Origin of the sequence: Lutibacter agarilyticus (assembly GCF_900188235.1) — a bacterium.
Taxonomy (GTDB): Bacteria; Bacteroidota; Bacteroidia; order Flavobacteriales; family Flavobacteriaceae; genus Lutibacter; species Lutibacter agarilyticus.
This window is the reverse complement of sequence record NZ_FZNT01000001.1, coordinates 288,358-346,028: the sequence shown is the minus strand read 5'-3', so window position 1 is coordinate 346,028 and position 57,671 is coordinate 288,358. Positions and strand designations below refer to the sequence as shown.

The window sequence follows — 57,671 nt, the reverse complement described above, 5'->3', positions numbered from 1 at the left end:
TAAAGCAAAACTCTTTGTAAATAACAGCACTGGTGATATCGGTCTTGTTGGTTATTGGGATGTAGTGGCTTATGACGAATTTGCTGGTAAAACCAAAAGAGTTGACAGAGGGTTGGTTGACATTATGAAAAACTATATGGCCAACAAATCATTTTCCAGAGGAACACAAGTTTATGGAGCATCTGCTTCAATGGTTTTTGTTGGAAATACGGACCACACTGTTCCCTATATGATTAAGCATAGTGATTTATTCGATGCGCTACCAAAAGATTACTATGACACCGCTTTTTTAGATAGATTACATGCCTATATACCAGGGTGGGAAGTCCAAAAATTAAGAAATGAAATGTTCACTTCAAACTACGGGTTCATTGTAGATTATTTGGCTGAGATTCTGAAGGATTTAAGAAAAGAAGATAGAACTCATGATTATTCTAAGTTTTTTGAGCTATCAAATTCCATTACCACTAGAGATAAAACATCCATTGCAAAGACCTATGCTGGTTTGGTAAAAGTAATCTATCCTCATAATGAAATAACTGAAAGTGATGCCAAAGAGCTGTTATATTTTGCTATTGAGAATAGAAAAAGAGTAAAGCTACAATTGCAGAAAATGGATGAAACCTTTGAAGAGGTTGACTTCAGTTATACTATTAAAAGCACGGGTGAAATCATTAACGTTGATACCTTAGAAGTCATTCAATATGGTCCGAAAAAAAGCCCAGTTGTTGAAATTAAAGCTGAAGCGCATCAAGAAACTACCTCAACTTTTACTGAAGAGAGCCCAATTGAGCTCCAAGGTGGACAAAAAATTATTAGAGACAACCAAATAGGAATATCTTATGATTTATTATTTGGGGCTTACTTATTAGGAGCTACTGACATAAAAGTTATTGACCCATATGTTAGGTTACCATATCAGTTAAGAAACTTTATGGAGCTTGCTAAGTTGATAGCTGAAAAGAAAGACCCTGAAGTTGAAGTAAAACTTCATTTGGTAACTGCAAACAATGAAGATTATGTTGAAAACGCAAAAGAAGCATTTGAACAAATGTCTTATTCATTAGAATCGTTAGGAATCCTTTTCACATATGAGTTTGATGATTTCATTCATGACCGTTCTATTGTGATGGATAATGGCTGGAAGGTGGTTCTTGGCAGAGGTCTGGATATTTGGCAAAAAACAGGTGGTTGGTATGATATAAACGAATATGTTCAGGAGCAGAGATTGTGTAAGGCTCATGAGATAACGTTTGTGAAGGGATATTAAAAGAGAGTTGTTGTTAATCACATTATTAACATAAGATATGACATTAAGTAAAAAAGAAATATTTGGATTTATTCGTAAAAAGTGGTTTAACTTAAAATCGTATATAAGGACCACTTTTATCAAAAAAGAAATATCTGAATTTTTACACACTTTACGGGATAGTGTCAAACTGATTTGCTACATCCGAAAATTAACCTCTTCATAAGCCCCTTAACGGATGTTATTTCACACATATAATCAGTGTTGAAAGCATCCATATCACACTTAAACCACCTCCATATTGGTCCACATGACCCGTTAGCCGCCCATAAATCACCTCCACAATATCAACCATATCTTGCGCCCAATGATTGAATGGAATTTACCACCTTGATGCGGATTCAATAAGCTCCCTTATTAATTCAGATGAACTCTTATTTTTTCTTTTGGCCAATTCATTTAACTTATCCTTCAATTTTTTGCTGATTCTCATTGTAAATATCTCATTATTGGCTGAATCTCCAGTTTTAGGCATGCGATTTCCCATAGTTCTTGTGTTTATATAATAAATATCAAGTTTTTAAAAAAAAGTGTTGTTAAATGAAGCAAATATGCTGTTATATAACCATTATATTGTACCCAAGGAACCGTGAACAACAACTGTTTCGCAGTCTGTACATCCAATGAAGTGGCGTTATTAGTACCTAATAGTACGATTAAGAGTCCTCCAAGGATATGCATATCGAGGTACGTGTGATATATTTGGGATATCTCAATACCCTAGACCCTCCCTACATAGGAAACCTCAATCTAAAGCACTAATAATCAACCACTTACGTATACCGCCTTATATGCTAATAATCAGGTAGTTACGTATATACGCCCATCCGTATGGTTTTTAAATTTTGGAAATTTTGAAATCGTATTATTTGGAAGTGTATATACAGAAAATTATTTTTCTAAATTTTAAGAGCTTTATTTTAGAGTAATTTATGTTTGTGAAAATAAAATAGATTTTCTACATTAGATATGTAGGTTATTTTTTCCTACAATCTTTTTCATAGCAATTTTTAACCACCTCCTATTGGGGGTGGTTTTTTATTAGTACAGGTCATTTTATTATCTATAATTTTTGTTATTGTGAATTTCAGTCATCATTTCCAAATATTAATGTCAAGATAAGTCAACATTCCTGACATGTTTTTTGATGGGTAATTGGTAAAAACCCATGATGGCAAAGGATTACAAGGATTGGTTGGGTGTCTACCTTAGATGTATATGTTATAATAATCATTACATAGGTCGTAGCCCAGATATCATTGGTTTTCAGCACGCTTAATTTCACAAATTGGTCTTAAAGAGATGAATTTTCAAAATGTATTTACATATTTATATATATGGACATATTGGAAATAGAAAATAGGATTAAACGTTATGAAAGTAGATTATCTGATTCAGATTGCCCAGAAGATATAAATTGGCTTCAATGCCAGCTGGACAATCTTAGATTTAGAATAAAATTGGAAAACCTTAAGCGAAGAGCTTATGAAATGCAAAACAAACCATCCGACCTTGAGCTTCTGAATAAATATCGAGTTATTTTTTACCTTCTAAAATTCTCAACCCTTTTTCAATAAAATCTTTAGCTTCATCCACCTCACTTTGGGTAACGACATTCCCTTTAGTAGGTACAAACATTTCTCTAATATCTACATCGAGAGCTTCAGCAATTTGCAACAATAAATGTATTGTTGGTAAATTCTTTTCAGAATTAATATTACTTATTGTAGTCATAGATACCCCAACCTTGTTTGCCAAATCTTCTCGGCTCATCCCTTTTTGAGACATCAACTCTTTTAATCTTAAAATTTCCATGTAATATATTTTATACAAATATAATAAAATAAAGTAATACTTTATTATTTTAGAGATAAATAAAGTATTGTTTGCTTATTAATGAAATATTTCTTTACTTTGTATAGAATTAATCAAGTAACACTTTATTTATATGGAAATCGCTAAAACAATCATTGCACAAATCAATTACGCTGACAAATGGGCATTAATGGCTTATGGTTCTAGAAACTATGTAGCATTGCCAGAATCCAAAGAGTACCAAGGAGGTTTACAATTTAAAGTAAACGGATTTCATCATAAGGGATTTGTTAGAGTTCAGTTAAAATGGATTGACACTTATACAATCACTTTTTTAAACAAAAAGGGAGATGTGAAAAAAGAAGTTGAAGATGTCTATTGTGATATGCTTGTAAATGTTCTGGATTACATAGAGGGTAAATAGCCCTCTGTTTCAGATTTAGACTATAACCATAAAATGAAGCAACTTAAAATTTGTAAAGTACTATAAACCCATTCAAATGTTTTAAAATAATTATGAGTCTAATTTTAAAACAAAAATCAATAAAATTAAACCTATGTATTACTTCTATTCCAGAATTTCAACAGCTCAACAAAACTCAAGTCGTCAACTAGAAAATTTTAAATCTCATGTTGGCTACGATGTCAAAAAAGTATTCATTGAAAAAATTCAGGGTAACGTACCATTTTTTGAAAGACCCGAAGCAATAAGAATGTTTGACCAAATAACAGACAATTCAGAAAACTGTACCGTTGTAGTTGATTCAATAGACCGTTTAGGGAGAAACCTACTAGACATATTGCACACCATTGAAACTTTTACTAAAAATGGTATAAATCTAAAATCACTAAAAGAAGGTTTTACAACCTTATTAGACAATGGTCAGGAAAATCCAATGGCAAAGCTAGTAATTAGTGTTATGGCTAGTATAGGAGAAATGGAACGTAACAGAATTAAGACCAGAACAGCTGAGGGAATTGCCATCGGTAAAGCCCTAGGGAAATTCACAGGTAGAAAACTAGGAACGACTCAATCAGATGCAAAATTATTGCAACGCCATCAGGCAATTCAAAAAAAGCTACAAAAAGGGTTGACCATCAGGGAAATTAATAATATAACGGGAGCTTCTAGTGCTACAATAATCAAAGTAAAAAAAGTAATGTCTAATCGAAAAATGATATAATAATTATGAATACAAAAACTTATAGTGGTCGTATATGGCTAACCTCTGGTGGCCACCCAGTGGAGGTGTCATGTCAGGCAACTTCATCGCAACAAGCTTCTTCTATTATTAAAGGGATTTATGGTAATAGCTTTAAATCTTGGGCAAGACACATGGCTTCAAATTAAAATTATTTTTTCAGATAAGACTAGTTTTTAGCCAATTCTTATTTGGTTGGAAACATTCTAAATTTTGATAATAATTAAAAAATACTAAAATCATAAAACGAAAAGGCAATTACCCATTTAAAATCATTTGAATTCATTTGAAAAATCTTACTTTTATATTTTCATTTTGAATTTGAAAATTAAAGCTAAGGGTTCAACTATTAAGATTATACTCAGAAATCTTAATTACAATTATTTCGAATAAAGTCATAGACCTCTTATGTCATTCTAATTTTCATTTAAAAAATTAAATATATCTGATTTGAATTTGAAAATTTTATTTTATGATTGATTTTACGATTAAACCAGGTACAAAAGTATTTTGTATGGTAAAATCCCCAGTCCCTATACTCAATTATATTGAATTTACTCAGGGTGAACTTGTTTATTGTGTGGATAATGGAAAAGAGATATATATTAAAGGAGATATAGCTGTTACCACAATTACTGAAGATGAAGTTAAAGTTAATGTACAAAAATATGTCCGTTGGGTTGACATGGAAATATTAGTTTTAACAGATGAAGTTGGTGATATTCAATGGAATTATAGAAATTTAGAAGAATACATTGTTGATACTAAAAATTTAAATTTTAAATGTAACCCTGTACGTGAGGGTACAAAACCCACCAAAAAACAGTTTAAATAAAGAACTTGTTCTTGGTTTTGGTAACTTAATATTTTTTGGAGTGTATTCAATTTCACCAATATAATCTTTATTGAAAACCTTCACAACATAGCTTAAAACACCCTCAAATGAATCTTGTATCCATTAAGACATTCATTAAAACATCACCATCATATCAAATATATATTTAAACCAATATTTATCACCTTAATTATTCTACTATTATATATGCGAATTAAATAGTTTTATCCAACAATGCTATCAAAGATTCATTAGCTAAGTCAATTACTTCATTTCCATAACCTTTCAAATAGATTCCTGTGACGGCATTCCCATAACTATGTCCTAGAGTTTTGGCAATAAGGTCCTTACTACAACCTATCCAACCTTTAAGATGATTGCATCTGTTCTGGGTAACGTGGCTGAGATGGAACGTAACAATATGTTGGAACGTCAGAAAGCTGGTATTGAATTGGCAAAGCTACAAGGAAAGTATAAAGGACGTTTATATGGAAGTAGCATGACCAATGAAGAATTCTTAAAGAAATATAAAAAAGTTGCTCAGGAATTAGAGGTTGCTCAATCCCTTAGAAGAGCTGCAAGGCTTGGTGGTTGTAGCCTTGGCGTTGCTCAAAAAGTTAAAAGACTGATGTTTGCACAATTTTTATAAAAGCTATCTCTACTAATAAAATAATACTAGTCTACAATAATTTTTAAAATCAATATGGCTGAACAATTTATTGGAATTGCACATTGCTTTAATGATATAATTCGTTAAATTAGCCTAAATTATTTATGAAATAAAAAGTTATGAAAATCTTAAATCCCATTTTAAAATCAAACATTTTTTTTTTAATAATTGTAGCTACAATTATTTCAATTTCTTTAAATGGATGTAGTAAGGAAGATTCTGAAACTGGAGAATTTGATAATACATTTTTATTATTGAATGACGAGATGGTTTGGTCAGGGGCTAACGCTGATAATAATCATTATTTTGATTTTAGACCTACTTTAGTTAATCCATTTGAACATTGGTTTGGAACAAATTGTGTTCAATCTAGAACGGCTTATAGTTTTCAGAGTATTGAAGTGATTACAAATTCTAAAGATAGGTTTGTAATAAGATGTACTTATTCTGAAACCAGTAATATACTATACACTTTTGTAAAATCAGGAAACGAAATTAAAGTAACTATGGTAATAAATGAAGGAAGTAATTCAATAATTGAATTGGACAACCTTATTTTAACCGACTCAGTAACAGTTAATCTAGTTAATTGTTGATTTTGAAATAATTTTATTGTAAATCTTTATTTTAGCTTGAATATTATAAAAGAATAACACCTTATCTACTACCACCTATTATACTACCGCAAGGGATGACGGTCTTGTTAGAGATTATTTAATTGACCCACACAATAAAGAATATCACAGACGTTGCATTGGTTGGAGGCGGACAATATCCACAACCTGGAGAAATTTCATTATCGCATAAAGGCGTGTTATTTTTAGATGAATTACCTAAATTTAAAAGAACCGTTTTAGAAGTCATGCAGCAACCTTTGGAAGACAGAGAAGTTACCATTTCTAGAGCACGATTTACAGTAACATACCCAAGTAGTTTTATGCTTGTAGCTAGTATGAACCCTAGTTCTAGTGGGTATTTTAATGACCCCGATGAAGAATTTCTTAAGAAATTTAAAGAGGGAAAGATGAACTTAGAAATTTTCAAAAACACCCAATCCAAATAACGCAAAATCATATTTTACAGGGTCGTTCTTATCTAATTCTCGCAAACTTGCATCCAATTCAGCTAATGCCTTAGCATCATTTTGTTTTCTATTTAAAATTCCAAGTTTACGAGCAACATTACCAGAATGTACATCTAATGGACAAGATAATACACTAGGTGATATAGATTTCCAAATTCCAAAATCTACTCCTGAATTGTCGCTTCTTATCATCCACCTTAACCACATATTCAATCTTTTTGACGCCGAACCTTTAAAAGGTTCAGACATATGCTTTGTGGTTCTAAATGGGTGTGGTAATTCAAAAAACACCTTCTTTAATTGGTGTATAGCTGGTTGAAGAGAATCATTAGTTGCATAATGGTTTAATATACTTTCTAATCCATTATGATTTGTGTAGATATGATTAATTGCTTTAATGAAATATGCTAGGTCAATACTATTAAAAGTTCTATGGACAAAACCGTCTAAAGAATCTAAATGATGCTCTTTATGATTCATCACAAAATCGTAGGGAGAATTCCCCATAAGCTCCATCATCTTATCCGCATTCTTAATTATCATTTTTCTATTACCCCAAGCAATAGTCGAGGTTAAAAATCCTGATATTTCAATATCTTCTTTTAAAGAATAGCGATGAGGTATCTGTATAGGGTCACTTTCAATAAAGTTAGGGTTATTATATTGATTGACTTTTTGGTCTAAAAATTCTTTAAGTTCGGTTTTTATCATAAATACTTAATATCTATTTGATTTGCTAATTTAATTCTATTTTAAATATCTTATGATTTATCTTTACATTATAAATAATTAAAGTAAAATTGTTATGAGTGAAAATTTTGAATTTGATGATGTTAAAAAAGTTAGAAAATCTTTATTAATAATATCTGTAGTGGGTATTATCTTAAAAAAGTTAATAAAATATTCAACTGGTAATATTGAGTTTCTAGGGTTTTCAATTCCATTTGGGGAAGCTGATTTTTTAACCCACCTTGTTAGTTTTATTATTGTCTTTTATATTTTCGCTTTTGTAATAAGAACAGCTAGTGATAAATTTCCAAATTATTATATAAAATCATTACAGAAGTATGATATAAGTTTTGCTTTAAAAAGTTTTAGTGATTTATCAATTGATACTGAATCAAAAAATAAAGTGGAAAATAAGTTAAGGAAAATTAGTAAAGTAATAAAAATATTTACCACGATATTAGATTTTGCATTCCCTATAGGCTTGGCTGTATTTAGTTTAGTTGTAATTTATTGCAATTGAACATAGAAATATTATGCTACCTTTATTATACGAGTTAATATGTTTTTACGTTGGATGGTTAGAAATGACAATACAGGCGTTGATTTTGGTATTTGGAGAAGCCTTTGCCCTGCACTACTTTCTTGTCCTTTAGATGTACATTCTGGAAATGTTGCCCGAAAATTAGGTTTACTAACACGCAAACAAAATGATGCCAAAGCATTAGCTGAATTAGATACTTCTTTAAGAAAAATGGATAAAAATGATCCTGTAAAATACGATTTTGCGTTATTTGGATTGGGTGTTTTTGAAAATTTCTAAGTTCATCCTTACCTGTTTATATTTCTTAAGGAATTCTTCATCGGGGTCATTAAAATAAATACTTGGGCTTGGATTCATACAAGTTACCAACATTAAACTGCTAAGACAATTAACTGTAATATTTGCCCTTGAAATAGTAACTTCTCTATCTTCCAAAGGTTGGCGCATAACTTCTAAAACAGTGCGATTAAATTCTGGTAATTCATCTAAAAACAGAACACCGTTATGCGATAATGAAATTTCTCTAGGCTGAGGATATTGCCCACCACCAACCAGGGCCACATCTGAAATTGTGTGATGGTTAAATCAAGTATGGTGATAAAAATTCCTAGCTATGAGCAAATTATCGACCCCTAATGAGTTTACATACTTTACGGGATAGTGTCGTTAATATATTCAAATCAAAATTTTATGTATTATTAGTTCTCCATTCTCAACGCAATATTTTCATTTTCTAGCTTTCTCAACTTCTACTTAATTCTTTATTTTCCATAGGTAGTTATTAATTTTGTGGAAACTGGTGAATTCTTATAAAATTTCTTGAAACTATGCTATCAGTATTTAATAATTTTAATTTTAAAGTATTCTCATCAAAATCAATTATCCAAAAATCTCTTTCAAATTGTTCTCCATACGGTATTAATTCAACTTCTGGTTTATGCCCATGTACATTATAAACACCATGAACTTTACCATTTTCTGTCCCAATTACAAAGCGTTTATCCCATCTAAAAAAAAGATAATCATTAGTTCCCATTGAAGTCGAGAAATAATTATCCGTTCCAACTGACTCATCCAATTTCCATAATCCAAGTAGTTTATCCCCTGATGTAGTAGGAAGCTGGATGATTCTTTCTAATTTAACTATAACAATCAGTCCTTCTTCCATTCTTTCCCAAATCATTTCATTGTTAGACATTTTTACTTTAAAAGGCTCATTAAGGTCATCTAAACCATTTTCATTAATAACGGTTAATTCATGATTGTCTGGTTCTAAACTCCACTCCCCAGTTGAATGTTGAAACCACCCATTACCTGATTCCTGTGTAAAGTCAGAGTTAAATCTCATCCATCTTCCATTTGGGGTCATTTCTTCTTCTCCAACTGTTACAGATTTAACAATCCATAGCCCCTCTATTGTTGGGTTATTTTCACAACTGAATAAAAATGTAATTCCTAATAGTACTAATAAATAATTTTTGTTCATTATATTTTTTCTAGTTATTTTGGTTAAATTAAACTATTATTTTGAAAATAGTTCAATCGTTTTTTTTATCAATTAATATATTTATAATCTTTTGTGACAGTTGCATTTCCTGAGTTCGATTTCCGACATTACTTAAGAAGCTTATTACGTACTCTCCTTTATTTATATTAATAAGCATTGCTTTATATCCATCTGTACTGCCACCATGTATGATGTATTTTTTGTTAATTCCCAAATTACCGAATTCATTATTACTTTCTTTATTGAATACTACCCACCCATAACCATAGCCAACGATATTTGAAATTTGAGAAAGATGATTCTGTTGCATTAATTGCAAAGAGTTTTTCTTTAGATAACCTGGGTTATCCATAACCTGTGCCCATCTGTTAAGGTCAGAAGCTGTTGAAAATATCCTTCTCCCTAAGCTGAAATCAATGAACGGATTTTGATACCATTCCTGAGTAACTTCATCAAATAAATAAGCCTTCGCCAGTTCATTAATTGAAACTTCATTCTTACTCTCAGAAATTGTGTTTTTTAATCCCAATGGCTTGGTCAGTTTTAGTTTAAGAATCTCTGCAAAAGGTTTTTTGTAGGTTTCCTCGAGAATTATTGCCAGTAAATGATAGGCAAAGTTACTGTAATAAAATTGTTTACCAGGTTCACTTAACGGCTCAATCTTACTAATAAAATTAATATATTCCTCGTTAGAGAATCTAAACCTCTTAAATTTTAGAAAATTATTTAATTTAAGCTCTTCAGGTAGTCTATTATAATCGGGTAGTCCCGAACTGTGACTGAGAAGGTGATGTATGGTGATTTCAGGATGAAAGCTGCCTTCAAAAGAATAATTGGATAACAGCGCAACAAGTTTGTTATTCAAATGAAGCTTATCTTCTTCAACTGCTTTTAAAATCAAAGCGGCTATCATTGATTTATTAAGTGAGGCTATATCAAATTTAACATTTTTTTGAATAGGTATATTCCAAGTTCTGTCTGCTATACCTAAGTAATTCTCATAAATGGTCTCACCATATTTGGAAATCACTATTCCACCATGGAAAAGCTCTTGTTTATAATTGCTTTTTATAAGTGAGTCAATTTTTTGTGCTTGCTTTTCATTGTTTTGTAAAGATGCATCTGATTTCTCTGAGTAGCAACCTATGATAAGGCACAAACAAAAAACAGCTAATAATATTTTCTTTAATTTCTTCGTGGTATTCATTTTTGCAAATATTAAGATTGTAATCACATTAATCGTGTTTTCAAGGGGTTTTGTGATGAAACCAGGCAATGAGGGATGAAATGCTAGTTACGAAAGAAAAGAATCTTTATATTGTTTAGAAATAGGTATAATAGCAGAACCAATTTCAACATGTAATTTTGCTTTTGATTGCTTTATGCTTCGAATATTTAATCTATTTACTAAATAACTTCTATGGCTTCTTTCTATTTCTGGAATAGTTTTTAACTCCAATTCTAATACCTTAAGCCGTTTTCTAATAAGATGTTTATTGGATTTATTCTTTGTTAAGAAGACAACAGAAATATAATTCCCCAAAGATTCAGCATACAAAAAATCTCGTTTTCTAATTTTTAAATTGTCTTTCCCGTTTTCAGATTGAAATAATAAGTAATTTTCTTCCTGGCTCCTTGATTTTATAATTGATTTTAGACCTAAATAGAAAAATAATGGAAATATCATCATTAGTGGAAATTCTATTATAATAAGTAAATAGGATTCCATATTTAATTCTTGCCAATTCCAAAAGAAATTGAACAGAATAAAAATTAATTGACTCCCAAGAAAAATTAAACCTGCATACCATATAAATGAATATCCAAAACCTGTAACACTCAGTTTTGGTTTTAATATTATTTCAAAAATGGTTAAATATGTGAATGTCAATAAACCAAAACTAATACATCTGAAAAGCAGTGAATGCCCTGAATACGACAATCCTTTTTGAATACCATATGCATTAAAAATGTATAGAAAGTAAAATATAGAAAAACCCGATATAAAACTAAAAATAAGTGGTAAGAATTTAAAATAATACTTATCATCAGAAAGTTTATTAATAATTGTTCTAAAAAGCCCTATCATAAAGTCTAAATGTTTAGGTTTTACTCATTTAAAAAAACAAGTTGGCTAAATATAGGAAAATTGAGAGAAAAAAAATATTAATAAATAAACTCATCAACATTAAATGAAGATGAGTCTTACTTATTAGCGGGAGCTGGACTCGAACCAAGCATTTTTGAATTATCAATAATAGTTTATCATACAGTACTTACTAAAACTTTAGACAGAATTGATAATGTTTAATTAACCCCCACATTATACACTATTACATCTGAAATTGTGTGATGGTTAAATCAAGTATGGTGATAAAAATTCCTAGCTATGAGCAAATTATCGACCCCTAATGAGTTTACATACTTTACGGGATAGTGTCTGATAGGGACTTAGAAACTTGATTTAGTAGATAGTGTCCTAATTTTTAAGCATTCCATTTTCCCAAGTTTCCTTTTTCTCAATAATGCCATCTTTATTATAAAATACTTGGAGTCCATTTTTTTTACCATTTGTGTAATTCCCTTCCTTCATTAATTGACCATTCTGATGCCACACTTTAATTAGTCCATCTGGTTCTCCATTTTTAAATAAGGCTTCTTGTTGTAATTGGCCATTGTAAAACCAATCTCTATATAAACCTTCTAATATACCCTCTATTAAGTTTACTTCTTGTTTTAATTGACCATTGTCATACCATTCCCTATTAACACCTTCTGCTTGCCCTTCTTTAAATAGCTGTTCCTTACTTAGCTTTCCATTTTCATACCAAAATCTACTAATTCCTTCTGGCTTTTCCATCTTAAATAACTGTTCCGATTTTTGCTTTCCATTTTCATACCATTCTCTATATACACCATCACGGACACCATTTATCAAGTTCACTTCTTGTTCTAATTGACCATTTTCATACCATATCCTACTTATTCCTTCTGGCTTACCATTTTTAAATAGACGCTCCGTTTTTTGTTGTCCATTTTCATGCCATTCTCTGGCTATCCCCTCCTGAACACCATCTAATAAATTCGATTCTCGCTCTAATTGACCATTTTTATACCACCTAGTCCATTGTCCCTCTAATTTACCGTTCATATAGTTTCCTTCCATCAATTTCTGACCGTTATCATGCCATAATGTTGATAATCCTTCCAATTTATCATCTTTGAAATTTGCCTCTTCTTGAAGTTGACCATTTTCATACCAATTTCTAAACAATCCTTCCTTACTGCCGTCTTTAAATCGTTGTTCCGATTTTTGCCGTCCATTTTTATACCATTCTTTACCCAACCCGTCCTGTTTGTCTTCTTTAAAATTTCCTTCTACTTTTAATTGCCCATTTTCATACCATTCACTAAATAATCCTTCCCTGACACCTGCTATTGAGTTGAATTCCTTTTCTAATTGGCCATTTTCAAACCACATCCTACTTATTCCATCAGGCTGTCCTTCTTTAAAATTAATTTTCATTTCCAATTTTCCATTTTCATTCCAAAATTTAGTTACTCCTTCTGCCTTACCTTCTTTACAATTTACCTCTGATCTTATTTTTTTTCCAGTAATATCATAAGTATTAACTTTACCAGTTATGAGAGTCGTGTCCTTTTTTTTATAAAATAAATCGTTCATTTCCATCACTTCTTCTGCGTTGTACACTAGTTCTGTTTGCCCTTTACAAACAAAAGAAAAAGTGAAAATTATGAGTACAATTAGTTGTTTCATATTTTAATCTTTTAAATTAATTAACATTAAATATTATTTATTTCACCAACTACCCCGTCACCTGAAATCATATGGTGGTAGTTGTAAAAAACCACATACTAAAACAATTGGTTAGACAATGCTATTAGTGTAATTTTCGGCTAATATAAGTTCTTAAATAGGTAACTATTCACTTTTTATGAAATCGGATAAGATATTGTAATCCATAGATTTACTTCCAGTTGTTTCTTTTTGCTTTCGCCAATTACTCCATGCGTGTCCTTCAATAAGTGGATAGTAATTCACCAACGTATAGTTAAACTTAAAATCAACAAATTGGGTGGAGTTTTGATAATTCGTCTGCAATTTACCATCTTCATATGAAATTTGAGTATTCATATAATAAAGAGAATGGAGCTTTTCATTGCTAGATTGACTATAGGTAGCTTCATTGGGATTTGAAGAAATCACTAGATATTCATTAAACAGATTTTTTTTCTCTTGTGCAACTCCCCTATAAGTCCAAATTAATAGAAATACAGAAACTAATAATAAAGGAAACACCCCTGATGCTAGGTTTTTTTTAGGTAAAATCATGATTTATATTTTTTAGTTAGTTCGTACAATATACGGAAATAGTTGAACGCTAATGGAAATGTCTTGAAATAGGATTCATTTAATCTAGAAAGTGATTGATACAACCAACAAATGCATCATCCATTACAGTAGTAAAATAGGTGGTAGTTATAATACGGTTAACGTTCCAAGCAGAAGCATTCAAATTATTCAACTTCAATGAGTTTATAAATAGGGTTTTGAAAATTAAAATGGACACTATTCCGTCAATAACAATCCGTTTTTAGCTTCAACATCATTAGGTTTGTTCAACAAGGCTTTTTGAAATAGCATTTTGGCTTCTTTCTTTTTTCCTAATTGTAAATTACACCAAGCATACATATACAAGCCATCATAATCAAAAGGATATAAATCTGTCATTCGTTTAAAATAAGTTAAAGCCTTATCGTACTGTTTTCTATTGTAGTAAATAGTTCCTAAATAATAGAGCGCTTTGGTATTGTTACTAGAATTTTCTAAGATTTGGGAATAAACAGAAATTACCTCATCCCAACGTCCTAAAGCCGAAAGTGGAAATACATAGCCAAATTTTGGTTCTTCAGCAAAAGGCATTAATGCAATAGATTTTTGATAAAATGCAATAGATTCGTTAAAATTTCCTGCCATATAATTTAACCAACCGAGCCTTAAATTAGACTCGTATGCTTGTTCTTTATAAACCTCTTTAATTTTATTAGCAGCTTCTTTAAAATCTCCACTTGCCTCTAATTGATAGCTTTCATTAAAAGCTTCCTGAACTTCAGCAAAATTGTGTTGACTAAAACTAATATTGCAAAATAGCAATGCTAAAAAACTAAAAAATAAATTTCTTTTTACTGTCTCCATGTAACTCCTAGTATTAAATTTTGTTGTTTGTATTGAAATGAATTTAGCTCGTCTAAATCAGATACACTGTAATCTTTCATGTTCATCAATGAATACCCTAATTTCAATTCAAATTTATTTAAATAAACTTGAACAATAGCTCCAAATTCACTTTCTGTTTTGGCTAATTGATTATACACAACAGATCCATTATTTGAAATATAATTTTGAATCTCTCCAACTGTAGCAAAACCCGTTAATGAAATTTTCTTGGTATTTATTGCCACTCCTCCAGAGTATACCATTCTATTATCGGAATATGAATCAAGACTTTCGCTTACATATTGAAATGACCCAAACGGAACAATTAAAGTATTTGCAAGAGGATACAAAGAAATAGAATAGCCTGTTTGCAATTGATTCAATCCATTTAAATTTGAATATGAAACATTTATACTATTTCTAAAATAAGTACTAGATTTTGAGATTACACCTCCAAAAACTACATCTGAATAGTTTACTTTATCGGTAAATTTTAAGGAGTTTCCAGTTGTTATGCCTGAAGTTAAATCGTCAAAATTTCCAAATAAAAGCACCGCATAAGCATCTAAATACCAACGTTTCCCTAAAGCAAAAGTAGCATTGGCATAATACCTTGTTTCGGTACCTTTGTAAAATACATTGGTAGTTTCACCTAAATTATTTTCTTGATAAACTAATTTTCGTGGCATTATGGTAAGGCGATGGTAAAAATTAGTGTTATTAGAAAATCGGTGATTTAAACCCACGGTAATTATTTGATGATTATCCAAAAAATAACGATAATTTGTAGTTTCATTATTATTGTTATTAGTCAACATTTCATTGTAATTACTATTTGAAGTGGCAACTACACCAACATCAACTGCTGAAATAAATTTCAATTCTAAACCAATTTTTTTCTGAAGAGAAACGTCCATTTTTTTATAAAACACATCCGATTCTAAAAATAAACCCGAATATCTATAAGCCCAGTATAAATAATCTTGCACAACAACATCAAATTTATTTAAATTATAGGCTTCTTCTAACAATTTTACAGCCAATAAATAACGACCCGTTTTAAAATTGGCAATTCCCATTCTCACTTTTAAATAATAAAAATCTGTTCCCTTTTTTTTATAATTTTTGCCTTCTGTAAGTAAGGTTTTCCAATCTTTCTTTACAAATAAATCATACGTTAAACTATCTATAGTTTTGTATGAATCTTTGGTTTCCTGAGATTTTACTGAAGCAATTATTAGTAACAAAACCAATATCAATCCTGCTTTTTTGCCCATTTTAAATGAATTTTATTTTTATTTGGTTGCTTACAAATACAACTTATTTCTTTGTTTTTAGCAATAGTTATTTCTGCTGAAAACAGTTTTTTGTTATTATTTCCTGTAATTACCGAATTTAGTTCTGCTTCTTTTTGGTTGAATAACATCTCGCTTTTTTTATAGTTCAACTGATACTTTCCTTTTAAAAAAATACCGAAAGGCACTAAAAAATCTTGAACTATTCTTATTGAAGAATTATACAAATGATGGATAGGAAAACGTGAGTTAATGGTTAACTCGGTTTGTTCAGTAAACACAACTTTGTACAACGATTTGTAAAAAATTGCCAAAGGACTTTTTTGTGAACCTATGTAATTTACAATATCAAACGTTTTATTGTTATTTATGTAGTATAATTTTGCACCTGTTTTTTTACAAACTAAAAATGACTGATTGTAAATATCTATCTTACTTTCTATCTCATACAATTTTACTTCTGACTTTTCATTTTGAATTTCAATGGTAAATTCATCTCCCGGATTCCATCTGAAAGCATCAAAAAGCAAAGTAGATGCATTGATATTTGAAACGGCACAATTTTCTAAAGGAATTCCTTTTTGAATATAATCTTGTTTTCCTGTTTCATTTTCAACAATAAAATCTTCCAAAGGATAAAACAGTGCTGGACTACCAATTTTTGAAGAAGCTTGCAATTGAAAATGAAGATGTGGATACGGAGATCTACCAGAATTTCCACATTTACCAAGTTCCTGACCTTCATAAACGCTTTCACCAACAACTACTTTAATAGAGTTTTTTTGTAAATGACTTAACTTTGAATATAAATATGTATTGTGCTTTATAACAACGGTATTTCCCCAATTTTGCTTTGTATTTGCAATCCCTATTTCATTATCTTCAACAGTGTTAACAACTGCTACAACAACGCCTTCCGCAGGAGAAATTACGGGTTTCCCAAAGCAATAATAATCACTTACAACAAAACCATCATTCAAAAATTCAAGCTTTGTGTGTTCATCTTTAATTATAAAATCCCACGCAAATTGATAAAAACCTTTATGTGTATAAGCACCGTTATGCCCTTGATTAATAAACCATTTACCCATAAAAGGTAAACGTATGGAATTTACAAACGCCGCATATTCTTTATTAGATTGACTGTCGAATAAATAGGCATTTGTTTCTGGATTTCTTTGTTGAATATAGGTTAAATTAGGTGGTTTTGTTTGATCGAATCTTATTTTAAAAGCATACAAAATACCTATCAACACAAGATTAAACGGTAATGAAAACACCGATAATTCAAATAATGCAAAAAGACGATCGCTACCAATGGTTACTACAACTAACACCGGAATTAAAAAAATACTCCATAACAATGATTGCCTTGAGGGAATTAAAAAATAACCTCCAATTGCAATTGCTGAAAGTATAAAGTTAAATCCGTAATAGGTATAATTTAACGATCCTGTGTACAACCCTAGGAATGAATAAAACCAATAGGCAACAAAAAAACCAATTAATGAAAACAAAAAATGAACTCTTGAATGCACTAATAAACCAATGGCTATTAAAATCCCTGCCAAAATATTAAACTGAAAAAAAATGGCACCTAACGATAAAAAATAAGTTCCAAATGAAGTGTCTAAAAATATGTTGTCTAACAAATTCATAAAGATTACCAAAGGGTTCCCTCCAATTTTATAGAACATATTAGAAGGAAATAAAGCTTCTGAATTTAAATCGATATTTGTAAAAGCAGGAAACGATAACATTAACACCCAAATAGCAACTAAAAAGGGTAAACTTAAAAATGGGAGTCCATATTTAGCAAAAACACCTATTAAAATAACGGTGATAAAAAAAGCCAACGCACTACCAATTACCAATAAAAATAAAACTTCGAGCCCGGGAGAAAAATAAGTCCCAATTCCTAAACCAACCAATAACGAGTTAAAACTAAACAACCCCTTTTGAATAGTTGCTTCATCATATTCAAAAATTTTAGCTAAGCTTATAGCAATAATAATGGCTGTTAATCCGCAAACTCCAGTCCACCAATCCAAAAAACTAACCAACAAAAGAATTCCCGCAAATAGTTTACTATCAGAAAAAAATACCTGAGCATAACTTTTTAAAATTGCTTTCCAAATGAAGGTGCTATTATTGTTGAATTTTATGTTCATACTAAATTTTTACTGTAAATGTTTTGGAATTTCTTCTTGCTGCCTAAATACTTCTTTGTCTTCTTTTTTTCGAATTACATGAACTTCTTTATTAGCATCAATCATTACAATATTTGGACGATATGTAATAAACTGCATCCATTGTGTCATGGTGTACGCACCAACACGTTTAATTACAAAACGATCATCTTTATTTAGTAGTGGGAAATTAATATTTTTTCTAATTACATCAATATTCATACACAAAGGACCATAAATTGTGGTTAGTTCAGATTGAAAACTTGTTTCGTGCAATGGGTAAATTTCATAATCGTACCAAAAAGCAGTAAACATTAAATTAATTCCTGCATCAATAACCATTGCTCTTCTTCCGTCAGCCAATCTTTTATTTGCTAAAACGGTACCTGCCAACCAACCTGCCTCATCAATCATAGCTCTACCTGTTTCCAAAATAAGTGTTGGAAATTCATTATTTGGAAAAGAAGCCTCATTCATTGCTGAAGTTATTGCGTGCGCATAATCATCAAAACTTGGACACGTATCTGTTGCTGGCATATAAGCACCTTGCAAAGTGTTTTGTGAAGCAAAACCACCACCAACATCAATATAACTAATGGTAGTCTCAAATCTGTCGTAGGTTTTATTTGCTAGATCTGCTAATTTTTGAATGGCAATAGTATACGCTTTTGAAGTACTTATATAGGTTCCAACGTGTACGTGTAAACCTATTAAATCTATTAAGCCACTGCTTAAAATTCTGTTAATAGCATTCCAAGCTTCCCCATTTTCATAATTAAATCCAAAACGATCCCACTGCGGAATAATTCCGGTATCCATATTTACTCTAATAGCAACCTGTGGTTGTTTATCTAGTTCTTTTCGTAATTCTAAAATGGTATTTAATTCGTCAAAATGATCAATATGAATTAGCGAATTATTGTTGATTGCCAATTTTAAATCTTCCTTACTTTTATCTGGACCATTAAAAATAATTTTATTTCCTGGGATATTATTATCAATCGCTTTTTCGTATTCAAACCCTGAAACTACCTCAGCCCAAGCGCCTTCTTGATGAAAAACTCTACAAACAGCATCTAAATAATTTGTTTTATAAGACCAAGCAAACTGCACTTTTGGATAGCGCGTAGCAAATGCTCTATAAGCGCTTCTATACGTATCTCTTATGGTGTTTTCAGAAATAATAAAAACAGGAGATCCATAGGTATCAATTATTGAATCTATTTCAACACCATCAATTTCACTAATTGGTCTTAACCGTTTTAAACTACCAAATTTATTAGGTATTCCTTCTACTACTTTTCGAAGAATTGGACGTTCGTATATTTTTTTACTCATCTCATTTATTTTATAATTCACCAAACACTATTATTTTTTCAAAATCGGATATGTCTCCAATCAAATCCCAAGAATACCGAATAAACATTTTTCCTGTTTTATATGCTGTTACGGGTTCAACTTTTTCACCCAAAGCTAATTTGCAAAGCATTTCAGGTAAATTTTGACCAGCACCAACCGCCAAATAAACCCAAGCTGGTATACGAGGATTAATTTCTATTAAATAATATTCACCATCATCGGTTTTAATCATTTCAAGTTCTAATGCGCCACGCCATTTTGTTTTTTTAATAATGTCATGCGTAATTTCAAGTAAACGTTCATCGCTTATGGTAATTCCGCCCCAAGCCTTGCCTTTGTCTGTAATATATTGCTTACGCATAGGCACTGCTGAAACCGTGTTTCCTTCACCATCACCTAACGCAATTACATTAACTTCTGTTCCTTGAATTGCTTGTTGAACAACAACAGGCAACCCCCATTTTGCGGATAATTTATTGAAATAATATTGTGATTGTGCCAAATTAGAAACTTTGAAAGCTTCGTAAAACTTACCTTTTATATAATAAGGATAGCTTAACGGTTTAGGCAAATTCTCTAATTCTTTAATATTTACCAAAGGTTTACTTTCAGGAACTGTAATATTATAGTTGCTAGCATACTCCGGTAAATTATCTTTATGACGTTCTTCAAACTGTTCTAATGTAGGTAGAAACGTATGAATACCCATTTGCTTTAACTTGTCGTTGAATTTTATAAACAAAAACAATTCAGAATCGAAATTTGGAATTACAATATCTAAGTTTTCTTTTTCATGAACATAGGCTAAACGTTCTAAAAAAGCTTCACTTCCTGTGGAAGGAAAAGGCATTAAGTAAGACTTATCTACTAGGCCGGGCATATAAATTCCAGGTTCTAAGTTTTCATAAGCCAAGCCTATAATTTTAATATCCATTCCACTCTTTTTTAGCGCTCTTATAACCGGAACACCAGGACCAGGGCTATCAATATTATTCAAACCCGTTACTGCTATGGTTAATTTTTTATTTTCCATAACTAGTCGGTCATATTTTCTTTTTTCAGAAAATCTAAAAATTCATATAAATCCTTCCCTGCAGTTAAGTTGTCTACCTCAAAATCTTGAATTATTTCTTGAATAATTTCATCGGCTTTTTTACCTGATTTAAGTAACTGAATAATAAACAGGCCAATTTCATTGGTTATAAAAGATTCTCCTGTGGAAGGTTTAAATATAAAACCATTGTCGCTAATGGCTAAAGCGTTTAATTTGCTCATAAAAATTAAATTAAAGTGGCACATGTTGAACATTTCAACATACTATCAAATTTCAACAATAATTTTAATATGATGCAATACCTAAGTTACATAACAAACACTTAATTGCTCTAATATTTTGAGGTTGATTAAAAACTTAATTTTAAGATATGAACATTTACAATTTGATTTGAGTTATTTAATTTAATGAAATTTGAATGTTATTAAAAAAATAAAACACCTTTTCCTCTTAATAGCTATCTTTCCATTCATAAAATTTTTATATTTGATAGACTAACCTATTTGAAAAATAATTTAATATGAAAAATTTAAACAAAATTTTAGTGGTATTTTTTTTGTTAGCTAATGTTTTTAGCTATGCACAAACCAACAAATACGGTATTCGTGCCGGTGTAGGAATCCCTAATTTAAAAAGTACCGATAACAATATTTACAGTAAAGATTATAAGTCTGTTACTGGTTTTGACGGAAGTCTTTTTGCGGATTTTGGTATCACAGAACAATTTTCAATCAAGGCTGAATTAGGCTTTTTAAGAAAAGGAGGAGAACGCAATGGTTGGCAACCGATCCCTCCAACAACTTTACCGCCTGAATTAGTTGCATTTTTACCTGCTGGTAAACCTGTTTATGCAGAATTTGATAACAAAGCTGTTTTTTCTTATTTAGAAATACCAATTTTAGCAAAATACGAATGGGATTTAGGGGAAACTTGGGGGGTTTATGTAAATGGTGGTCCGTATATTGATTTTATGTTAAGCCCGAAACAAGTTACCAGTGGAACAAGCTCTCTATATTATGATGAAGGAAAACAAGCTCCTGTGCAAGTTCGTGCTAATCCCCAAGATCCTCCAGCTGATTGGTTTTTGGTAGACCTTCCTCCTGTTGATTTAACTGCTGAAACAGATATTAGTAAAGATTTAGGTACTATTGATTTTGGAGCTATGTTTGGTGTAGGTGTTACAGCAGCCATTAGTAAACACAGTGAACTATTATTAGACATTAGAGGCTCTTATGGGTTAATACCTTTACAAAATGATAAAGACATCTACGGAACTGTACATATGGGAAATCTGTCGTTTGCTGTAGGTTATGCTTATACATTTGAAAGTAAAGTACAAAAACCTATTAAAGACTAAACATCTGTATTTTATAAACTAAAAAAGGGTTGAAATAGTAATTTCAACCCTTTTTTTGTGCTTCATATTTCTTTAATCAAAAAAGCTGTCTTATCGAAAACTTTCTAAAGCTAGTTCATAACTTTGCAATCCAAAACCTGCAATTACTCCCTTTGCATTTGGAGCAATGTATGATGTATGTCTAAAATCTTCACGTGAATGCACGTTTGAAATGTGTACCTCAACAACAGGAGTTTCAATACCTTTAATAGCATCTCCAATAGCAACTGATGTATGTGTATATGCCCCTGCATTTAATATAACACCATCAAAATTAAAACCTACTTCGTGCAATTTATCAATTAATTCACCTTCAATATTACTTTGAAAATAAACAAGATCAGTATCGGCATATTTCTTTTTTAACGATTCAAAAAACTCTTCAAAAGTTAAACTTCCATAAATTGTAGGTTCACGTCTACCCAATAAATTTAAATTAGGTCCGTTTAAAATCAATATTTTTTTCATTTTGTAAAAGTAATTAATTTTAAGCAAAAAAAAAGGAGGCAAATTGCTTCCTTTCTTAAATATTTATAGATTTATTAATTAAAGTAGTATCCTACTGTTAATTGAAAAACACTGTTTCTTTTACCATAATCATAGTACCAATATCCTGGTGGTGGGTTTCTATTATAACCCTTCCAAATATTTGTTAAACCTCCAACATAACGTGCATTTAAATTGAATCCATTGTCAAATTTATAACCAAAACCAACTAAAAAGTCAAAAGATGCATTTGTTAAATTATCTCTTAAGTCTCCGTTATTAATAGTATCATCAGCAGTTTTTGCAGATAATAAAAATCCTACTTGTGGACCAACTTCAAAAGATGCTCCTTCACTAAAATAATATTTAAATACAAGAGGTATGTTTAAATAATCTAATTTATAATTATCTTCTGCTATACTTTCACCATTTATTATTCCTCCATCATAATGAAACCCTTGACTTGAGTACATAATTTCTGGCTGAACAGCGGTGCTTGGTGATGTTTCAAATTCTGCAACTAAACCAAAGTCATATGCTGTTCTAAATCTAAGTCCTCTGGGAGTATCTCCCATAATAGAAGCAAAATTAACACCAGCTTTTATTCCAATCTCTGCTTGACCCTGAACACTTACCATTGTAAAAACAACAATAAATACTGTTAAAATAATTTTTTTCATAATTTAATTTATTATTTAAAATGCAAACAAATATAATTTAATTTTTCAAAAAAATACTTTTTGTATTTATATTTTTAAAATATCTTTAAACATATTACTTACATAGTATTACTTTTACAATATGAAATGGAAAAATGCTTTAAATGATTATCAACTATATTTAAAAATTGAAAAAGGCTTAGCTAAAAACTCAATTGAAAGTTATTGTGCTGATGTAAAAAAATTAATTATTTATTTAGAAGAAGAAAAAATAGCCATTACTCCTCTTTCTATTTCAAATGATGATATACAACAATTTATTTATTCCGTTTCAAAAGATTTAAATGCGCGCTCACAGGCACGTTTAATTTCTGGCTTGCGAAACTTTTTTGATTATTTAATTTTTGAAGACTACAGAAAAGAAAACCCTACCGATTTAATTGAATCACCAAAAATTGGGAGAAAATTACCAGATACGCTTTCTTTAGAAGAAATAGATATATTAATTAGTGCTATTGATTTAAGTGCACCACAAGGTGAACGTAACAGAACTATTTTAGAAACTTTATACAGTTGCGGTTTACGTGTTTCAGAATTAATTAACCTTCAACTCTCCGATTTATTTTTTGAAGAAGGTTTTATTAGAGTAATTGGAAAAGGAAACAAGCAACGTTTTGTACCTATTAATATTCAAACTGAAAAATATATTCAATTTTATGTGAAGGATATACGCTCACATATTGCTGTTAAAAAGGGATTTGAAGATACCTTATTTTTAAACCGAAGAGGTCAAAAATTATCAAGAGTCATGATTTTTACCATTGTTAAAAATTTAACTGAAAAATCTGGAATTCAGAAAAAAATTAGTCCGCACACCTTTCGTCATTCATTTGCCACACATTTATTAGAGCGTGGAGCCGATTTAAGAGCTATACAACAAATGCTTGGTCATGAAAGCATTACTACTACTGAAATTTATATGCACGTAGATAAAAGCTTTTTAAAAGAAGTTATCAATACATTTCATCCTAGAAAATAGCTTTTAATAAAAAAACTGTCTGAAGATTAACTAAAAACCGTCATTCTGAATTTATTTCAGAATCTCTCCTAGTTGATTACCAATTATTCAGAGAACCTGAAACAAGTTCAGGTTGACGAAAAGTTTAATTTTCAGACAGTCTTATTTAATTTATTTTCTATATAAAGGATCTGCTCCAATAGTACCTTCTAATTCTTTTATATATGAATCAGTAGTTACTTTTTTATACAACTCTATTACTCTATTTAGTTTATTTAATAAATCTAATTCCGCAACTATAATTGAATTGTTATCGTCCTTAATAAAGTTCTCTAAATAAGAAATTTGTTTTTGGTAGAATTTAATATCTTTTTGTTGTTTTATAAGTAAACGCTCTTTATACCACTCACTATTTAACACATAATCTCTATCAAAATAAGCTCTTAATGAAGGATCACTAATTTCTTTACCTTCATAAGTACCATACGCCATAATGTGTAATAATATTTTTAAAGGTGGAATAGCAGCATCTAAACTACCATCTTCAAAATAACGAAGTGCTACTTTTTGCTGAGCTTCAACAACATTATCAATTCCATCAACAAAATCTTCTAAACCTTGTAATTCAGGTTTTAACATTTTTTCGTTAAATACTGCATTTGGTTCATCAAATAATCTGTTTAAACATCTTAATGAGAAGTTACTTGTAATTCTATATCCTAATCGACTTGCTAAAACCTTTTTACCTTCAAACTCAAAGTCTTCTAATTTTTCTAATGAACCATTTTCAATTAATAATTTTGGATCTCTATCATTAGGCTCTAAGCGTGCCCAAATTTCAGGAATTAACAAACTAATATCGTGATCAACTTTATTTTCTGCACCCACATAACCAGCCGCTGTACTAAACGCATTTGATTCCGTTAAAATATGTGATAACAATGCATTGTTTAAATCGGTTGTAGGTGTAAGCATATTAAAAGGACCTTTTGTTAAAGCTCCTTCTGAACCTGCTCCTGTAGTTGATGGAGATTTACCTGTAAGACTACAAATAAAGTCCATAAACAACTCTGGAGTTTCTTGGTAATGAATTGGGTTGTAAACTGCCAACGGACGAATACCTGCTTCTTTATCAACTGGGTTATTTCTTCTACCTGGCAATACTGCGTTAACTACATTAATAACCGGGTCTTCAGATTTAATTTTTCTGTATAAACGTACTCCAATATCTCCTAAATAACTATCTTCAGTTTCATCAATAAAAATGTTACGCTCTAAATAACGTGGGTTTTTAGTTGGTTCACCATTTACAATTCTAGTGTGAGATGGTAATGAAAAATACTCTTCTTCATTAGGACTCTCAACAACACTTAAAATAAGGTCTTTTACTGGTTGAGTATATTTATCAAAATTAATAGTGTCTTCATAAATTTCAATAGCATCCTTTTTTGTTAAAAGCTCGTAGTTAGTTAAATAAACATTGTCTGAAACTAAATCACGTTCAGCACCTTCATCATAACCTCTTACAATTGCTTCATCTGGTCTTTGGAATAAATGGCTTTCACAATTGGCTACCACTTTTAAACTCTTATTTTTAAACTCAGGATTTAAGTTTTTAAATTGGTTTCTAGGCAATGTAATTGAAGCCGAAATATCATCTTCTAATTGAATTTTTTGACTCGCAGAGAAATCTGATCTTAATTTATTTAACAGCCAGCTTCCTTCTTGATTAAAACCAATACGTACATAACTTCCAACAACATCAGTCTTAAAATATTTAAGTCCAGTTCCTTTTTGCCCGTTCACAATTTCAACAGACATGCAGTCTTTCCAGTTTAAAGATTCGTGATCTTGACGGTATAAACGTTTTACAAATAAAACTAAAGATCGAATATGCACCGGAATTGAACTTACAAACTCATTAAATTCATTTGAATTATTTGGTGAAGGCGTTAATAATTTAACTGCAGAACCTAATGTTCTTCTTTTATCTAAAAACGTTCTTGAAGGTGGTAAAGTTGAATCGTAATTTTTCCAACGTTTAGAATAGTTAAACTCAATAATTTCATCTGCTTTTTTGAAATCTTCATCAATATCTATAATATTAAATGGGCTATAAGTAATCGCATTTAACATTGATTTTGAAATTTCAGATTTTCCTCCACCTGAAACGGTACAAGGCTTGTGACAAAAAATACCTTCAGGAGATGTATTTACAATTCTCCATAAAGAAACTGCTATATGCTTTTCTAATTTAAATTTATTACCCGTTGGATGGATGTATGTTTTAAGCGGAGATAATATTAATTTTTGCTCCTTATTATTATGTGTCCAAGTAATACTATTTGTGTTGGTATTTATATACGCATTTTCTGGTATATAAATTAAATTTGGGTACTTTTTATCAACTGCATAATTAGCAGGATTTATTTCAATTCTATCACCTAATAATTCTTTTACTTCTGCAAAAGTAAAACGGTTTCCAAATTTCCCTGAAAAAGCAGTACCATCAACAATATCTCCCATTACACCTCTTGGAAATGCAATAGCACCACCTGCGTGTTCTTCTTCAACTAAACCAAATAAATTAGCAGAGTAACTTATTTGTGTTTTAATTTCTTTTTTTGAATATCCAAAATAATTATCAGCAATTAAAGTGACAACTACTCCTCTATCATCTCTACAAGTAACTTTAAAGGCTCCACCATCATTATAAAGTTCGTCCTCACTTTTCCAACACATTCCATCATGCTTTTGTCTGTCTGTAGCAGCATCGAAATGAGGCAAACCAATGTCTTTTTTCTTCAGTAGTTTTAATTGAGGAGCTAGAATAATACAACCTGTATGACCTGTCCAATGTTCAGGATCTAAAGCAGCATCATTATGAGCCAAATTAGGATCTCCTGCATTACCAAATATAGATTCTACAAAATCTAAATTACTTACCAAACTACCTGGCGCAAAAAAGCGAACTTCTAAACTCTTTTTTGAAATGACCCCTTTTACCTCAGGACAAACCATTGGACGCATTAATAAAGATACCATCACTTTTGCTTTATCAGCTTGATTAGCAGTAAAAGGCAATGTTTTTAATTCTTCTGAAGGATTAAGAGCTGCGTTTAAGAAATGAGCAAATGCTATTTTGGGTACTTCTATTTTATCCAACGGTACAGGTAAATCTCCCTCAACAATATGAAAAGTTCCTTTAGTGGTTCTTTTATCATTTATTGGATTGTTTAAAATACCCTGTTTTATTCTGTGTGATGTAATATTTTCACTTACAAAAGAAGTTCCGTTAGGTGGTAAACTAATTTCTCTTGCATGTCCTTTTTGATTTAATATTAAAGTATCATTTGGCAATGCATAACTTTTACTAAATTCAATATCCTTTAAATAATCATTTATAAAATCTTGAATTCTCGAATCTGCAGGAGAAAGATATTTTGAAAGTAATCTAGATTTTTCTCTAAACCCTTTTGTAAAAGCCCCTGTTAACTGTTGAAGTTTAGGGTTACAAAATTTCTCGGTAGCATCTTCTTTGTCTTGAAAAAGTGGTTGGCCTAAAGAAGCTAATTGAAGATTTATATACTGTACTGTATCTTTTCTGTTTTGACTTGTTTTTACCTGATTTGAACTCATTGTTTAATATTTATGTTGTTCTTAAAACTTTTAATAAAGTAATAAGGAAGTTTTTCAAATTTATTAATTAAATTAAACTGGTTAACCAATTTAATAAGACGGAAAATTAAACAATTATTGTCACATATTTATAAAATCATTCATCATAATTTAAAATAAACAGGTTTGAAAGTTTAATTTTCATTAGAAATATAAACTTAATTGATTTATTTATGAGAATTATGTAACAAATCAAAGAAAAAATAGAATAATTCCAATTTTAAAAGTAAATAAACATTATTTAATAATATGTTTAAATATTAACTGAATTAAAATTTAAGGACTATTTTATCTGATTATCAATATTGGCATAAAAAAAATCTCACAGAAGTGAGATTTTTAAAATACGTATTGTTTATAATTTTCTGTATTATTTGGCAATATTAACAGCTCTTGTTTCACGAATTACAGTAATTCTAACTTGACCAGGGTAAGTCATATCATTTTGAATTTTTTGAGAAATATTGAAAGATAATTCAGATGCTTTTGCATCGTTTACCTTTTCACTTTCAACAATTACACGTAATTCTCTACCCGCTTGTATAGCATAGGCTTTTTGTACACCTTGAAAACCAAAAGCTATATCTTCTAAATCTTTTAAACGTTGAATATAGGAATCTAACACTTGGCGACGTGCACCTGGTCTTGCTCCTGAAATAGCATCACAAACTTGTATAATTGGAGCTATTAATGTTTTCATTTCAATTTCATCGTGGTGTGCTCCAATAGCATTACAAATTTCTGGGTTTTCATTATATTTTTGAGCCCATTCCATACCTAATAAAGCATGTGGAAGTTCACTTTCTGTTTCAGGCACTTTTCCAATATCGTGTAATAAGCCGGCTCTTTTTGCAAGTTTTGCGTTTAAACCAAGTTCAGCAGCCATTAAACCACATAAGTTTGCTACTTCACGTGAATGTTGTAATAAATTTTGTCCATAAGAAGAACGATATTTCATTCGTCCAATTGTTTTAATTAACTCAGGGTGTAAACCATGAATTCCTAAATCAATCACTGTACGCTTACCAACTTCAATAATTTCTTGTTGTAATTGCTTTTCAGTTTTTTTAACAACCTCTTCAATACGAGCTGGGTGTATACGTCCATCTGTTACTAATTTATGTAATGATAAACGTGCAATTTCTCTACGAACAGGATCAAAGCAAGATAAAATAATGGCTTCAGGAGTATCATCAACAATTATTTCAACACCGGTTGCAGATTCTAAAGCGCGAATGTTACGACCTTCACGACCAATAATTCGGCCTTTAACATCATCAGATTCAATGTTAAAGACAGACACACAGTTTTCAACTGTTTGCTCTACTCCTACACGTTGAATGGTATTTAAAATAACTTTACGTGCTTCTTGTTGTGCTGTTAATTTTGCTTCTTCAATCGTATCTTGAATAACTGCCATTGCATCAGATTTAGCTTCATCTTTTAAAGATTTTACCAATTCTGTTTTAGCATCTTCTGCAGATAAACCAGAAATCACTTCCAAGTTTTCAACTTGTTTTCTATGCAATTTGTCAACTTCGTCAGTTCTTCGCTCTAAATAATCTAGCTTTTTGTCATTTTCACTAATCTTCGCAACTAATTCATTATTCAATTTCTTATTCTTATCCAGTTCTTGTGAAACCTGAGATTCTTTATCGCGAATACGTTTCTCTGCGTCAGCAATTTTTTTATCTCTTGAAATAATTACTTTTTCGTGTTCCGATTTTAATTCAATAAATCGTTCTTTTGCTTGTAAAATTTTGTCTTTTTTTAAAGCTTCAGCTTCTACTGTTGCTTCTCTAAGTATTGTGGTTGCTTCTTTCCTTGTATTTCTTATAATTTTAGTTGCCTTATTTTTTTCAACAACTTTTGCAATAATTAACCCTATTATTAATCCTATTGCGATACCAGCAATTACTGGCATTATATATTCTACCATATTTCAAATTTAGATATAAAAAAACCTACATTAGAAAGGTTTTATGTAAACTCCTTATAAACAAGTTTAGGATTAACTAATTGATCAAGGATCCGTTCAAAGACGGCTTGCTTTTACAATTAAGACTCATCCTTTATAAAGATATAGTGTTGAGTTTAACAAACAATAACTAATGTAGGCAGTATTATTAATTAATATTATTTTAAAGAACTTATTTGTTTATGTGCTCATCAATTATAGCACATAATTTATTCATTTTTTTGGTTGCTTCAGAAATATCTTGATCTTTATTAATAGCATTAATTTCAATTAATGATGCAAATTGCAAAGCACACATGGCCAAAACATCTTGTTTATCACTAACTGCATAATTCTTTTCGAATTTAGTAACTAAATCATTAATATTTTTTGCTGCTTTACGCATTCCTTCTTCTTCATTTATACTATTTACTTTAATAGGATATACGCGTCCAGCAATTGTTACTTTTATTTTTAAAGATTCTGCCATTTTAAAGAACTTATTCGCTTAATTGAGTAATACATGTATCAATTTCACGAATTAAAGCATTTATTTTGAGTTTTGTTTCTCTTCTATCTTCTTTACTGCCTTCTATAGTTTTTGCAATTTTAAGTACTTGATATTTATTTTCAAGTTCATTATTTAATTGCTTTTCTTGAGTTATTTTATGTTCTAAAGAAGCTAATTTGTCTAACAAAAATTCATTTTCTTCTTTTAAAAAATTATAATTTTCTAAAAGTATTTTGAGTTTGTTTTCAACTAAATTTACAACTTCTGTAATATGACTCATAAATCCCTTAAGAATATAAACTATAAATACAAAGTTAGTATTAGTCTACCAATATTACAACTGTTTTCTATCATTTTATAAAAATGTTAGTTGTCTATATATAAAAGCTTTAAGTTTAAACGTTGTAAAAAATATAATTTACTATTTTAGCCTAAAACAATTTTTGTGAAAAGACTCGCTACTTTAATTTTAATTTTAACTACTTTTTTTGTCTTTGGACAAGGTGATATTTCAACCTACCCAACAAATTATTTCAGCAATCCTTTAAATATTCCTTTGGTATTATCAGGAACGTTTGGTGAATTAAGAACCAATCATTTTCATGCAGGTATTGATATTAAAACTGAACAAAAAGAAGGTCTAAATGTGATAGCAGCTGCTGGCGGTTATGTTTCTAGAATTAAAGTTTCTCTTTGGGGTTATGGCAAAGTTTTGTATGTAACACATCCTAATGGCTATACATCGGTTTATGCACATCTTCAAAAATTTAATAATCAAATAGAAGCTTACGTAAAAAAGCAACAATATAAAAAAGAGTCTTATGAAATTCATTTATTTCCTAAAGCAGGAGAGTTACCTGTTACAAAAGATGAAATTTTAGCTTTTAGCGGAAGTACTGGTGGTTTTGTTGGTCCGCATTTACATTTTGAAATAAGAGATACTAAAACCGAAAAACCTATCAATCCGTTTTATTTTGGGATTAAAGTAAAGGATTCTAAAAAACCTAGAATAAATAGTTTAATGGGTTATTCTTTAACTGAAAATACACACATAAATAAAGTAAATGCTCCTGTTCAACTTTCATATCGAAAATTAGAAAATGGCGATTATTTAGCTTCAACAATTAAAGCTTTTGGTGAAATTGGTTTTGGTGTAAATGTTTATGACCAATTAGATGGTGCATACAATAAAAATGGTCTTTATAGTTTATCTTTAGCTGTTAATGGTAAAACGATACATGAATTTAGAGCAACTTCTTTTTCGTTTTATGAAACAAAATACATTAATTTATTAGTTGATTATGAACGTTTAGAAAAACTAAATCAACGTGTTCAAAAAACCTTTACAGAGCCATCAAATAAATTAAACATGTACAATACTTCCTTAAATAAAGGATATATTTCAGTTGAAGATGGATTGAGCTATACGGCTACCATTGTGGCGAAAGATTTTAAAGGGAATGAACAAAAAATCACAATTCCTATAGTTGGAAAAAAAGAGAGTAGCGTGGTTTCAAAACCCATAAAAAAAACTCCTTATAAAATTAATAAATCTGAATTCAATAAATTTAATAAAGAAAATGTAACAGTAGCTTTTCCTAAAAACACCTTTTACAACGATTTTTATTTAGATTTTGATGTGATAGAAACTGTTGCAAAAATTCACACTCCTACAATTCCATTAGACAAAAAATACACCTTAACTTTTGACGTATCAAAGTATTCTGAAGCAGATAAAAAACAATTATATATTACTAGTGTAGACCAAAATGGAAAAACCTCATACCAAACCACGGTTAAAAAAGAAAGCACATTTTATACAACTACAAAAAATTTAGGTAAATACACACTTAAAAAAGACACTGTTCAACCTTCCATTAAATTACATAATATTAAAAATGAACAATGGCTTACCCATTTTAAAACCTTACAAGTTAAAATTTCAGACAACGAATCTGGTATAAAATCATACAGAGGTGAAATTGATGGTGAATGGATTTTAATGGAATATAATGTTAAAAATGGTTTATTAACCTATAATTTTAGTGATAAAACTTTTACTGAAGCCAAACACGAACTAAAAGTTGTAGTGACAGACAACGTTGGAAACACATCTGAATTAAAAGCAACTTTTTTTAGAAAAAAATAAATAATTACCCTTGAAAAACTATATACTCTCAGCGCTTTTGCTATTTACTACCTTATTAACTGCACAAAATGCAATTATTAAAGGGGTACTTAAAAATGAATTTAAAGAACCTATTGAAGGTGTTGCTGTAACCTCTTCAAAATATGGTACAGTTACAAATAATAAAGGAGAATATACATTAACTGTTGCTGCCGATATTGAAATTACTGTAATTTTCACACATGTATCTTACAAAACATTTCAAAAAAAGGTGAAGATTCCGAAAAATAAAACATTTCGTTTTTCACCTACTCTCACTTCAAAAGTAGAAGAAATGAACGAAGTTGTAATTGAAAATTCTAAAAGAGAAGCACAGGGAATTATAAACGTTGATCCATTAAAAGCTACTAAAATACCAGGAGCAAAAGAAGGTGTTGAAAATATTTTACTAACGCTTGCAGGTGTTAACAACAATAATGAACTCAGTACACAATACAATGTTCGTGGTGGAAATTTTGATGAAAACCTTGTTTATATAAATGGCATTGAAGTGTACCGTCCGTTTTTAGTTAGAACTGGTCAACAGGAAGGGTTAAGCTTTGTAAACGAAAATTTAGCTCAAAACGTCAACTTTTCCGCAGGGGGTTTTCAAGCCAAATATGGTGATAAACTTTCATCCGTACTAGATATTACCTATAGAACTCCTGATGAGTTTGCAGCAAATATTAGTGCTAGTTTGTTAGGTGCAAGTGCAACTGTTGAAGGCACACTATTTGATAAAAAATTAAGTGTTTTATTGGGAGCTCGCTATAGAAATAACAGCTTACTCATAAATAGTAAAGACATTGAAACCAATGCTGAACCTAACTTTACAGATGTACAATTATTTCTTTCGTATTTAATTAATGAAAAGTTTAAAATAGACTTTTTAGGTGTTTATTCTTTGAACAATTATAATTACACTCCAAAATCTAGGAGCACAAAATTTGGAACTATTAGCGATCCTTTAGAATTGATTGTTTTTTATGAAGGACAAGAAAAAGATGCTTTTCAAACATTGTTTGGTGCAGTAAATGGTACTTATAGTGTGAACAAACATTTAAAATTAGGTTTAACCACTTCAGTTTACCACACTGTAGAACAGGAACATTATGATATTTTTGCTACTTATAATTTAGGTGAAGTAAATGCCGATTTTGGCTCGGATAATTTTGGTGAAGTTGCTTTTTCTGAAGGAATTGGTTCACAGTTAAATCACGGTAGAAATGATTTAGATGCGCTAATAAGTGCTGTTGAATTTAAAGGGACTTACAAAAAAAACAACCACCAGATAGATTTTGGAATAAAATATAAAAATGAAGATATAAGAGATCGTATTAAAGAATGGGAAGTTATAGATTCTGTTGGGTTTAGTGTGCGTCCGCCGCATCATAGTTCAAACAACCAACCTTACGAGCCCTACACAAGTCCTATCGAACCTTATCAAAATGTGCAAGCTCAAAATAACGTAAAAATTGATCGCTTGGTATGGTTTGCACAATATAGTAAAAATGCTTTCATCAACAATCATAAAATATGGTACAATGTTGGATTGCGTTCTCATAATTGGAATGTAAATGGCGAAGATATTACTACTGCAAATCAAATTACCTATAGTTTAAGAGGTCAATTTGCCATTAAACCCGATTGGGAAAAAGATATGCTTTTTAGAATTTCAGGAGGAATGTACCACCAACCTCCTTTTTATAAGGAGTTAAGGAATTTTGAAGGAAATGTTGTTCCAACGGTTGATGCACAAAAATCATTGCAAGTCGTTTTAGGAAATGATTACAGTTTTAATTTATGGAGTCGTCCATTTAAGTTGGTTACAGAGCTTTATTATAAAAGTTTAAGTGATGTAAATATTTATACGGTAGATAATGTAAGAATTAGGTACATCGCAAACAACAATGCAACAGCCTATGCTACAGGATTAGACTTGCGTTTAAATGGTGAATTTGTTCCCGGTACAGAAAGTTGGATAAGTATTGGTTTTTTGAAAACGGAGGAAAACTATAACAACCAAGGTTATATTGCAAGACCTACAGATCAACGATTTAAATTTGGGATGCTTTTTCAAGATTATATGCCTAACATTCCAAATGTGCGCATGTATTTAAATTTAGTTTATAATACAGGTGTTCCTGGTGGAGCTCCATCATATACAAATCCGTACGACTATCAAAATAGGCTAAACGATTATAAAAGAGCTGACATTGGTGTTTCGTATGTTTTTACAGATGCCAAAAATCAAAAAAATAGTGGTTGGCTTAAAAACTTTAAAGAATTATCTATAGGTGCTGAAATTTATAATTTATTTGATGTACAAAACTCCATTACAAATACCTGGGTTAGAGATGCTTATTCCAAACAATATTATGCCATCCCAAATTATATGACGCCACGCGTTTTTAATGTAAAAATGCAAATGAAATTTTAATATATTCGATTTAAATATTTATTTACTGCTCCAAGCTTACTGTTTACGTGTAATTTTTTATAAATATTCTTGGTATGATATCTTACCGTATCTATACTTATAAAAAGTTTGTCTGCAATATTTTTAAATGGTAATCCTTCTGACAATGCTTGTAGAACTTCAATTTCACGGTTTGACAGTTCTTCAAAACCATTTTTTTTCCGTTGTTTTTGTGGATTAAAATAGCTGATTACTTTTTTAGCAATAACTGGTGATATTGGAGCCCCTTCAACCATAATTTGTTGAATGCCTTTTTTTATAGATTTTAACGGTGTGTTTTTTAACAAATACCCATCTGAACCTGCCTTTAGGGCATCAAAAACATGTTTCTCGTCTTTGTAAATTGTGAGCATTATTATAGAAAGTTTTGGATATTGATGTTTGATATGATGAATCCCCTCAATTCCAGACATACCAGGTAGATTTATATCTAACAATAACACTTCAATATCTGGATAATGACTCACATTTTTTAAAAAAGACTCCACCGAATCCGCAGTAATATCACATGTAAATTCGGGATCGTTTGTAAAATACATTTCTATTCCCTCTCTTATAACCTTATTGTCTTCAACAACAGCAATATTTGTCTTCTTCATTTTCTTTTCTTTTTTAGCAATTTAACAAAATTAAACTAAATGCCTTTTTTAAAAACTACATGTTCATGTGGATTTATTAATACAAGTAATCAAATAATAGTTCAACCTTAAAACCATTATCATGTGTAAATTTAATTTCACCTTTTATCTTTTCAGTTCTAGCTTTCATATTTTGAAGGCCATTACCATTTAAATTATTAATATCTTCAATAAATTTGGTACCATTATCTTTAACTGTTAATTTTAAATTGTATTTCTGTTTGGTTATTGAAATATTTACAAGTGTTGCATTTGAATGTTTTATAATATTTGTGATGGCTTCTTTATAAATTAAAAAAATATGTTGTCTATGCTCTTGGTTTAACTCCATTTTATTGGAATCAAAGCATTTAAACGTAAATTTAATGTTTTGAGGACTTAGCAGCTGATACAAAACATTATGCATTCTATCCGTTAAATTTTGAAGGCTGTTATTTCGCGCATCAATAGCCCAAACCAAATCGCTTAAAGTATCAACTGCTCCCCTACTCTGAATCATCATATCATTTAAAAATTCCTTCCTTTTATGTTCATCAATATTTTCATTAATTAATTCTGAACGAATCGCAATTCCTGTAAGTACACTTCCTAATTCATCATGTAAATCTCTAGCTATTCTTAATCTTAATTTTTCTAGTTTTTTAATATGATAAATTTCATATTTTCTGATCAAAACAGCTAACAACAGTACTAAAAACATCAATATACATATAAACCACCATTGCTTATAATATATTTGATGAACTATTATTGGTATTGAAATTCGATTTTCATTTACTTCCCCTTTATTGTTTGTGGCCTGCACTTCTAACGTATAGTTACCTGGTGGTAAATTGGTAAATGTTAATATCTTTGTTTCACTTAAAACTCTCCAATCATTATGAAGTCCTTTAAATTTATATGTAAATGAATTTTTTTCTAGTTTAAAATGATTAGGCAATGAAAATTCAAAACCTACAAAAGCATTGTTATAAGGCAATTCAATGCTATTTAGATTCTTATTTTTTATCGTCAAATTATACGTTGAATCTTTCTTTGAATTGTACCAGCTAACCTTGGTAATACCTAAATCAAAACTTGTGTTTCTTGTTGCATTTTCAACCACACTATTTTCCTGTGCTTTTAAACTAAAAACACTTATAAAAAATAATACATATAATAAGTAATCAATTTTTTTAATAAACATTCAATATTTTTTAAACTATAAATTCAATTATTTATCAATGTAAGATAAGTTTTTTTTACAATTTCTTTTAAAAAAAATAAGCTAACCTACTCATTTTAAACAAATACTACATAATAATGTAGTTGCAATCACTCAATTCTGTAACTACATTTACATTAATTAGAAAACCAACTTATATAGCTATAGTAAAATTGCAAAATCTAATTAAAAAAGGAAAAGTATAATTTAAATCTATTTATTATGAAAAATTTAAAAGTCATCGCAATCGCATTAATTATTTCAACATCAAGTTTATTTGCCGCAGAAATTGTTCCAGATATTCCCGTAAAAGATATTAGAAATCAAGTAGTAGATCTACTTTCTGATCCAGAATTTAAAATAGCTGAAGAATTTGTTGTAAACGTTGTATTTACTTTTAGTTCTGAAGGTGATATTATTGTGCTAAAAGTTGACTCTACAAATCCTGATGTAATACAATATATAAGAGATCATATAAATCATAAAATGATCGCTACTCCTGGAGAACCAAACAGAGAATTTATACTGCCATTGCGCATTACTAAAAAATAATGATTAATACCAAAAAATCTTAAACTAGGTTCTTGGTTTAAGATTTTAAAAGAATTTAGACGTTGTTACCCCAATATATTTCTACTAATTAAAATTACTATTATTATGAAAAAAACAACCATTTTGGCAATAGCCTTCGTTTTGGGAACAACAAATTTAGTAGCTTCCGTTTGCAGTGACAATTATTTGTTACCTCCTCCTCCTTCGCAAAATAATACTACTGAAAATAAAACGACTTCAATAGAAAATGAAAATTTAAAGAAAGAAATAATTATTTCTTACCTAGAAGTTGAAACAACTGTGGCTAGTTTAAACTATTTGAAACAGCAGAAGAAATTAAAACTTGCACAAGCCATAAGAAACTATAATAACATTGCACCTAGCATTATTGGTAAAGAATAAATTACAGTTTTTAGTTAATACCTAAAAAGCTCAAACTTTTAAAAGTTTGAGCTTTTTTTATGATTTATACTATCTATTTTTCTGTTTTATTTTGAAACGGTTCTATGTTAAATTTTATTTTATAACATTGGATAAGTTATTCAGAATGATGGATTTTATAACTTTTAATATTGCCTCATTCATTTTAAAATTATATCTTATTATATAATAAAAAAAATAGAGAGAACAATTAGCCCCTCTATTTTTCTAATTAACTCAAACATTAATCTTCTAATAGTTTTGCACTATAATAAGCACTCTCCATGGTAATCATACCATCATCATTAAAATCATGAAGAAACATAATTGGAACATTAATTTTTTTCTGATCAGATTTTCTTGTGAGCCTAACAATCCACCAGGATTGCACTACTTTAGAATCTCTAATTCCGTAATTTAAATAATCTGGATACCCTTGAATATCAATACTATTTATTTCAAATTTTTCTTTAAATTTTAAATCTCCTTCTATAGATTCTTCTAATGTGTAGGTTTCATTTAAAGGCATATGAATGTTTTTAAATTTACATTTTTCATCATAAAATTTATAAGCAATTTCCAAATCATCGTTTTCAAAAGCATGAATCATTCTTCTAACTTTATTTATATTTTCATGATGATTATAGATTGTTCCATTTTTTCGTTCAGTAAAGCTAGCGCCAATTTCATCATAAACAGATTCATCAAAATAATTAATCATTGTTTGAATCTTATTGTCTTTATTTACAACATATAACCTATGAAAAGGCATATCTAATTTTACCCCTGTTTTATTGTGAACACCTGTTAAGTGAGTCCAAGTTTGCACCCAAACTACATCGTCATTCGTAGTATCTTTATACTCCAATGCATCAGGATATGCACCTGCTGAACGCTCAATTTTTAAATAACTAATATTTTCTTTCCAAAAGGTGACATTATTTAATAAATTTTCTTTTGTTTTTCCTTTTGCATCTTTATTGGTATCAGAGCCATTGTAAGATTTAAAATCTTCAGAAACATACGAAGCCACCTTATCTTTATTTCCTGCTGCAAAAGCCTTTTCCATTTCTTCAACAACTTTTATTGCCGGATGTTCAATATAAATTGTTCCATTTTTTTTCTTTTGAGCTGTTCCAATGATTGTGAAAATCATAAACAGAATCATTACTTTTTCTTTCATTTTTCAATAGGTTTTAGTTAGTGATTAGTTTTATAATTAAAAATGAAAAAAGCTTTACAATCATATTAAATACTTTACTGGTATGAGAGCTAATCTACATTCGTAACTATTTTTCACTAATGTATCTAAAAGAAAAAAGCTATTGAACTACATATTCATGTAGTTGTTAAACAAAAAAAGAGATTTGATAAGCATCAAATCTCTTTTTTTAATTTTTATGTAGCACTATTTACTATTCTCCTAAAATCTGCTCAGTATGTACTTTGGTTTTTACTTTTGTTATTACTTCTTCTAAAACACCTTTTTCATCAATAATAAAAGTTGCCCTATGAATTCCCTCATATTCTTTACCCATAAATTTCTTTGGTCCCCAAACTCCATAGGCATTTATTACCGTTTTATCTTCATCAGCTAACAAAGGAAAAGGTAATTCGTTTTTAGTTATAAAATTTTGTTGACGTTTGGCTGAATCAGCACTTACTCCTAAAACTTCATATCCTTTTGCTAAAAAAGTATGATAATTGTCGCGTAAATTACAAGCCTCAGCTGTACAACCTGGTGTGCTTGCTTTTGGATAGAAAAATAATACTAGTTTTTTACCTATATAATCGGCTAATTTAATTGTATTTCCTTGTTGATCTAATGCTTCAAAATTTGGTGCTTTATCTCCTACTTTTAATGTTGTCATAATTTGTATTTTAGCTTTTTGTAAATATACATAAAATGACCAAAAAAGAAAAAGTTCAATTTGTAATTGATACGCTTGAACAATTATATCCTGAAACGCCAATACCCTTAGATCATAAAGATCCTTATACTTTATTAATTGCTGTTTTACTTTCTGCTCAAAGCACAGATGCTCGTGTAAATACGATAACTCCTCTCCTATTTGCTAAAGCTGACAATCCGTATGATATGGTAAAATTATCGGTTGGAGAAATTAAAGCAATTATAAGACCTGTAGGATTATCTCCAATGAAATCAAAGGGAATATATGGTCTTTCACATATTTTAATTGACAAACACCATGGTAAAGTACCTCAAGATTTTGCTGCTTTAGAAGAATTACCTGCTGTTGGTCATAAAACTGCTAGTGTTGTTATGAGTCAGGCTTTTGGAGTTCCTGCTTTTCCAGTGGATACACATATTCACCGTTTAATGTATCGATGGAATTTAACCAACGGAAAAAATGTTGTTCAAACCGAAAAAGACGCAAAACGACTTTTCCCTGAAGAATTATGGAATAAATTACACTTACAAATTATTTATTACGGTAGAGAATATTCTCCGGCCAGAGGTTGGAATATTGAGAATGATATTATTACAAAAACAATAGGACGCAAAACGGTGTTAAAATAATTAACACCGTTTTTTAAATTTTACACTTAATATCAATAGTAAACTCTCGTTTTAATTAGGAGTTCTTCCTTGTGTAATAGAATTCATTATTTGCTTATAATTTTCATTATTAGGGTTTATTTGAATTAATTGAGAACAAATTATGTAAGCTTCTTGTATGTTATTTGTATTTAACAATCCAACCAGTTTTACATATAAAATACGTTCATTATTAGGACTCAATTTTAATCCCTTATCAGCTATTTTAATAGCTTCAATATTATCTCCTTTTTGTTGAAGCATCACAATATAATTGTAAAATGCATTGGCATTAAAAGGAACCTTTTCGCAAGCCAACTTTAAATATTCCATTGATTTATTAGTATCACCCAATTCGTTATACAATAAACCTAACATATAAAAGGTGTAACTAAATTCGGGTTCTTGCTCAATTACTTTTAAGTATAACGCTTCACTTTCTTTTGTTAAGCCTTGCTGATAATAAATTAACGCCAAGTTAATTCTAGATCTATTAAACCTATTGTCAATTTTAATGGCTTTTTTATAAGCATCAATAGCAGCTTCAATATTTCCTTTTTCCTGAAAATAAATACCTCTTGAATGTTGCCCTGAAGCAAAATCCGCATTTATATCCATATAGTTTAAATATTCTTTATTTGCCGATTTAAAATTTGGAACGTTTGTTTCATCAACAAAACTTTTATTAAAATAGCTTGCTGCAGAAATTCGAACCAATCTTACCGAATCTTTTAATAAAGGGGCTATTTTGTTTTTTATATTAGAATTACTTGTTTTTTCGAATGCCATAACCGCTTGGTTTCTTATCAATACAGAAGGATCATTTAAATAAATACTTAGCGCATCTAATTCTTGTGCTGTTAATGGTCCATTTGAATATTGATTTAATGCCGAAGCTCTAATAATTTCTGGATATGCTTGATTTTCAAGTGCTACTTTAAATTGATTGTGATCTTCAAAAAAACCTTGCAACATATGATCTGAAAAATGATCAGCTCTTTCAGGTCCGTATTTTTCAATTACAAAATCGCTTGCCCACTCTTTACTTTTATCGGTATGACAGGTATTACAAGCATTAGGCACATCATATTTTACAGATTGATCAGGTCTTGGAATTCTAAAGCTATGATCTCTTCTAAAATCGTTCCCCATATAAATTCTACCTGGCATATGACAATTTATACAACTTGCACCATCGGTACCTACTTCATGAAAATGATGCTCTTCAGTATTGTAACTTGGAACGTGGCAAGTCATACATAAATCATTTCCTTGTTTTTTTAATTTTAATGAATGCATATCGTGGCAATCTCTACAAGAAACTCCATTCTGGTACATTTTACTTTGTACAAAAGAACCATATACATAATCTTCATCCAAAATTTGACCATCTACATAATACAGAGGGTCTTCAGGTAAACTTACTCTGTAATGATCAGAAAATTCGCCTTTATAATCAAAATAATTGGTTGTTTGTGATCTTCTTGAGTGGCAGCGAGCACATTTATCTACCAGTTCTTTTGATGGTAAACCAGCTGGCATGTACATTTCTGGCGGTGTTAACCCATCATAATTATCTTTATGCTCTTCATAAAAAGCATTATGATCGCTCATAGGACCATGGCAAGCTTCACAACTTACATTAATTTCACTAAATGTTGTATTAAATGTATCTGTTGTATGGTCGTAATTTTTTTTAAGATTTGTTGAATGGCAATCAACACACATGGTATTCCAACTCATTGCTCTACCTGTCCAATTTAACCATTCATCATGTGCTAAATCATAATTTGGCTGCAAATGAAACCACTTATTATCTTGAGAATCCCATGCTGCAATTGAACATTGATATTCACCATTTGGAAACTCAACAACATATTGTTGTAATGGAAAAAATCCGAACGTATATATAATTTTATAATCTTGATACTCCCCATTTTTATCGGCAGTATTCATATAATAATCTCCGTCCTTAATAAAAAATTTATGAGAAACTCCTTTGTGAATAAATTCTGAGTTATTAAAATTTCCTAAAACAGAAACAGAATCTGCCAATTTCATTGCCAAATCGTGATGTGATTTTTCCCAAAGCGCATACTCTGTTTCGTGACAAGATTTGCAACTTTCAGAACCAACAAAAGAAGCTTCTGAAAAATCACCTTTTACACCTTCATGAACATCCGTATATTCTTTCTTTTCTTTGGTATCGCATGATTGTGATAAAAACAACACAAATAAACAATAAATAATACATTTAATTTTTTGAATCAACATTCTTCTATTTTACTAAAAATCAATAATTTAAATACAAATAAAACTAGAGAATAATTAAACAGAATTATCTCTAGTTTTAAGGTTTAAATATACGGAATTGTATCTTATGTTGTAGATACTTTTAATGAATATTTAATAAGGATTATTTAATTTATCTTTCATTTTTGAACCTACGTATAAAATAGCAATTCCTCCAATTATTGCTATTGTACCAATTACAAACATGATTGTTAAAACTGATAGATATGGCGAAGAAATTAAGATAACACCAAATATTATCGAAAAAACACCCCCCCAAATCATTGAAGTTCGGCTAGTACTTTTTGGCAATTGAAAACCCGATATTAAACCACTAATACCATATATAGTAGCTGAAATTCCTAAAAACCACATTAAGAATGATGTTGTTAATACTGCACTTAACATTGGTTTTGAAAGCACCACTAAAGCTGCTAAAGTTCCAATAATGCCCGTAAACAAACTCCAGCCCCAAGAGCTTTGTGTTTGTCTCCTTTGGAAGGAAGCTATGATGGTTGAAATCCCATCTATAAGCCAATAAATCCCTAAAATAAAAATTAAAGTTGTTAAAGTTGCAGTTGGAAAAATCAACAATACAAGCCCTGTTAATATTAAAATAATGCCTTTAAATTGTATGAATTTAACTAATGCTGTTCCTAAATTTGATTCTTGATTTTCCATATTATATTTTTTTATTATTTAACTATTTCACTTGTTAATTGCAATTGATTTATCTACACTTCGTAAGTGTAAATCAAGCTGAGGAAAGGCGATTTCAACATTATTTTCTCGAAAAACCTTATCTATTTCAGCTAATAAATCACTTTCAACTTGAATAGAATTTAAAGCATCTTTTGCCAATACTCTTAATTCAAAATTTAACGTGCTATCTCCAAAGTTTCTAAACAATACTATTGGGTCATAACTTTTCAATAAATTATTGTTGGCTTTTGCAACAGCAACTAACAAATTCATTACCAGCTCAACATTTGACCCATAAGCTACACCAACAGCAATTTTAAGTCTTCTTTTTCTATTGCTTAATGTCCAGTTTGTAACTTGATTATACACTAAATCTTGATTCGGAATAATAACATCTGACTGATCAAATGTCATTACACGAGTTGCACGCAAGCCAATTTTTTTAATTTCAGACCATTCACCTTGCATTTCAATAGTATCACCTTCCCTTACAGGCCTTTCAAAAAGTAAAATTAATCCACTAACAAAGTTATTTACAATACCTTGTAGCCCAAAACCAATACCAACACCCAATGCACTTAATACAATTGTAAAATTAGTTAAATTAAAACCTAGTGTTGCAATGGCTAATAAAAATCCAAAAAACAATAAGAAGTATCTAATTAGTTGTGCTATTGATAATCTTGTTCCTTGATCTAGTTTATCCTTTTCAAATGTGTCACTCATTAAAAACATTTCAATAATCGTAGATAAAACATAAGAACCATACAATACACTTATTGAAGTTATTAAAAGGCCAATACTTATATTAACTTGTCCTAAATTAAAACCTGACTTTACAATAGAATCTACTGCATTTGGAATAGATTCATAAACTCCCCATATAACTAACAATCTAGGCAAAAACGCAAATATAATTATCAATACATTTATAATGGTTGAAAATCTTTTCACAGTATTTGAAATAAGTTTAGGTGAACCACTTAAAACTTTTTTTGATAATCTACTAAAGCCAAGCTCAATTCCAGCATGAATCATTTTCAAAAATACAATCATAAAAATAACAACAATTATTGTTTTTAATAGAGATTCATACATAAAAATTGCTAAAACCTCCTTACCTATAATTTCGGAAAACAATACAATAATTAAATAAATGGCTGCAATATTAAAGAATCGGTCATATTTTACGCTTTTATCAGTAGCTTTATTTATTTTTTTCCAAGTATAAATTTTATAAATTCCAACAGTTGATAAAAGCAATATAAATACTCTAAATATTGGAATTGGTAAACTAATTAAATCAAACAATCCTGTTATTATAAGTAATGATACTATGGCATATAAAAAGTGTTTTTTCCATACTTGTCCTTCAAAATTAGTATAGAGCCTTCCAAAAGAAACGCCTCCAATTGTTGCCAAAAATAAATTCCAACTTTGTAAACTGTTATCATCTAAATATATCATAAATACAAAAATTACTCCAAAGAAAACCCCTGAAGATATAGCTCTGTTGGCTAAAATTTTATAGTCTTTATGATTTGCTAAATATTTTCTATTTCTTCTAATTAAAAATATTACAGAAAATGTAATTAATAATTGCATTACAATTGACCACCAATATTTTTGAAAAAATCCTGAATTTGGTAGTACAATTGTTTTAAAACCTCTACCTATACTAGCAATCATTTTAGTTGTAAATTGTTCAAAAAAACTTATTGAATACATTGGAATAGATGCTTTTTCGAATGAATTCACTATTTTCTTTTGGTGCAATTTTGAAATTTTAGAAGTGTAATCGTTTATTACTGATTGATTTTTATAACCATCTCCTTGAAGTTTTAACAGTGTGTTTAATTGTGATGAAATTAATGTTAAAGCATTTTCTATAGTTTTTTCAGCATTATTAAAACTTATTTTGGCCTGACTAGGCATATCTTCTTTTAATAAAAAAGCTTTCCAACTTCCCCATTTCTGTTTTTCAGCAATCCAAATTAATCGTGATTTTTCAAGTTCTTGTATGGCATCTGTTAAAGGTCTATTAATATCATTAAAAATTTGTTTCTCCTGAATTAATTCATCTTTTAGGTATTTTAACTCGTTTGACCCTACACTTTCTTCTTTCTTAAGCTCGTTAAATTGTGTATTAAAATTTTTTAAATAATTCTCAACCTTTTTGTATTCTTTATTAATATATTCAACATCAACTAATTCTCCTACACTGTTTTTAATTTCTAAAAATTGATTTTCTAATTCGCTCTCCAAAGGAATTATTTCAGAAATTTTAGGTACGTTTTCTACAGTAGCCTTTTCTTTAGTTTGCTCTTCAACTCCTTCTATTTTACTTTGCGCAATTCCTAAATTAATATGTAAAAAAATGCACAACAAAAAACACATTTGAAATCTCTTAAAACTAATTATCATAAGTAAATATTTTTAAAAAAATAATTAAAATATAGCTTAAACTTTTTTTATTTACGAATATACTATCTTATAACTAAATATACTAAAATATAAAAAACTCACTATAGGATTTTTATAAAATAAGTTGTTTGAAAAAATTAAACTCTGATATTAATTTTATAGTATTGCATTCATATAGGACAATAATAAATAAGTATGAATATTAATCAAATATTTAAAAATAATAAGCAATGGGTTGTTCATAAATTAAATGAAAACCCAAATTATTTCACAGAATTATCTGAAGATCATAAACCCGAAATTTTATACATTGGTTGTTCAGACAGCCGTGTTTCTTCTGAAGAATTAATGGGAGCACAACCTGGTGATGTTTTTGTAATGAGAAATATTGCAAATATGGTTTCTAGTCTTGATGTTAGTGCTATGTCGATTATTAAATATGCTGTTTCTGAATTAAAAGTAAAACACGTTATTGTTTGCGGACATTATGAATGTGGTGGCGTAAAAGCAGCTATGGAATCGAACGATTTAGGTATTTTAAATCCTTGGTTACGTAACATTAGAGATGTTTATAGAATGCATAGTGAAGAACTTAATGCTATAACTTGCCAAGAAGAAAAGTACAAACGTTTGGTTGAATTAAATGTACGTGAGCAATGTATAAATGTTTTAAAAACATCTGATGTTCAATTAGCTATCAATAACCGAGATTTTAAAGTACACGGATGGGTTTTTGATATTCACAATGGAAAACTAGTGGATTTAAAAATAAACTTTGGTGAAATTTTAGAAGAAATTAAGCAAATATATCATTTAGATAACTAGTGTATTTAAACTTCTAAAACCAATTCATCATAAGCTACAAACACATTTTCAGGTAAACTTTTTTCAACTTCAGCGTGAAAACCTAAATGATGACTTATATGTGTTAAATATGTTTTTTTAGGTTTCAATTCATTTATCAATACCAGGGCTTCTTCTAAATTTAAATGAGAATGGTGTGCTTTAAAACGAATGGCATTAATTATTATAATATCTAAATTTTGCAGCTTTTCTTTTTCTTCACTGCTAATTGTCTTAACATCAGTTAAATAAGCTACATTATTAAATTTATATCCTAAAATTTGCAATGTACCATGCATTACTTTAATAGGTGTTACGTTTAAATTATGTAACATAAAATCCTCCTCTTCAATTTCATGCTGTTCAACACTTGGTGCTCCAGGATATTTGTTGACATTGTTAAAAATATAATCGAACCTATATTTTAAATTTTGCAACACTCTTTTTTGCGCAAAAATTGGTACTGCTCCTAATTGAAAGCTAAACGGACGTATATCATCTAATCCCGCTACATGGTCTGAATGTTCATGCGTAAATAAAATACCATTTAATTTTTGCACATTTGCTCGTAACATTTGATATCTAAAATCAGGACCACAATCAATTACATACGTAAATTCTTCCCATTCAATTAAAATAGATACGCGTAAACGTTTATCACGTTTATCTTTTGACAAACATACAGGATGTGTACTTCCAATCATGGGAATACCCTGAGATGTTCCTGTTCCTAAAAATGTAATTTTCATAAACTCAATTTTACAATACTATTTTCGAGTTTACAAATATATTACATAAAATACGCGTTAAATTCATCTATATATAAATTTACAAAAAACCCAGTTTTTACAAAAAAAAGTGACTATAATTAGTTAATTCATATAAAAAACTCCACTTTTTATAATATTTAATAAAATGTGATTTTTATCAACTTTTATAGTATATAAAACAATTAACTTTATCTTTGGCGTCTAAACCTAAACACATGATGAAAAGTTCATTTTTAAAGCGCTATAAATCAAAAAAATGGTACACAAAAACTTAAAAAATCTCTCTTAACTTTTCAACAAAAAACAACTCTAATTTATAAATTTTAGCTAAATAATTAACTTATTATGAAAATAGGCGTATTAAAAGAAACAAAAAAAGGTGAAAAACGAGTATCGATTTCGCCAAATATTGCCAAACAACTTGTAGAAAAAGGATTTGAATTAATTGTTGAAGAAAATGCAGGAACATCTTCTTCATTTAAAGATTCAGAATATTCTAAAATAGGTGCAAGTGTTGAAAAAAGAGGCGTTGTATTTAAAGAATCTGATGTTCTTATTAAAATTAACCCTTTTGATGAAGAAGATTTAAAACTGGTAGATAAAGGTCAAATATTAATGAGCCAATTATACCATAAATCAAACACTGAATTAATTGAAGCAATTGCTGCAAAAGGTGCTACTGCTTTTTCTATGGATGCTATGCCTAGAATAACTAGAGCACAAGATATGGATGTTTTAAGTTCTCAAAATAACTTAGCGGGTTACAAAGCTGTTATTAGAGGAGCTTATGAAATGACTAAAATTTTCCCATTAATGATGACCGCTGCTGGAACCATTACTCCTTCAAGAGTTTTAATTTATGGTGTTGGTGTTGCTGGTTTACAAGCTATTGCTACGGCAAAACGTTTGGGAGCTGTTGTTGAAGCTACCGATATTAGAACAGAAACTAAAGAGCAAGCCGAATCATTGGGGGCTAAATTTATTAGTGTTGACAATAAGGGTGAAGAATCAGAAGGAGGTTATGCTAAAGAAGCTTCTGAAGATTATGCTCGCAGACAAAAAGAAGCGGTAAACGAATCATTGTTTAAAGCCGATTTAGTTATAACAACTGCAATGGTTCCTGGAAGAAAATCACCTGTACTTATTACTGCAGAACAGGTAAGCAACATGAAAAATGGTGCTGTAATTATTGATTTAGCTGCTGCACAAGGAGGAAACTGTGAACTTAGCAAAATGAATGAAACAGTAATACATAATGGTGTGAAAATTATTGGTACAACTATTTCTCCTGAAAGTGTTTCAACCAATGCAAGTGATTTATACGCCAAAAACATGTTGAATTTCATTGTACATCTTACTGAAAACAATGAATTTAAATGGGACTTAGAGGAAGAAATTACTGATGGTACTTTAATTGTACAAGAAGGAAAAATTAGAAAAAATTAAATACTTAATATATGAATCAATTTATAGAATTTATAAGTCAAAACCTCGAACTAATTTATATTCTAATCTTAGCAATATTTATTGGTGTTGAGCTTATTAAAAACGTTCCAACAGTTTTACATACGCCTTTAATGTCTGGTGCAAATGCATTGAGTGGTGTTGTAATTGTAGGTGCAATTATAGTAATGTTACAATCAGATCCTGAAAATTACTTAGCTCTTGGCTTAGGTTTTGTTGCGGTTGTATTAGGAATTATAAATGTTGTTGGTGGATTTGCCGTTACCGACAGAATGTTACAAATGTTTAAAAAGAAAAAATAATGAGTATTTATTTAAGTATCATATATTTAATAGCCACAGTAACTTTTATTGTTGGTTTAAAAAATTTAGGTCACCCTGCAACAGCAAAAAAAGGAAATTTAATTTCAGCGCTTGGAATGGGACTTGCAATTGTAGGAACTATTGTTCTTACTGAAAATGAAATTTCACCTATAATTTACGGACTTATTATCGGTGCAATTGTTGTTGGTGGAATTATAGGTTGGGTTATTGCCATGAAAGTGGAAATGACTAAAATGCCTGAACTAGTATCATTATTTAATGGTTTTGGAGGGGCAAGTGCACTACTTATTGGTTTAGTTGAATTTAATAAAAATATTGGTGTAGCTGAAGCAGATAAGGCTTCTGCAGCAATTATCTCAACAATTATTTCAGCAATAATTATTGGTAGTATCACTTTTACAGGAAGTTTAGTTGCTTGGGCAAAATTAAATGGATCAATGAAAGATCTTAGATTGCCAAAATACAATCTTATCAATAACATCTTGTTTTTAATATTGTTAGCATTCGCTGTTTATATTGTTTTAATAGGCTCAGATAGCTCACTTTTAATTTATGTACTATTAGTTGCTTCTTTAGTTTACGGTTATTTATTTGTAGCTCCAATTGGAGGTGCAGACATGCCTGTGGTTATTTCATTATTAAACTCATTAACAGGTATAGCCGCAGCAATTACAGGTATTTTATATGGAAATATGGTAATGCTAGTTGGTGGTATTTTAGTAGGATCTGCTGGTTTAATTTTAACTTTTGCAATGTGTAAAGCTATGAATCGTTCATTGGCAAGTGTTATTTTTGGAGCATTTGGTGGTGCTGAGGCTGTTGGTACAAGTACAGGAAAATCTGGAGGAACAATTAAAAAAACAACAGCAAGTGATGCTGCTGTATTATTAAATTATTCAACTAATGTAGTTATTGTTCCTGGATATGGTTTAGCTGTAGCGCAAGCACAGCATGTAATTCACGAATTAGAAGAATTATTAACCAAAAAAGGTGTTAGTGTAAAATATGCAATTCACCCAGTGGCTGGTCGTATGCCAGGACATATGAATGTTTTATTGGCTGAAAGTAATGTTGATTACGATAAGCTAGTTGAAATGGATGATATCAACCCTCAATTTCCAAATACTGATGTTGTTTTAGTTGTTGGTGCTAATGATGTTGTAAATCCAGCTGCACATAATGATCCTTCTAGTCCAATTTATGGTATGCCTATTTTAGATGTAGAAAATGCAAAACATATTATTGTAAATAAACGAAGTATGAATGTTGGTTATGCGGGAATAGAAAATGAATTATTCTTTAACCAAAAAACAAACATGTTATTTGGTGATGCCAAAGATGCATTGACCAAATTAGTAGCAGAACTTAAAAATATGTAGCACATATTTATGAATTTCATAAAAAGAGCGTAAATACTAATTATTTACGCTCTTTCTTTTTTTATAGCTAAAATTCATATCATTTTTTAGTAATTTTGTTAAAACTAAAAAAACTAAAATGGCTCTTAAATTAAAAGGTGATTCTGAAATTAGCGATGTACTTCCTAGCAAAGCTAAAGCTTTAAAAATTAATTTAAACAAACACATTTACGGTACTTTTGCCGAAATTGGAGCCGGACAAGAAACTGTTAGACACTTTTTTAGAGCTGGTGGTGCTTCTGGTACAATTGCAAAAGCAATGAGCGCCTACGATAAGGAATTTTCTGATGCGGTTTATGGTATTGAAGATGATGGACGTTATGTAACAGAAGAACGTTTGCAAAGAATGCTTACTTACGAAATTGAACTTACTGAAGATAGATTGACTAGACGTAAACATCCTGATAAAATGTTTTTTTCTTATGCAAACACAGTAACTACTATTGATTTTGCTAAAAAATTTAAAGGTCATGGATGGGTAGGAATCAAATTTCAATTAGATTCTTTAGAAGATTATAACGAGATTATTTTACACGTTCGTTTTAAAGAAACCGATGCTAAATTACAACAAGAAACTTTAGGTATCTTAGGTGTTAATTTAATTTATGGAGCTTATTATTTAAACGACAAACCTAAAGAACTTCTAAAATCTCTTTTAGACAACTTACACCCTATTCAATTAGAAATTGATATGATCAACTTCTCGGGTCCAAGATTTTCTTATGTTGACAACCGATTAATGAGTTTATTATTGGTAAAAAACGGTATGACAAACGCTGTTATGTTTGGTCCTGACGGAAATAACCTATTACCTGCACAACAATTATATAAAGCCAATATTTTAGCACTACGCGGAAGCTTTAGACCTGTAACTAAGGTAAATATGGATATGTATAAATTGGCTGAAGAATTATTTTTGAAAGAAAATAAAGTTAAAAAAGAAAATACAAAAATTATTTTTGAAATAACACTTGCTAATTTAAGTTCAGAAGGCCGAATTGATGAGCGAGATTTCTTAGACAGAGCTGAATTACTATGTTCTCTCGGTCAAAATGTAATGATTTCGAACTACCAAGAATATTACAAGTTGGTTGAATATTTTTCAGAATTTACAAAAGCACGTATTGGCTTAGCTATGGGTGTGGCCAGTTTTATTCAAATTTTTGACGAAAAATATTACCGTAATTTAAGTGGTGGTATTTTAGAAGCTTTTGGAAAATTATTCTTTAAAGATTTAAAAGTTTATTTATATCCATTTAAAAATTCTAAAACAAAAGAACTTGTAACAAGCGAAAACCTAAAAGTACATCCACGTATGAAAGAGCTATACAAATTCTTTAAATACAATGGAAAAGTGATTGATATTAAAGATTACGACCCTGAAATATTAGATGTGTTTTCAAAAACTATTTTAGATATGATTTCTAACGGAACTGAAGGTTGGGAAGAAATGCTGCCTAAAGGTATTTCCGATATTATTAAAGAAGAACGTTTATTTGGTTATTCACGAAGAAAATTTGCAAAAAAAACATTTAAAAGATAATTATTTGGTTATCATTTAAACCTTTGCTACATTTAGTTGTCTAACTAGAAATTCTAAATGAGTGATCGACGATAAATTATTAGTTGCACAACTTAAAAATGTAAAAACACAAGAACTTGCATTTAGAAATTTAATGTCATTATATAAAAAACGATTGTATTGGCATATCCGAAAAATTGTAATTTCACATGAAGATGCTGATGATGTACTTCAAAATACTTTTATAAAGGTTTTTAAAAACATTCATAAATTTAATGAAGACAGTCAATTATATTCTTGGATGTATCGAATTGCAACCAATGAATCTATTACGTTTATAAATAACAAGGCAAAAAAACAACAAGTTAATATCAACGACCTTCAATACCAACTAGCTGATGAACTTTCAAATGACAGCTATTTTTCAGGTGATGAAATTCAACAAAAATTACAAAAAGCCATCATTACATTGCCAAGAAAACAACAACTAGTATTTAATATGAAATATTTTGATGATATGAAATACAGCGACATGTCTGAAATTTTAGAAACATCTGTGGGTGCCTTAAAAGCATCTTATTTTCATGCCGTTAAAAAAATTGAGCAACATCTTAAATCAAATTAAACCTTTGATTTACAATAGAGTCTAAGTATAAAGATGAAAAAACAAAAACTACATAAGGTTGCACCAATATTAAATTCAATTTCAAAGAAATCTGGATTTAATACACCTAATGAGTATTTTGAAACTCTTGAAATTGATATACTTTCAAAAATTAAAACTGAAGAATTAAATTCTGAAATAGATAAAAATTCTTTTAGAACTCCAGATGCTTATTTTGATACGATTGAAGATATTGTGATTGCTAAACTGAAGGCTAAAAGTTTTCATAATAAAGAAAATACCAAGGTTTCAGACAATTATTTTGATACTCTTGAAGATACTGTTATTTCAAAATTAAAAACACCAAAAAGAGTAATTTCTCTAAAAACTGTTTCAAAATATCTAGTTCCAATTGCTATTGCAGCTTCGCTCCTATTAATTTTCACTTTAAACACCAATAAAAAAACGGTTACATTTGAATCCTTAGCCACTACCGATCTTGAACTATTTATTGATTACGGTATGGTTGATATTGACACACAAACATTGGCTAGTACATTTTCAGACATTGAAATTAAAACTGAAGAATTTGATTTATTTCTTACAGATAGTGAGGTTTTAAATTATTTAACAGACGAGGATTTAGAAACTTTTATCTACACAAATTAATACTTTTACTATGAAAAAAACACTATTACATATTTTCTTTATTTTTCTTTTTACAGCTACATTACAAGCGCAGCAAATGAATAAAGAAAAAATGAAGCTCTTAAAAACTTCATATATTACTGATGCACTAGATTTAACACCTAAAGAAGCTGAAAAATTTTGGCCAGTTTACAATCTATACACCGATAAAATTGTAAAAGCTAAATTTTCTTTAGAGTCAAATTTTCACAGACAAGTTAAAAATGCTGGTGGTATCAATAATATTTCGGAAGAACAAGCTCAAGAATTTATGGATAAATCTATAGCTAGTGAAAAAGAAATATACACCAATAAAGTTGCGCTACTAGAAAATCTTTCAAAAGTGCTATCTGCAAAAAAGATTATAAAACTCCAAAAAGCTGAACGAGATTTTAATAGACAAATTTTACAAGAATACGGTAGAAGAAAACGTATGCAAGGCAGAGAATAAAATAAAAAACCATCAAATAAATTTGATGGTTTTTTTTTATATTTTTTTAAAAATACTAAGAATACATTTTAGTTCTTAATTCTTTGATTTTTGAATCACTTAAATATTCATCAAAAGTACTATACCTGTCAATAACTCCTTTTGGTGTAATTTCAATAACTCTATTTGCAACTGTTTGTGCAAACTCGTGATCGTGTGTTGTAAAAATCACCGTTCCTTTAAAGTTTGTTAGCGAATTATTAAAAGCTTGAATAGACTCTAAATCTAAGTGATTTGTAGGTTCATCTAATTGTAAAACGTTAGCTCTCATCATCATCATTCTACTCATCATACATCTAACTTTTTCTCCTCCAGAAAGCACATTACATTTTTTTAATGCCTCTTCACCACTAAAAATCATTTTTCCTAAAAAACCTCTTAAATATACTTCTTCACGTTCTTCTTCTGTTTTAGCATATTGACGTAACCAATCCACTAAATTTAAATTAGAATCTGTAAAAAATTCAGAATTATCTAACGGTAAATAGGATTGAGTTGTAGTAACACCCCATTGAAATTTACCACTACCAGCTTGTTGATGCCCGTTTAAAATTTCATAAAAAGCGGTTACAGCTCTTGAATTTTTAGAAATAAGCGCAACCTTATCTCCTTTATTTAAATTGAAACTTATATCTTCAAATAAAACTTCCTCATCTGTTGCTTTAGATAAATGCTCTACATTTAAAATTTGATCTCCAGCTTCACGCTCGCGATCAAAAATAATTGCAGGATATCTTCTACTTGATGGCTTAATATTATCAACATCTAATTTTTCAATCATTTTTTTTCTACTAGTAGCCTGCTTAGATTTTGCCACGTTTGCTGAAAAACGACGAATAAACTCCTCTAACTCTTTCTTTTTATCTTCTGCCTTTTTGTTTTGTTGAGCGCGTTGTTTTGCTGCTAACTGACTTGATTCATACCAAAAAGTGTAGTTTCCAGAATAGTGATTAATTTTTCCAAAATCAATATCAGAAATATGTGTACAAACTGCGTCTAAAAAGTGACGGTCATGAGATACAACAATTACAGTATTATCATAATTCGCTAAAAAATTCTCTAAAAAACCAATCGTTTCAAAATCTAAATCGTTGGTAGGCTCATCCATAATCAACACATCAGGATTTCCAAATAAAGCTTGCGCTAGTAACACACGAACTTTAGATTTCCCATCCAATTCACTCATTAAAGTGTAATGCATATCTTCTTTAATACCTAATGAAGATAGTAGTGTTGCTGCATCACTTTCGGCATTCCAACCTCCCATTTCTTCAAAATCTACACCTAACTCTCCAGCTTTTATACCATCTGCTTCAGTAAAATCTTCTTTAGCGTAAATAGCATCCATTTCATTTTTAAGGTCGTACATTATTTTATTCCCCATCATTACAGTATCTAAAACTGTAAATTGATCAAAAGCATAATGATTTTGTGATAAAACAGACATTCGTTTTCCTGGTTCTAAATGTACGTGACCAGAAGTTGGCTCTATTTCACCCGAAATAATTTTTAAAAATGTTGATTTCCCTGAACCATTGGCCCCTATAATTCCGTAGCAGTTACCGATTGTAAATTTCGTGTTAACTTCATCGAACAAAATACGTTTACCGAATTGGACAGATAAATTTGATACTGAAAGCATATTAGATTAATGTTTTTTAAATTTTTGCAAAAGTAGTAAATTCAATTCATTTTCAGCACGTTAAAATCAAGTTAATTTTATTTCCATTAAGCAACCCTTCAACATATTTAACATCTCATTAACAAGCAAAGCGTATTGTTAAATGTACATTTGTTTTAACCGAAATTTCATGAAATATCTTGTAAGTTTTTTTATTACTATTCTATTTTTTAGTTGCAATACAGCTGAAACAAAAAGTGGTTCAACATATTTTGGTGGAGAAATTGTAAACCCTAGATCTAAATTTGTTTTATTCTTAAAAGATGACAAAGTTATTGACACGCTATTTTTAAACACTGAAAATCGATTTCTAAAAAAGTATGAAAACTTTAAAGAAGGTTTATATACTTTTAAACATGGCTTGGAATTTCAATATGTTTACTTAGAACCTGCAGATAGCGTTTTAGTAAGATTAAACTCTTGGGATTTTGATGAGTCACTTGTATACAGCGGTAAAGGAGCTAGTAAAAATGATTTCCTAATCAATCTTTTTTTACAAAATGAAAAAGAAGAAAAAGCAATGTATTCCTATTTTAATTTAGACGAACCTAAATTTGAAGCAAAACTAGACTCTTTAGCTAATAAAAGAATTTCAATTTACAATTCATTCACATCCAATGAATTGCTGGTTTCTGAAGAGTTTATAGATTTGATTGACATCGCTATATATTACCCTTTATACAGGCTAAAAGAAGTATATCCTTATTATTACAAAAAAGCACACCAATTAACTAACTTACCTTCTATTTCTAATGATTTTTATTCATTTAGAGCTGAAATCAGTTTAAATGAAGAACAGTTTTTATCTTTCTATCCTTACCAGAATTATGTTGTTAGCTACCTGTATAATATTGCAAATCAATTAAAAGAAAGTAATACTAATAAAGATGATTTAACTATCAATGTTTTAAATGTAATTATTAAAAACATTGAATCTGAAGAAATTAAAAATACGCTTTTAAAAAGAATTATAATTAATGATTTTTTAAAGAGTGAAAACACGTGTACCATAAATAACGAAAAACTCGCTATCTTTTTAAAACATTGTACCAATAAAGAATTTGTAAACCAAGTAAAAAATTTAGTAAACGATAGTAAATACGTTGAAAACCATCAGCAATTACCAAATTTTAATATTGTTAATTATGATAATATTGGAACAGATATTCATACAATCATTAAAAACAAAAAATCGGTGATTTATTTTTGGTCCACCGAATTTATGTCAACTGATTATCTGGTATCTAGAGTTCGTTTTTTAGAAAAAAAATACCCTAAAATTCAGTTTATAGGAATTCAAATGCAACCCGCTTATTTAAATATTCATAATGAACCAAAATTAAAAAATTTAAATAGCAGCAAGCAATACAAATTAACTTCAAATAGTTATGCAAATAATTTTTTAACAAGTCATTACCCAAGAATTATTATTATTGATGATAAAAAACTTGTAATGAATGGTTTTACTTATTTAGACTCTAAAAAACTAGGGCAAGAGTTAAATAAAATACAAAAAAAATAGATTTTTGTATTTTATGTTAATTATAAACGTACCTTTGCACGTTTTTTAACCGGTTTATAGATGGGCATCTGTAAATCAATAATTTATACAGAATGACAACATTTAAAGACCTAGGACTTAATGAAAACATCATTAAGGCTCTTACCGATTTGGGGTATGAAAACCCTACAGAAATTCAAGAAAAAGCAATTCCACAAGTTATAGCTTCAAAAGAAGATTTAAAAGCTTTTGCACAAACAGGAACAGGTAAAACTGCTGCTTTTAGTTTACCAATTTTAGAACAAATTGACATTAATAGTAACAATACACAAGCTATTATTTTATCTCCAACACGTGAATTAGCATTACAAATTGCTAAAAACATTGAAGATTTTGC

52 protein-coding genes, 1 other RNA gene and 4 pseudogenes (2 of these 57 only partly in view) are annotated in these 57,671 nt (G+C 29.7%); 26 read left to right on the top strand and 31 right to left on the bottom strand.

Annotated elements, in window-relative coordinates; translation table 11 throughout:
* Window positions 1-1,270, top strand: the 3' portion of a protein-coding gene (gene brxL, locus CHB67_RS01355; protein WP_089379938.1) for a BREX system Lon protease-like protein BrxL. The gene continues 746 nt to the left of window position 1, outside the view; the window shows 1,270 of its 2,016 coding nt (coding positions 747-2,016); its start codon lies off the left edge, out of view; the stop codon is at window positions 1,268-1,270.
* Between the two features lie 361 nt (window positions 1,271-1,631).
* On the opposite strand, the gene CHB67_RS01350 is transcribed toward brxL, so the two are convergent.
* Window positions 1,632-1,796, bottom strand: a complete 165-nt coding sequence (locus CHB67_RS01350; protein WP_089379937.1) for a ribbon-helix-helix domain-containing protein — start codon at window positions 1,794-1,796, stop codon at window positions 1,632-1,634.
* Between the two features lie 1,049 nt (window positions 1,797-2,845).
* Window positions 2,846-3,124: a helix-turn-helix transcriptional regulator gene (locus CHB67_RS01345; RefSeq protein ID WP_089379936.1), complete on the bottom strand. Its 279-nt coding sequence runs from the start codon at window positions 3,122-3,124 to the stop codon at window positions 2,846-2,848.
* Between the two features lie 133 nt (window positions 3,125-3,257).
* Here CHB67_RS01345 and CHB67_RS01340 point away from each other — a divergent pair, with 133 nt between their 5' ends.
* The 6 genes and pseudogenes from CHB67_RS01340 to CHB67_RS01315 form a co-directional block, all read left to right on the top strand.
* Window positions 3,258-3,548: a hypothetical protein gene (locus tag CHB67_RS01340; RefSeq protein ID WP_089379935.1), complete on the top strand. Its 291-nt coding sequence runs from the start codon at window positions 3,258-3,260 to the stop codon at window positions 3,546-3,548.
* Between the two features lie 133 nt (window positions 3,549-3,681).
* Window positions 3,682-4,308, top strand: a complete 627-nt coding sequence (locus CHB67_RS01335; RefSeq protein ID WP_089379934.1) for a recombinase family protein — start codon at window positions 3,682-3,684, stop codon at window positions 4,306-4,308.
* Between the two features lie 490 nt (window positions 4,309-4,798).
* Window positions 4,799-5,161, top strand: coding sequence for a hypothetical protein (locus tag CHB67_RS01330; RefSeq protein WP_089379933.1), 363 nt, complete (start codon window positions 4,799-4,801; stop codon window positions 5,159-5,161).
* 358 nt (window positions 5,162-5,519) lie between these two features.
* Window positions 5,520-5,810 (top strand): annotated as a pseudogene (locus tag CHB67_RS01325) (recombinase family protein); the annotation flags it as partial.
* Window positions 5,811-5,950: 140 nt separating this feature from the next.
* Entirely contained in the window at window positions 5,951-6,427 is a 477-nt protein-coding gene (locus tag CHB67_RS01320; protein WP_089379931.1) for a hypothetical protein, read from the top strand.
* A 143-nt stretch (window positions 6,428-6,570) separates the two neighbouring features.
* Window positions 6,571-6,894, top strand: a pseudogene (locus CHB67_RS01315) (ATP-binding protein); the annotation flags it as partial.
* On the opposite strand, the gene CHB67_RS01310 reads toward CHB67_RS01315, so the two are convergent.
* Complete coding sequence (locus tag CHB67_RS01310; protein ID WP_089379930.1) at window positions 6,862-7,626, bottom strand: TIGR02757 family protein; 765 nt, start codon at window positions 7,624-7,626, stop codon at window positions 6,862-6,864. The pseudogene CHB67_RS01315 and the gene CHB67_RS01310 sit on opposite strands and share 33 nt — an antisense overlap.
* A 94-nt stretch (window positions 7,627-7,720) precedes the next feature.
* Here CHB67_RS01310 and CHB67_RS01305 point away from each other — a divergent pair, with 94 nt between their 5' ends.
* Together CHB67_RS01305 and CHB67_RS01300 are read left to right on the top strand one after the other, a co-directional pair.
* Complete coding sequence (locus CHB67_RS01305; protein ID WP_089379929.1) at window positions 7,721-8,164, top strand: hypothetical protein; 444 nt, start codon at window positions 7,721-7,723, stop codon at window positions 8,162-8,164.
* Between the two features lie 30 nt (window positions 8,165-8,194).
* Window positions 8,195-8,464, top strand: a pseudogene (locus CHB67_RS01300) (DUF2400 family protein); the annotation flags it as partial.
* Here the strand turns inward: CHB67_RS01300 and CHB67_RS01295 are convergent.
* The 12 genes and pseudogenes from CHB67_RS01295 to CHB67_RS01240 all read right to left on the bottom strand — a co-directional run.
* Window positions 8,432-8,764 (bottom strand): annotated as a pseudogene (locus CHB67_RS01295) (ATP-binding protein); the annotation flags it as partial. The pseudogenes CHB67_RS01300 and CHB67_RS01295 overlap by 33 nt on opposite strands.
* A gap of 202 nt (window positions 8,765-8,966) precedes the next feature.
* A complete protein-coding gene (locus tag CHB67_RS01290) occupies window positions 8,967-9,671 on the bottom strand; it encodes a hypothetical protein (protein WP_089379928.1) in 705 nt (234 codons plus the stop codon).
* A gap of 52 nt (window positions 9,672-9,723) precedes the next feature.
* Window positions 9,724-10,926 carry a serine hydrolase domain-containing protein gene (locus tag CHB67_RS01285; protein ID WP_141119665.1) on the bottom strand — a complete coding sequence of 401 codons (1,203 nt, stop codon included), beginning with the start codon at window positions 10,924-10,926 and terminating at the stop codon, window positions 9,724-9,726.
* A gap of 60 nt (window positions 10,927-10,986) precedes the next feature.
* The gene (locus CHB67_RS01280; protein ID WP_089379926.1) at window positions 10,987-11,781 is read right to left on the bottom strand and encodes a LytTR family DNA-binding domain-containing protein; all 795 of its coding nucleotides are present in this window, start codon (window positions 11,779-11,781) and stop codon (window positions 10,987-10,989) included.
* Between the two features lie 390 nt (window positions 11,782-12,171).
* Window positions 12,172-13,470 carry a toxin-antitoxin system YwqK family antitoxin gene (locus CHB67_RS01275; protein WP_089379925.1) on the bottom strand — a complete coding sequence of 433 codons (1,299 nt, stop codon included), beginning with the start codon at window positions 13,468-13,470 and terminating at the stop codon, window positions 12,172-12,174.
* A gap of 165 nt (window positions 13,471-13,635) precedes the next feature.
* Window positions 13,636-14,046 carry a hypothetical protein gene (locus tag CHB67_RS01270; protein ID WP_089379924.1) on the bottom strand — a complete coding sequence of 137 codons (411 nt, stop codon included), beginning with the start codon at window positions 14,044-14,046 and terminating at the stop codon, window positions 13,636-13,638.
* 237 nt (window positions 14,047-14,283) lie between these two features.
* Window positions 14,284-14,910 carry a tetratricopeptide repeat protein gene (locus CHB67_RS01265; RefSeq protein ID WP_089379923.1) on the bottom strand — a complete coding sequence of 209 codons (627 nt, stop codon included), beginning with the start codon at window positions 14,908-14,910 and terminating at the stop codon, window positions 14,284-14,286.
* Window positions 14,898-16,208 carry a hypothetical protein gene (locus CHB67_RS01260; RefSeq protein ID WP_089379922.1) on the bottom strand — a complete coding sequence of 437 codons (1,311 nt, stop codon included), beginning with the start codon at window positions 16,206-16,208 and terminating at the stop codon, window positions 14,898-14,900. Before CHB67_RS01260 ends, CHB67_RS01265 begins: the two co-directional genes overlap by 13 nt.
* Window positions 16,187-18,397 carry an urea transporter gene (locus tag CHB67_RS01255; protein WP_089379921.1) on the bottom strand — a complete coding sequence of 737 codons (2,211 nt, stop codon included), beginning with the start codon at window positions 18,395-18,397 and terminating at the stop codon, window positions 16,187-16,189. The genes CHB67_RS01260 and CHB67_RS01255 overlap by 22 nt, the downstream gene beginning before the upstream one ends.
* 9 nt (window positions 18,398-18,406) lie before the next feature.
* Window positions 18,407-19,753, bottom strand: coding sequence for a type III PLP-dependent enzyme domain-containing protein (locus CHB67_RS01250; RefSeq protein ID WP_089380206.1), 1,347 nt, complete (start codon window positions 19,751-19,753; stop codon window positions 18,407-18,409).
* 10 nt (window positions 19,754-19,763) lie between these two features.
* Window positions 19,764-20,807 (bottom strand): ATP-grasp domain-containing protein, encoded by a 1,044-nt coding sequence (locus tag CHB67_RS01245; protein ID WP_089379920.1) that lies wholly within the window; start codon window positions 20,805-20,807, stop codon window positions 19,764-19,766.
* Between the two features lie 2 nt (window positions 20,808-20,809).
* Window positions 20,810-21,049 (bottom strand): PqqD family protein, encoded by a 240-nt coding sequence (locus CHB67_RS01240; RefSeq protein ID WP_089379919.1) that lies wholly within the window; start codon window positions 21,047-21,049, stop codon window positions 20,810-20,812.
* 299 nt (window positions 21,050-21,348) lie between these two features.
* Between CHB67_RS01240 and CHB67_RS01235 the strand changes: the two genes are divergently transcribed.
* A complete protein-coding gene (locus tag CHB67_RS01235) occupies window positions 21,349-22,185 on the top strand; it encodes a porin family protein (protein WP_089379918.1) in 837 nt (278 codons plus the stop codon).
* A gap of 90 nt (window positions 22,186-22,275) precedes the next feature.
* On the opposite strand, the gene aroQ is transcribed toward CHB67_RS01235, so the two are convergent.
* Both aroQ and CHB67_RS01225 read right to left on the bottom strand, forming a co-directional pair.
* On the bottom strand, window positions 22,276-22,692 hold the full coding sequence (gene aroQ, locus CHB67_RS01230) for a type II 3-dehydroquinate dehydratase (RefSeq protein ID WP_089379917.1): 417 nt from the start codon (window positions 22,690-22,692) through the stop codon (window positions 22,276-22,278).
* Window positions 22,693-22,766: 74 nt separating this feature from the next.
* Window positions 22,767-23,390, bottom strand: coding sequence for a porin family protein (locus CHB67_RS01225; RefSeq protein ID WP_089379916.1), 624 nt, complete (start codon window positions 23,388-23,390; stop codon window positions 22,767-22,769).
* Window positions 23,391-23,511: 121 nt separating this feature from the next.
* On the opposite strand from CHB67_RS01225, the gene xerD reads away from it, so the two are divergent.
* Window positions 23,512-24,408 carry a site-specific tyrosine recombinase XerD gene (gene xerD / locus CHB67_RS01220; RefSeq protein WP_089379915.1) on the top strand — a complete coding sequence of 299 codons (897 nt, stop codon included), beginning with the start codon at window positions 23,512-23,514 and terminating at the stop codon, window positions 24,406-24,408.
* Between the two features lie 150 nt (window positions 24,409-24,558).
* On the opposite strand, the gene CHB67_RS01215 is transcribed toward xerD, so the two are convergent.
* The 5 genes from CHB67_RS01215 to CHB67_RS01195 form a co-directional block, all read right to left on the bottom strand.
* Window positions 24,559-28,026, bottom strand: coding sequence for a hypothetical protein (locus CHB67_RS01215; protein WP_089379914.1), 3,468 nt, complete (start codon window positions 28,024-28,026; stop codon window positions 24,559-24,561).
* A 409-nt stretch (window positions 28,027-28,435) separates the two neighbouring features.
* Window positions 28,436-30,004 carry a ribonuclease Y gene (gene rny / locus CHB67_RS01210; RefSeq protein WP_089379913.1) on the bottom strand — a complete coding sequence of 523 codons (1,569 nt, stop codon included), beginning with the start codon at window positions 30,002-30,004 and terminating at the stop codon, window positions 28,436-28,438.
* Between the two features lie 47 nt (window positions 30,005-30,051).
* Window positions 30,052-30,159, bottom strand: a non-coding RNA gene (ssrS, locus tag CHB67_RS01205) — 6S RNA.
* Between the two features lie 56 nt (window positions 30,160-30,215).
* On the bottom strand, window positions 30,216-30,512 hold the full coding sequence (locus tag CHB67_RS01200) for a cell division protein ZapA (protein WP_089379912.1): 297 nt from the start codon (window positions 30,510-30,512) through the stop codon (window positions 30,216-30,218).
* A 10-nt stretch (window positions 30,513-30,522) separates the two neighbouring features.
* Complete coding sequence (locus CHB67_RS01195; RefSeq protein WP_089379911.1) at window positions 30,523-30,813, bottom strand: hypothetical protein; 291 nt, start codon at window positions 30,811-30,813, stop codon at window positions 30,523-30,525.
* 165 nt (window positions 30,814-30,978) lie between these two features.
* Here CHB67_RS01195 and CHB67_RS01190 point away from each other — a divergent pair, with 165 nt between their 5' ends.
* On the top strand, window positions 30,979-32,682 hold the full coding sequence (locus CHB67_RS01190) for a M23 family metallopeptidase (RefSeq protein ID WP_089379910.1): 1,704 nt from the start codon (window positions 30,979-30,981) through the stop codon (window positions 32,680-32,682).
* 10 nt (window positions 32,683-32,692) lie between these two features.
* Entirely contained in the window at window positions 32,693-35,140 is a 2,448-nt protein-coding gene (locus tag CHB67_RS01185) for a TonB-dependent receptor (RefSeq protein WP_089379909.1), read from the top strand.
* Here the strand turns inward: CHB67_RS01185 and CHB67_RS01180 are convergent.
* Both CHB67_RS01180 and CHB67_RS01175 read right to left on the bottom strand, forming a co-directional pair.
* Window positions 35,137-35,778 (bottom strand): response regulator transcription factor, encoded by a 642-nt coding sequence (locus tag CHB67_RS01180; RefSeq protein WP_089379908.1) that lies wholly within the window; start codon window positions 35,776-35,778, stop codon window positions 35,137-35,139. The genes CHB67_RS01185 and CHB67_RS01180 overlap by 4 nt on opposite strands.
* Before the next feature lie 76 nt (window positions 35,779-35,854).
* A complete protein-coding gene (locus tag CHB67_RS01175; protein ID WP_089379907.1) occupies window positions 35,855-37,003 on the bottom strand; it encodes an ATP-binding protein in 1,149 nt (382 codons plus the stop codon).
* 240 nt (window positions 37,004-37,243) lie between these two features.
* On the opposite strand from CHB67_RS01175, the gene CHB67_RS01170 reads away from it, so the two are divergent.
* Window positions 37,244-37,573: a hypothetical protein gene (locus CHB67_RS01170; RefSeq protein WP_089379906.1), complete on the top strand. Its 330-nt coding sequence runs from the start codon at window positions 37,244-37,246 to the stop codon at window positions 37,571-37,573.
* Window positions 37,574-37,678: 105 nt separating this feature from the next.
* Window positions 37,679-37,975, top strand: a complete 297-nt coding sequence (locus CHB67_RS01165; protein WP_089379905.1) for a hypothetical protein — start codon at window positions 37,679-37,681, stop codon at window positions 37,973-37,975.
* Between the two features lie 262 nt (window positions 37,976-38,237).
* On the opposite strand, the gene CHB67_RS01160 is transcribed toward CHB67_RS01165, so the two are convergent.
* Window positions 38,238-39,176, bottom strand: coding sequence for a nuclear transport factor 2-like protein (locus CHB67_RS01160; RefSeq protein WP_089379904.1), 939 nt, complete (start codon window positions 39,174-39,176; stop codon window positions 38,238-38,240).
* A gap of 232 nt (window positions 39,177-39,408) precedes the next feature.
* On the bottom strand, window positions 39,409-39,864 hold the full coding sequence (bcp, locus tag CHB67_RS01155; protein WP_089379903.1) for a thioredoxin-dependent thiol peroxidase: 456 nt from the start codon (window positions 39,862-39,864) through the stop codon (window positions 39,409-39,411).
* A 35-nt stretch (window positions 39,865-39,899) separates the two neighbouring features.
* Here bcp and CHB67_RS01150 point away from each other — a divergent pair, with 35 nt between their 5' ends.
* Window positions 39,900-40,535, top strand: coding sequence for an endonuclease III domain-containing protein (locus CHB67_RS01150; protein ID WP_089379902.1), 636 nt, complete (start codon window positions 39,900-39,902; stop codon window positions 40,533-40,535).
* Between the two features lie 51 nt (window positions 40,536-40,586).
* On the opposite strand, the gene CHB67_RS01145 is transcribed toward CHB67_RS01150, so the two are convergent.
* The 3 genes from CHB67_RS01145 to CHB67_RS17300 form a co-directional block, all read right to left on the bottom strand.
* On the bottom strand, window positions 40,587-42,827 hold the full coding sequence (locus CHB67_RS01145; protein WP_089379901.1) for an ammonia-forming cytochrome c nitrite reductase subunit c552: 2,241 nt from the start codon (window positions 42,825-42,827) through the stop codon (window positions 40,587-40,589).
* A 132-nt stretch (window positions 42,828-42,959) separates the two neighbouring features.
* Window positions 42,960-43,526, bottom strand: coding sequence for an HdeD family acid-resistance protein (locus CHB67_RS01140; RefSeq protein ID WP_089379900.1), 567 nt, complete (start codon window positions 43,524-43,526; stop codon window positions 42,960-42,962).
* Window positions 43,527-43,553: 27 nt separating this feature from the next.
* Window positions 43,554-45,932 carry a mechanosensitive ion channel domain-containing protein gene (locus CHB67_RS17300; protein ID WP_217900239.1) on the bottom strand — a complete coding sequence of 793 codons (2,379 nt, stop codon included), beginning with the start codon at window positions 45,930-45,932 and terminating at the stop codon, window positions 43,554-43,556.
* Window positions 45,933-46,166: 234 nt separating this feature from the next.
* On the opposite strand from CHB67_RS17300, the gene CHB67_RS01130 reads away from it, so the two are divergent.
* Window positions 46,167-46,796 carry a carbonic anhydrase gene (locus CHB67_RS01130; RefSeq protein WP_089379899.1) on the top strand — a complete coding sequence of 210 codons (630 nt, stop codon included), beginning with the start codon at window positions 46,167-46,169 and terminating at the stop codon, window positions 46,794-46,796.
* Between the two features lie 5 nt (window positions 46,797-46,801).
* Here the strand turns inward: CHB67_RS01130 and CHB67_RS01125 are convergent, their stop codons facing one another.
* A complete protein-coding gene (locus tag CHB67_RS01125) occupies window positions 46,802-47,563 on the bottom strand; it encodes an MBL fold metallo-hydrolase (protein ID WP_089379898.1) in 762 nt (253 codons plus the stop codon).
* Between the two features lie 366 nt (window positions 47,564-47,929).
* Here CHB67_RS01125 and CHB67_RS01120 point away from each other — a divergent pair, with 366 nt between their 5' ends.
* From CHB67_RS01120 to CHB67_RS01090, 7 genes are all read left to right on the top strand, one after another.
* Entirely contained in the window at window positions 47,930-49,030 is a 1,101-nt protein-coding gene (locus CHB67_RS01120) for a Re/Si-specific NAD(P)(+) transhydrogenase subunit alpha (protein WP_089379897.1), read from the top strand.
* Window positions 49,031-49,041: 11 nt separating this feature from the next.
* Window positions 49,042-49,350 carry an NAD(P) transhydrogenase subunit alpha gene (locus CHB67_RS01115; protein ID WP_089379896.1) on the top strand — a complete coding sequence of 103 codons (309 nt, stop codon included), beginning with the start codon at window positions 49,042-49,044 and terminating at the stop codon, window positions 49,348-49,350.
* Window positions 49,350-50,750: an NAD(P)(+) transhydrogenase (Re/Si-specific) subunit beta gene (locus tag CHB67_RS01110; RefSeq protein WP_089379895.1), complete on the top strand. Its 1,401-nt coding sequence runs from the start codon at window positions 49,350-49,352 to the stop codon at window positions 50,748-50,750. The genes CHB67_RS01115 and CHB67_RS01110 overlap by 1 nt, the downstream gene beginning before the upstream one ends.
* Before the next feature lie 118 nt (window positions 50,751-50,868).
* A complete protein-coding gene (locus tag CHB67_RS01105) occupies window positions 50,869-52,332 on the top strand; it encodes a nicotinate-nucleotide adenylyltransferase (RefSeq protein WP_089379894.1) in 1,464 nt (487 codons plus the stop codon).
* A 61-nt stretch (window positions 52,333-52,393) separates the two neighbouring features.
* Window positions 52,394-52,936, top strand: coding sequence for an RNA polymerase sigma factor (locus CHB67_RS01100; RefSeq protein ID WP_245813391.1), 543 nt, complete (start codon window positions 52,394-52,396; stop codon window positions 52,934-52,936).
* 33 nt (window positions 52,937-52,969) lie between these two features.
* Complete coding sequence (locus tag CHB67_RS01095) at window positions 52,970-53,584, top strand: hypothetical protein (protein WP_089379893.1); 615 nt, start codon at window positions 52,970-52,972, stop codon at window positions 53,582-53,584.
* A 10-nt stretch (window positions 53,585-53,594) separates the two neighbouring features.
* Window positions 53,595-54,053 carry a hypothetical protein gene (locus CHB67_RS01090; RefSeq protein WP_089379892.1) on the top strand — a complete coding sequence of 153 codons (459 nt, stop codon included), beginning with the start codon at window positions 53,595-53,597 and terminating at the stop codon, window positions 54,051-54,053.
* A 55-nt stretch (window positions 54,054-54,108) separates the two neighbouring features.
* Here the strand turns inward: CHB67_RS01090 and CHB67_RS01085 are convergent, their stop codons facing one another.
* A complete protein-coding gene (locus CHB67_RS01085; protein WP_089379891.1) occupies window positions 54,109-55,734 on the bottom strand; it encodes an ABC-F family ATP-binding cassette domain-containing protein in 1,626 nt (541 codons plus the stop codon).
* A 169-nt stretch (window positions 55,735-55,903) separates the two neighbouring features.
* On the opposite strand from CHB67_RS01085, the gene CHB67_RS01080 reads away from it, so the two are divergent.
* Together CHB67_RS01080 and CHB67_RS01075 are read left to right on the top strand one after the other, a co-directional pair.
* Entirely contained in the window at window positions 55,904-57,295 is a 1,392-nt protein-coding gene (locus CHB67_RS01080) for a hypothetical protein (RefSeq protein ID WP_089379890.1), read from the top strand.
* Between the two features lie 92 nt (window positions 57,296-57,387).
* On the top strand, window positions 57,388-57,671 hold the start of the coding sequence (locus tag CHB67_RS01075; protein ID WP_089379889.1) for a DEAD/DEAH box helicase. Its footprint extends 1,552 nt past the window's final position; the window shows 284 of its 1,836 coding nt (coding positions 1-284); its start codon is at window positions 57,388-57,390; its stop codon lies beyond the right edge, outside the window.

Coding starts and splice junctions, on each gene's coding strand:
- CHB67_RS01350 (WP_089379937.1), bottom strand. CDS start 1,796: ATGGGAAATCGCATGCCTAAAACTGGAGATTCAGCCAATAATGAGATA.
- CHB67_RS01345 (WP_089379936.1), bottom strand. CDS start 3,124: ATGGAAATTTTAAGATTAAAAGAGTTGATGTCTCAAAAAGGGATGAGC.
- CHB67_RS01340 (WP_089379935.1), top strand. CDS start 3,258: ATGGAAATCGCTAAAACAATCATTGCACAAATCAATTACGCTGACAAA.
- CHB67_RS01335 (WP_089379934.1), top strand. CDS start 3,682: ATGTATTACTTCTATTCCAGAATTTCAACAGCTCAACAAAACTCAAGT.
- CHB67_RS01330 (WP_089379933.1), top strand. CDS start 4,799: ATGATTGATTTTACGATTAAACCAGGTACAAAAGTATTTTGTATGGTA.
- CHB67_RS01320 (WP_089379931.1), top strand. CDS start 5,951: ATGAAAATCTTAAATCCCATTTTAAAATCAAACATTTTTTTTTTAATA.
- CHB67_RS01310 (WP_089379930.1), bottom strand. CDS start 7,626: ATGATAAAAACCGAACTTAAAGAATTTTTAGACCAAAAAGTCAATCAA.
- CHB67_RS01305 (WP_089379929.1), top strand. CDS start 7,721: ATGAGTGAAAATTTTGAATTTGATGATGTTAAAAAAGTTAGAAAATCT.
- CHB67_RS01290 (WP_089379928.1), bottom strand. CDS start 9,671: ATGAACAAAAATTATTTATTAGTACTATTAGGAATTACATTTTTATTC.
- CHB67_RS01280 (WP_089379926.1), bottom strand. CDS start 11,781: ATGATAGGGCTTTTTAGAACAATTATTAATAAACTTTCTGATGATAAG.
- CHB67_RS01275 (WP_089379925.1), bottom strand. CDS start 13,470: ATGAAACAACTAATTGTACTCATAATTTTCACTTTTTCTTTTGTTTGT.
- CHB67_RS01270 (WP_089379924.1), bottom strand. CDS start 14,046: ATGATTTTACCTAAAAAAAACCTAGCATCAGGGGTGTTTCCTTTATTA.
- CHB67_RS01265 (WP_089379923.1), bottom strand. CDS start 14,910: ATGGAGACAGTAAAAAGAAATTTATTTTTTAGTTTTTTAGCATTGCTA.
- CHB67_RS01260 (WP_089379922.1), bottom strand. CDS start 16,208: ATGGGCAAAAAAGCAGGATTGATATTGGTTTTGTTACTAATAATTGCT.
- CHB67_RS01255 (WP_089379921.1), bottom strand. CDS start 18,397: ATGAACATAAAATTCAACAATAATAGCACCTTCATTTGGAAAGCAATT.
- CHB67_RS01250 (WP_089380206.1), bottom strand. CDS start 19,753: ATGAGTAAAAAAATATACGAACGTCCAATTCTTCGAAAAGTAGTAGAA.
- CHB67_RS01245 (WP_089379920.1), bottom strand. CDS start 20,807: ATGGAAAATAAAAAATTAACCATAGCAGTAACGGGTTTGAATAATATT.
- CHB67_RS01240 (WP_089379919.1), bottom strand. CDS start 21,049: ATGAGCAAATTAAACGCTTTAGCCATTAGCGACAATGGTTTTATATTT.
- CHB67_RS01235 (WP_089379918.1), top strand. CDS start 21,349: ATGAAAAATTTAAACAAAATTTTAGTGGTATTTTTTTTGTTAGCTAAT.
- aroQ (WP_089379917.1), bottom strand. CDS start 22,692: ATGAAAAAAATATTGATTTTAAACGGACCTAATTTAAATTTATTGGGT.
- CHB67_RS01225 (WP_089379916.1), bottom strand. CDS start 23,390: ATGAAAAAAATTATTTTAACAGTATTTATTGTTGTTTTTACAATGGTA.
- xerD (WP_089379915.1), top strand. CDS start 23,512: ATGAAATGGAAAAATGCTTTAAATGATTATCAACTATATTTAAAAATT.
- CHB67_RS01215 (WP_089379914.1), bottom strand. CDS start 28,026: ATGAGTTCAAATCAGGTAAAAACAAGTCAAAACAGAAAAGATACAGTA.
- rny (WP_089379913.1), bottom strand. CDS start 30,004: ATGGTAGAATATATAATGCCAGTAATTGCTGGTATCGCAATAGGATTA.
- CHB67_RS01200 (WP_089379912.1), bottom strand. CDS start 30,512: ATGGCAGAATCTTTAAAAATAAAAGTAACAATTGCTGGACGCGTATAT.
- CHB67_RS01195 (WP_089379911.1), bottom strand. CDS start 30,813: ATGAGTCATATTACAGAAGTTGTAAATTTAGTTGAAAACAAACTCAAA.
- CHB67_RS01180 (WP_089379908.1), bottom strand. CDS start 35,778: ATGAAGAAGACAAATATTGCTGTTGTTGAAGACAATAAGGTTATAAGA.
- CHB67_RS01175 (WP_089379907.1), bottom strand. CDS start 37,003: ATGTTTATTAAAAAAATTGATTACTTATTATATGTATTATTTTTTATA.
- CHB67_RS01170 (WP_089379906.1), top strand. CDS start 37,244: ATGAAAAATTTAAAAGTCATCGCAATCGCATTAATTATTTCAACATCA.
- CHB67_RS01165 (WP_089379905.1), top strand. CDS start 37,679: ATGAAAAAAACAACCATTTTGGCAATAGCCTTCGTTTTGGGAACAACA.
- CHB67_RS01160 (WP_089379904.1), bottom strand. CDS start 39,176: ATGAAAGAAAAAGTAATGATTCTGTTTATGATTTTCACAATCATTGGA.
- bcp (WP_089379903.1), bottom strand. CDS start 39,864: ATGACAACATTAAAAGTAGGAGATAAAGCACCAAATTTTGAAGCATTA.
- CHB67_RS01150 (WP_089379902.1), top strand. CDS start 39,900: ATGACCAAAAAAGAAAAAGTTCAATTTGTAATTGATACGCTTGAACAA.
- CHB67_RS01145 (WP_089379901.1), bottom strand. CDS start 42,827: ATGTTGATTCAAAAAATTAAATGTATTATTTATTGTTTATTTGTGTTG.
- CHB67_RS01140 (WP_089379900.1), bottom strand. CDS start 43,526: ATGGAAAATCAAGAATCAAATTTAGGAACAGCATTAGTTAAATTCATA.
- CHB67_RS01130 (WP_089379899.1), top strand. CDS start 46,167: ATGAATATTAATCAAATATTTAAAAATAATAAGCAATGGGTTGTTCAT.
- CHB67_RS01125 (WP_089379898.1), bottom strand. CDS start 47,563: ATGAAAATTACATTTTTAGGAACAGGAACATCTCAGGGTATTCCCATG.
- CHB67_RS01120 (WP_089379897.1), top strand. CDS start 47,930: ATGAAAATAGGCGTATTAAAAGAAACAAAAAAAGGTGAAAAACGAGTA.
- CHB67_RS01115 (WP_089379896.1), top strand. CDS start 49,042: ATGAATCAATTTATAGAATTTATAAGTCAAAACCTCGAACTAATTTAT.
- CHB67_RS01110 (WP_089379895.1), top strand. CDS start 49,350: ATGAGTATTTATTTAAGTATCATATATTTAATAGCCACAGTAACTTTT.
- CHB67_RS01105 (WP_089379894.1), top strand. CDS start 50,869: ATGGCTCTTAAATTAAAAGGTGATTCTGAAATTAGCGATGTACTTCCT.
- CHB67_RS01095 (WP_089379893.1), top strand. CDS start 52,970: ATGAAAAAACAAAAACTACATAAGGTTGCACCAATATTAAATTCAATT.
- CHB67_RS01090 (WP_089379892.1), top strand. CDS start 53,595: ATGAAAAAAACACTATTACATATTTTCTTTATTTTTCTTTTTACAGCT.
- CHB67_RS01085 (WP_089379891.1), bottom strand. CDS start 55,734: ATGCTTTCAGTATCAAATTTATCTGTCCAATTCGGTAAACGTATTTTG.
- CHB67_RS01080 (WP_089379890.1), top strand. CDS start 55,904: ATGAAATATCTTGTAAGTTTTTTTATTACTATTCTATTTTTTAGTTGC.